The following is a 57624-nucleotide window of genomic DNA, read 5'->3' as shown; positions in this document are numbered from 1 at the left end:
GATGAATTCGTCCTGAACATAGAAACCTTCCTTCGGAATTTTTTTTATACCTTTTCAACAAAAAAAGGCTGTTGACCTTCTTTGTCAACAACCTCGGGAACGAATCCGTTCCCTTTAAAACGAATAAGTCAGCACTTGTTCCTGATCAGGATCATATCCTTTGATGGTCAGGGTAATCTTTTTTAATTTCGTCCCATTTTGGGCAAGCAGGAGCCGGTAATTGACCTGCATTTTTTCCGAAAGGGCGAAAAGTGGTGTCTCCTCTTCTAGGTAGAGCCGCTCTTTTAATTTTTCCAACCATTTGTGCTGGTCGATTTCCACATTGAACGCACCGCCATTTACCGGATGATACGATTTGGCGATCTCTTTGATCAACTGCAAATGATCCCGCGGAGAGATGACACCCGCTTGTTTGGCAGTCATTTCCTCTTCTTTCCCGGCAACATGAATCAGGATATGATTTCCTTTTCTCTCCATCTTCAGCTTTTTTTCGCTTTCCTGGATCATCCAGTTCTCACCCTGCTGTTGACCGGTGAACGCCCGAACCTGTCCCGACTGTTTGACGGTGAGGCGATAGGAGTAGGCGGATTCCTTTAATTTGCGGTTAATTGCGCTGATCACCCGTTGATCCTCCCGCTCCTGTACGGCCTGGTGATCCGAACGACCCGTATGATCCAGGTAATCCCCGGAACAAACACCCAGAAAAATAAAAAGAAGCAAAGATAATACCCAGTACATGTACCTTCACTCCCCTTTTCCCATATTTACGTCGCCTCACCGGATTTTAGCACCCAATGATAAAACCAGACTGCGCAATGCAGCCTGGTTCAAACCTTCATACGTGAAAAAAGTGTAAATCATATTGGGTACAGCTTAGGTGATACTAAAAGCAACAAGGGAGGTGATGGCAAATGTCAACCTCTTACCTTTACCCGGGGTGGGTACATGAGTTTCTCCAAACTCATTTGAGCGAAGAAGAACTTCGGCAACTTTCTCCCTTTATCCATGCCGAAACATGGGCATCCCCATCTGCCCAAAAACGTTATTGGCTTCAGGAAAACACCGATATTCCCCTTCGCTTTCATTTGGATATTGATATGAAAATATAACCTACCTTTAGTATGACTTAGAAACTCCTGCCTATTCCTTATACCGTCCCACTGTCGCTGCCATATGTTGGCAGCTTTTTTTCTGCGGGGCAGCCGTTTATGCCAAAAGATGGCTGTTCTCTGTCTGTCGCAGGGCAGGTATGATGATTTTCAGCGGGTCATCGCTTCAAATGACTTCATCGCTTCATGACAAATTTTTTCTTCATCGAGCGTCAATACTTCACGGTTTCGCATGATCGGCCGGCCATCAACGTACATATCGCATACATCTCCCCGCGAGGCCGAATAAACAAGATGCGAGACGATATCGTGGAGCGGCTGCATATGGGGACCGCTTAAATCAATCGTGATAAAATCGGCTTTTTTTCCCGTCTCGAGGGTACCGATCTGCTGATCGAGAAAAAGGGATTCAGCTCCGTAACTGGTTCCCATCCTCAAAGCGGTCAAGGCCGGAACGGCGATCGGGTCCTGATTGGCTCCCTTGTGGATCATCGCAGCCAGGTGAATCTCTTCCAACATATCAAGGTTGTTGTTGCTGGCTGCCCCGTCAGTCGCCAAGCCCGGTCGAATCCCTCTTTCCAGCATTTTCGGGATCGGCGCGATTCCGCTCCCCAGCTTTAAGTTGCTCCCGGGATTGTGGGCTACCTTCACGTTATATTCTGCCAAAATATCGATTTCCTCATCCGTCAAATGCACGGCGTGCGCCACCAATGCCGGCAAATCAAAAAAGCCGAGGCGGCGAAGATGTTCAACCGGGCGCAATCCGTAATCTCTTACGTTTTGCTCCACTTCGGCTCTGGTTTCCGACATATGGGTATGAATGGGTAAATTCAGTTCAGCAGCCTTTTCGACAAACTTTTCAATGTACGACGGCGAACAGGTATAGGGCGAGTGCGGCGCCAACATCGTCGTAATGCGACCATCCGCCTGTCCGTTCCAATCGATGGCAAATTGAACTGCTTCCTGCAGTTTCGCTTCTTGCTCGGCTTCGCTGCACAACCCGATGGCCCCGCGGCACAGGCGTGCACGGATGCCCGATTCCTCCACAACTTTCCCTACCTGATCCATGTGATCATACATATCGAGAAAACAGGTTGTACCCGATTTGATCATTTCCAGAACAGACAATGCCGTCCCGTCGAAGACCTGTTTTGCCGTAAATTTCGCTTCAAGGGGCCAAATTTTCTCCTGAAGCCATGTTTGCAGCGGAAGATCATCCGCATATCCCCGCAGAAGCGACATTGCCGCATGACCGTGCGTATTGATCAATCCCGGCAATATCGCTTTCCCGCTCATATCGATTACTTCATCATACTGTGCAAGTACAGACTCTTCTGGTACGGGACCGAGATAAGAAATCGTATCTCCTTCGATTCCCAGGGCACCGTCCCGGATCACATCTTCCTGCCCTTCCACCATCGGCAGTAAAGCTGCATGGATAAAAATGCGTTTCAAAGGAGCTTCCTCCATTCTCTTTCCTTTTACCAGTTAAGCATAACATGAACAAATTCAATCTTCATAGCCTGTGTTGCTCCAAAAAGCGCAAAATTTCATCCAGGCGGTAACGCTCACCACCATAGATCGGGGCAAACAAATCCCCCTTTTCCTCCAGCCGGGAGAAAATCGTATGGAGAGTCCACGTTTTCGGACTTAACTTTTCCGTGACCTCATCCCATTGCAACGGGGTGGACACCGTCGCTTCGGGAACCGCCCTCGGTGAATAGGGAGCGATTAAGGTTTTATTATGCCAGTGTTGCAAGTAATCAAAATAGACTTTGTCCCCGCGCTTCTCCACTCTGCGCTCAATCGTCACCAAAGCCGGATGCTGCTCGGTTAAATAACGGGCGATCATCTCCCCGATTCTTCTCGTTTGTTCATATGTATAAACCGGTTCAATCGGTACGTAGATCTGCAATCCCGTCGCTCCCGATGTTTTCGCAATGCCATCCAGATTCAACTTGTTCAGAACCTGACGTGTCAGCAGTGCCACTTCCACCACTTTGGAAAAGTCAGGGATGGACGGATCAATGTCAAACACCAACTCCGTCGGAAAGGATTCTTCCGCGGCAGTATGAAAAGAGACATGGAACTCCAGGGCGGCAAGATTAGCCAACCAAATCAAGGACGGAACCTGGTTCAGCAGGATATAATCAATCTCACCGGAACGATATGTTTCAATCCAGGAAGGCCGAAAAGACGGGGCGTTTTTTTGAAAAAAAGATTCTCCGCCCACCCCGTCGGGAAAACGAATCGTCGTAAGCAGCCGATTGCGGCAATACTTGAGCAAATAAGGAGCCAGCCGGGCGCACGCCATGATGAAATCCCATTTGCGAATTCTCGCCTGCGGAAACAGCATTTTATCCGGATTGGAAATTTTCAGTTCGACTCCTTCCACTTGCACATATCGTTCGTCTGCCACCGTTTCTTCACACCTTTCGGCTGAAGGAATCACTCTGTTTATTATCTGCCTTCTTAAGAGATCTATCCGTAAAATCCCCTGCGCGGACGTCTTCGCTCCGGCGGCATGCGGACGGGTCTTCCCGGCCCGGGAGTCAGAGGAGTTGGCGGGCGGACAGGTCTGATCGGCCGGATGGGCCGCGGTGGCGTCGGCGGTCTTGTCGGCCGCGGTGGCCTCGGATTCGGCGGGTCTGTTTCCGGGTACGGATAAACAAACGGAACCGCGATGTAATAAACCACCGGAATGATACACCAGCACCAATACATGAGCCTATCTCCCTTTTTCGCAGAGTCATTCAAGTGATCTATTTCAGTTTATTTCGGTTTCGGTTCGCCCGGAACCGCGAAGAAGTTTATAATAGAAAATAAATTCAATATCATCAATATTCTTTATAAGCGAGGGTAACATTATGGTCATCGGGGGAATAGAAGCAGGCGGCACCAAATTTATCTGCGCTGTCGGAGACGAACATGGAAATGTGACGGAACGAATTCAATTCCCCACCACAACACCGGGGGAAACGATGAAGCAAGTGATTGACTTTTTCAAAAAATTCACGTTAAAAGCAATCGGCGTCGGTTCGTTTGGACCGATCGATATCAATCCGGCCAGTCCGACCTATGGTTACATCACAACCTCACCCAAAAAGAAGTGGAGGAATTTTCCGATGGTTCGGACGCTGCAAGAAGCATTGTCCGTTCCTGTCGGTTTTCATACGGACGTGAATGCAGCAGCTCTGGGCGAATCAGCCTTTGGCGCCGCTAAAGGGCTTGACAGCTGTTTGTATATCACCGTGGGAACTGGAATCGGAGCAGGAGCCGTCATATCCGGAAAACTTCTTCAAGGATTTTCACATCCGGAAATGGGCCATCTCTTGCTCAGGCGGCATCCGGATGACCCGTACACCGGGAAGTGCCCGTATCATGCAGACTGTTTTGAAGGTTTGGCTTCCGGACCAGCGATTGAGGAGCGCTGGGGCAAAAAAGGGAGCGAACTCGCGGGCAACCCCGAAGTGTGGGAACTTGAGGCCTACTACATCGCACAGGCACTAATGCATTATATCCTGATTCTGGCACCGCAAAAAATCATTTTAGGCGGAGGCGTGATGAATCAGAAACAGCTCTTTCCTTCCATTTATGCAAAGCTGGAGAAAATGCTGAACCAATATTTATCTTTTCCATCTCCACTGAACCGGTATATTGTTCCTCCGGGCTTGGGAGAAGATTCCGGGATTATCGGCTCGCTCTTGCTCGGAAAACAGGCTTGCGGCGCGAATTGACCGGCAACATCCAAAAGCTGGTTCCGTACTGCCGGACACCAGCTTTTGCTGCCTACGTTTCTTTTGCATACACAACAAGCGAAACTTCTTTATTTATTAAGTCTGCTATTTCCTTTTCCAGTTCCGTTATTTTGTTCATCACCTGTCGATGATTCCGGAGATCAGGAATTTCGTATTGCCGGGACTGATCTTCCATCCTTATCCTCCTTTCGTTGTTTGCAATTAAATTATCCCCGGCATTCCCATGAAACATGCGACACAGAGCTTTCAACCGCCTAAGTCTTCCAGACAGACCCGTTTGCTCCATACGCCTCCCACCCCCTTTTCTCGTGACCGGATACCAGTCGGACTGTCATCCATGAATCGGAAAAGTTGAGTCAAGGCTTCACCAATAGATAATGAAAAAAATTGTAATTCAAAATGTTCCCTTGATAAAATAGATTCATTCAAACTGTTTTGAGAGAAGGTGGTTAAGTGGCAATGAAGAGTTACGATGAAGTATACAGCAAGGACGAGTTTTACTGGAGACGCGAACCCAACCAACTCTGCAAACGCGCAGTAGAGTTGGTTACGTCTGAAAATAAAGGAAAAATCATCGAACTTAGCTGTGGAGAAGGGAAGGACATTATCCATTTTGCCCGAAACGGATTTGATGCGGTTGGCGTTGATGTTTCCCAACCCGGTTTGCAAAAGGCACAGAAATGGGCTGACCAAGAAGGACTGACAATCAAAACCGTTCAAGCCAATCTTAATGAATTAAACCTGACGGAAATGTTTGGTATTGTATATTCAAGCGGAACCCTGACTTATCTGTCTCCCTCTCTTCGGGAAGAAAAATTCAAAAACTATAAGGAACATACCAACATCGGCGGATTAAACGTCTTCAATGTATTTGTTGAAAAGCCGTTTATTGAAACCGCTCCGGACTGGGGAACGGACGAATATTTTTATCGTTCCGGGGATTTGCTCAACTACTATTGGGATTGGGAAATCATTTCATTTGAAGAAATCATCTTCGATTGCAATTCCAGTGGTGTTCCGCACAAACACGCGATGAATATCATGATCGCCAGAAAAGTTCATCCATAACCAGAATGGTCAGTCGGCCTTTTCACGCATTCACAGGCAGTGATTTGGTTCCGTCCAACGCTGCCTCTTTAGGCATGAGGAAGAGCTTGGGCCTGCCAGATTTTTGACTGGATGGTCGCGTTTTCACATTCCGACCGCTTATGGAAGCAGGCATTCGTGAGGCGGAACATCAACAAAAGCCTGAATGCTTGGTTGTCTTAAGGTATGGCCAACGCTCCATTCCGCAAAATTCACTTTCACCGTGATTTCAGGTTTCAGCCAGATGGTTTCTTTCCATCTTGACGGTTTGTTTGCAAATGGCATGGTTGAGATAATAAGCGGCTTGATCCCCCGGGTTAGTTCAAGCCAGTCCTTCCGGGTTAAACGTCCCGTACCGGCGTGACCAATATACCATAACCGGCCGTCACGATCGAAAAGACCGAGCAAAAGTGAATTCACAATCGTATCTCTTAGTGTGACACCGCCCACCACAGCGATTAAGTCTCTGTAAAATTTTTTCTTGCGCCAGCGCGGGTCTTTTCCGTTGATCAAATATGTACTGGAAAGGTCCTTGATTACGATTCCTTCCATCTCATGTTCTTTTATCACCTGAAACAGCGCTTCCGCATCTTCGTGTGAAGTGACCAGTTGCACATGCTCCCCGGGAACGATAATCCTAGAGAGTATCTCACTTCTCTCCAGCAAACTGCGCTCAGTCAGCCATTGGCCATCGCAGTAAATCACGTCAAAGATCATGTAGCAGATCGGCACATCTTTCCGCACCTGTTTAACCCGTTCCAGACGCCGAATTCCATCACGGCGCATCACTTCGTGAAACGATGGTTTTCCATCAGAACCCAACGAAATGATTTCACCATCCAAAATTACGGATTTTGCCTTACAGTACGTTTGAATCGGAAGTAACTCCGGATAATGAAAAGTACGCTCGTTTTTTTTGCGGTTGTAGAGTTTCACCTGATTCCCGTCCCAATAGGTTAAAACCCTTACACCATCCCATTTCACTTGGGCAACCCAGTTATCCTCATCCGGAATGATGTCAGTGCTCGTTGGCTCAAATGGAATGATCGGTGTCAGCGGCATCCTGAAAACCCCTCTTCGATGACTCCTGTTTGCTACAGTTTACCCCACTTCCGCACATGAAATGTTAAAGATGTCTACCACAGGAAAACGGCGACCAGAGTGGAAACGACTAATCCCATGATGACGGGGATGGCGTTTTTCCGGGCCAACTCCATGACGGGAACACCTGCAAAACCGGCGACCGCCACAAGCGATGACCAGGCGATCAGAGTCCCTCCTCCCGTCCAAACCGACCCCATCTGCCCAATGGCAGCCAGCGTGGACGGGTCAAATCCGGAAGAACTTGCCAAAGCTCCGGACAAGGCTCCGGTTAAAGGCAATCCGGAAAAACCCGATCCTTCCAGCCCGGTTACCATGCCGACCAGTAAAATACCGAAAGAGGTCACGATGCGATTGGCCGGAATAAAGGCTTGCATCGTTTTGACAATGTCAAACAGAAAGGCGGGGGCACCTTTATGCACAGAGAGGATGGCTCCGGCAAAATCCCCATTGCCAAGGAAGAAGAATCCGGCGATTGGAACAACAGGCCCCATCGCTTTAAAGGAGAACAAAAATCCCTCCACGATATGCTCGCTGATCCGTTCCAAAGCTCGAAACCGGCCATGAACAAAAGTAGCCATAATCAACAGGACGGCAGCCACACCCCCGATAAAGGCGGCTCCGTTCGCTCCTTCCAGCCTGCCGTGACCGTGGATTTTGGTGTAAACCATATACAGCATTACCCCAAGCAAGGCGAACGGAACCAATACGGCGAAGACTCTTCCCCACTTCTCTTCTGCTCCGCTGCACCGGGATATATCTTCTTCCGCCGACATGACCGCCATCTGGTTCAAGGCGTCATCCTCGTACAAATCCGGATTTCTCACTTTCCTGAACAGGTACAAATACGCGGAACCACTGGCAATCACCCCCGTGACCAGCGACAGGATCAGAGCTTTGTCCGCTACCGCCGCCGTATTGATTCCGGCTGACTTGGCACTCAGCATCGGCGCCACTTGCATGACATAATCAGATGAGAGAGCCATTCCCTGTCCGGCCACAGCGACGGCCATCGCCGCCCCCATCGCCGGAAGACCGGCCCGGACCGCAGGCGGGATCAACAGGGCACCGATCAGCGGCACGGCTGGTGTAGGCCAGAAAAAAAGGGAAATGACATAAGTAATTACGACAAGAATAAAAAAAGAAACGTGTCCGTTAACCATGAGTCGTTGAATCGGTGCGATCATCTGCCGGTCAGCCCCCAAATCCTTCAAGGCCCGCAGCAGGGCCACCATAAAGGTAATAATCAGGAAAATGCTGAACAGCTCATTGGCGGCTACCAGGTTGGCATTAAAAATCGCCTGCAATCCGTCTACAAAACTCCCCTTGTACACCCAGGCAACCAAAAGGGTGCCAACCAGGGAGAGCAAAACGACCCCGCGGCGAAAAAGCACAGCGAGAATCACCAGCAGAGTAAACGCACCATAAAGCCAATGGGCAGGAGTCAGCATTGATTCCGGCCTCCTTTACCTATCCGCTGTTTTTCGTCCCATGCAACTTTTATGCATATTCAATTCCTGTTAATAATGTAATCATTTCATCTATAATAAATTACATTTCTATTCTGTCATCTAAAATCCATTGTTAACAAATTGCACACAAAACTGAAAAAAACAGGTTTCAATTTTCCGATATAGTGAAATTAAAGGGAAGATCGTTTTGTCAGTTGAAAGGAGAAGCATTGAATGTTTAAAGATTTCATGGCGAGACTTGGTCATGGAGCCGCAAAAGTGGATCTGATTCTGGAACAAAACCGATTTGCTCCCGGTGATCCCGTTGCGGGAAAAGTGTTGATCAAAGGTGGAAGTGTGGAGCAACGCATCAATAAAATCGATGTCCGTTTCATGCTCAGTATCTATGCAAAAGGACACGTGCACACGCATCCGGTCGCATCCGTGCCTTTTTACCAGTCGTTCGTCATCCGGCCCGGCGAACAAAAGGAACTTCCTTTTCATTTTCAGTTGCCGGGAAACCTGCTGGTTACCGGACAATCGGTTTCTTACTACTTTGATACACAACTCGATCTTGCCGGTGCCGTCGATCAATCCGACCGGGACTATATCGAGATCGTTCCGCCGGTTCCGCTCAGCAATATCCTGGCAGCCCTGAGCCGTCTCGGTTTCCGGGAAACACATCATTCACGCAAGTTTAACGGATATGTGCAAGAATTTGAACTGGTTCCGACGGAATTGTTCCGCGAGCAGGTAAAAGAAGTGGAATTTGCAGCGGCAATTGAGCCAAACGGGGTTCGCTTACTGCTCGAAGTGGAGTATTATTCATTCGGACATCATCATGAGGTAAAACGGGAAGTATTCATCCCGCAGGATCAAATTTCGGATCCGGATGCACTGATGATGCTTTGGCAAAATCTGATCACCGAATCGATGTCAACTCCCCATTACGGACATGGTCACTACCATATCCCTCATTCCTATCACCATGGTCAAAGTCATTACGGGCATGGTCACCATCACCACGGGCATGATCACCATCACCACTCCCATTTGTCCGGAATGACAGGGGCGATCGGCGGTTTTGCAGCGGGGCTGATCGGAGGCGTTCTGCTTGATGAACTGCTGGACGGAGATGATAATCAGAATCACGATGCCGGTCTGTTCGGCAACAATGACAACGGCGGATTTTTTGACGATGGGGATGATGGGGGATTTTTTGGCGGCGGTGACGACGATAACTGGGTTTAATTGATAAAACCAGCAAAATTGCCGGCGATCGTTCCCGGATTGGCCACGGGAGCGATCGCCGGACATTTTTATCGGGGCAAATGAAACTGACTCAGATTACCCAATCTCCGTTGCGGAAAATGGGGATCGTTTTTCCCTCCCAATTCTCGCCGTCAATATCCAGTTCGGATGAACCGATCATAAAATCGACATGAACCATACTTTGATTAATGCCCCGCTCGGCCAGCTCCTCTCTTGTCAATCCGGTTCCCCCCCTCAGGCAGAACGGCAGAGCAAAGCCCAAAGCCAGATGGCACGAAGCATTTTCATCAAACAAGGTCTGGTGGAAAATCGCACCCAATTGCGAAATGGGAGATGTATGGGGAACCAGTGCCACTTCACCGAGATAAGCGGCCCCTTCATCCAACCCGACCAGCGATTTTAACAGCTCTTCACCTGTTTCCGCCCTTACTTCGGTCACTTTTCCCTCCCTGAAGGTCAAGGAGAAGCGATCGATCATTTGCCCGTTATAGCTCAGCGGCCGTGTGCTGCTCACCACCCCGTTGACTCCGGTCTTCAACGGAACGGTAAACACCTCTTCAGTGGGCAAGTTGGGGACAAACAACACGCCCTGTTCATTCTGCTGGCCCGCTCCCACCCATAGATGGTCTTTTGGCAATTCGATCGTCAGCGCGGTACCCGGCGCACGATAAGAAAGTTTTTTCAGGTGAAGGTTATTCAACAACTGCACCCGATCCTCGATCTTTTTCAGATGTTCCTGCCAGCGCTCCACCGGATCAGTCGCATCCAGCCGCGTCGCCTTTTCAATGCATTCCCATAACTTTTGCATCGCTTCTTCTTCAGGCAGATGCGGGAAGACTTTTTTAGCCCACTCTGTCGTGGGATAAGCGACAATCAACCAGCTGATCTTATTTTGCCGAATCAGTTCCCGGGCAAAATGCATCGCTTCATTGTTCGCCCTGCTGACCGCGGTAATTCGTTTGGTTTCAACCCCGTGGAAGTAATCAGGCTTGGGGGAATGGATTGTCAACATCGCGGCTCCATTTTCCAGATCCTTGCGGAGATCTTCCAGTTTGCCCTTCCTGATGTTGGAGAGCGACTCCTCCGGTGCATGCAACAGGCGGATGCGGTTTACTTCATCGTCAAACCAGTCAACGACAACATTTTTTGCTCCATCATTATAAGCGACTTCCGTGATCTTTCGTACGAAAGGAGCGGCTTCCAGCGCAGCTGAAATGTACAAGGTCTGCCCTTTTTGAATGTTTACCCCAATCCGGACTGCCAGTTCCGCGTATTTTTCCAATTTGTCATATTCCAACATCCGGCCTCACTCTTTCATTTTTATTCATAATAATTAAATCTAATCAAATAATTCATCCATATGCAAATAAAAAATTTCAACCGTCCACCCGAACCAATTTTAAGGCTGCAACACAATCTCGTATTTGTACCGGTCCGTACGATAAATGCACTTCGTAAACTCCATGATTTCCCCTTTTTCCAGATAGGTGGTTCTGCTGAACAGGATGGCCAGCGAATGATTGGGAACACCCAGGAGTTTGCTTTCATAATCATTCAGGCTGATCGGCTCAATCGTTTGCCGGGCATAGGCGGGATGGTATTGGTATTGATTTTTTAAAACCGTATACAATGATTCGCCTTCTAGCTTTTCCTGGGTAAGACCGGGAACTTTGTCATGGTTGAGCCAGACTGTTTCCAGCGCGTACGGCAACTCATCCACATAGCGAAGCCGCTTGATTTCCACCACTTTTGACTGATCGGGCAGCATTTTTAAATTTTTTTTCAATTGCAGAGTCGCTTCGACAATGGAAAATGACAAAATTTCCGAACGCACGGAAAAACCTTGTTCTTCCATCTCTTCGGTAAAACTTCGCAGGCGGGTGAGCAGATGCTTGGGCTTTGGCTCGGCCACGAATGTTCCCTTTCCCTGCTCCCGGAACAACACGCCTTCATTCACCAGAGCCATCACCGCTTTGCGCGCAGTCATCCGGCTGATTCCATGAACTTCGCACAATTCACGCTCGGGCGGGACTGCATCTCCAGGTTTTAATTCCTCATTTTCGATCATTTCCTGCAAGATCTCTTTCAGTTGGTAGTATAGGGGAACTGGACTTTTTTTGGATACCTTTTTCATCGTTCAACTTGATTTCCTTTCCCTTGGAATTTTTCCGCAAAGAGCCTGATTCCGGGGCGGGATTGTCCGCAGCGCCGAAGGCTGTACCCGGAAAGCAGGTACAACCTTTCTTATCTTTGGTATGCCAGTACACCCCGGCAAAAAGTCATAAAGATCTCAAGCTGGTCATCAAGCACGACGATATCAGCGTCTTTTCCCGGAGCGAGTGCGCCCTTGCGATTGGCAAATCCCAATTCCTGCACCGCATTTAACGATGTCATTTCAACCAGTTGCTCCATTGAGCAACCTGCAAACCGCTCCATATTGGCCAAAGCGTCTTTCATCTTCAAAATGCTTCCCGCCAACGTTCCGTCTACGAGCCTTGCATCCCGTTCGCTCACGATCACTTCCTGACCGCCGAGGTCATAAACTCCCCGTTTGAGGCATTTGGCTCTCATCGCATCCGTGATCAGGATAATCCTCCCGCTGCCGATCTGGTTATAGGCAACACGCACGCTGTGAGGATTGATGTGAATCCCGTCAGCAATGATTTCCACATTGAGTTCATCGCGCAAAAAGGCCGCTCCGGCCACCCCCGGCTCACGGTGATGAAAGCCGCGCATCCCGTTGAACAGATGCGTCACATGGCTCGCTCCGTTCCCAATCGCTTCGACCACTTCATCATAGGTGGCGTCCGAATGGCCAATCGAAGCGATGACTCCTGTTTCCTTCAGATAGCGGACCAACTCCGGCCCGCCCGGCTGCTCGGGTGCAAGTGTCACCAATTTAATATGCCCCCGCGCCAGCTCCTGCCAGCGGCGAAAGAGATCCACATCCGGAGGAACGATGTATTCCGGAGGTTGCGCTCCCGCGCGTTTCACATTGATAAATGGCCCTTCCAGATGGATCCCAATGCATTCAGCCTGCCCCGCAACTTGATGATTTTCAATGAAGTCGGCGGCATTGACCAACGCTTTCTCAATTTTTTCGTGCGATTGCGTGATCGTAGTGGCCAAAAAACTCGTCGTCCCCTCCTTCGGCAGATTTTCGGCCATCGTTTTTAAGGCTTCCGGCGTTGCATCCATCGTATCCGCTCCGGCTACTCCGTGAATATGGACGTCCACCATGCCCGGAATCACCTTTTTTCCGCTGAGATCAATCACCTCACCGGCCTCAATGCCTGAAAGTTGTTCCATCGACCCGAGCGCAGCGATTTTCCCATTCTCAATAAATACATAGCCCGGATCAACCGTACCATTTGCTGTGCAGATCTGTGCGTTGGTCAATAAAACTGACGGCTTATTCATATTTGTTGCGCCCCTTTTTGCAAAATTTCTCCATTGTATTTAGTTTAGCATTCCTATTTATAATGGTCTATACCAATCCTCGATTAAGAACTGAGCACGGATTCCTTTGCGATGTTGAATCACTGCCCGAAAAAAAAGAGGCGTAAAACGCCTCTCCCATCCGTGAAAAAATATTATTCATGCGTATCAGTTTGCCGATTAATTTCCTCTCTGAGAAGCGGCCCGGGATCCTGCCAAGAAGAAGGCTTGATCACTTTTCCGTCAGACTCCCGGTACCGGGGTTTTCCGTCTTCCCAGAGTTTATCCATATTGGCCGTGTGGACAATATCAAACAGGGCTTGCGGGCGAACTCCCATTTCAACCAAAGTTCCCAAGGCCAGATAAATCGTGTCGATCATCGCATCCGCTTGCTCTTCAATCGTCCTTGCCTGTTTGAATTCCCCGATTTCTTCCTCCATCCATTTCGCCCGCTTTTGCACCCGCTCCATCGCCAGTTTTTCGGGTTTTTCCTTATGGGGAACCCCAAAGCAGCGATGAAACTCTTTTACTTTTTCCCAAGCCTGATCCATCAACTTTCCCCCGTTCGCATTAGCAAAATGATTAAAAAGTCCGGGCCCATTTTTGGGGTAGTACTAGCTTAATTTGAATATTTTTCAACTGTAGGAGGTGAAAAATATGCCAGTCTTACTTTTTTCGATCGCGCTCGTTCTCATTCTTGTTCATGCAGTCGTCACAGCTATTCAAATCCTGCAAGCACCGAAACAAAACTGGTTTGAATTTGTCTACCAACTTGCAATTGCCGTTGCCGCCCTCTGGTTTCTGTTACAACAGTTATAGCGATTAAAACACCTCCCCGATTCAGGGAGGTGTTTTGATTAAAGATCGCCAAAATCGAGTGTGCTCGCTTTGGTGTAATTGGTCACTTTCTGTTCAAAGAAATCCGTTTTCGTCGCATTCAGGTTGGAGAAACTCTCAACCCATTTCATCGGATGCGTCGTAATCTCCGGATACAAAATATCAAAGCCGAGACGGGTCATGCGTTCATTGGCCAAATATTTGATATAGCGGTCGATAATATCATTGGTCAGTCCTTGAATGTTGTTGTTGGTGATATATTGACCCCAGCGAATCTCATGTTCAACCGCCGTACGGGCCATTTCCCGCAATTCCTCGATAAATTCCGGTGTGAAGAGATCGGGATTTTCCCGGCGCAATTCCTTGATCATGTTTTGGAACAAGACCACATGGGTTAATTCATCACGCTGAATATATTTGATCAGTGTCGCGGTTGCCGTCATTTTTCCCTGCCGCGCCAAAGCGTAGAAAAAGGAGAATCCGCTGTAAAAGTAAAGCGACTCCAGCAAGAAGTTGGCCATGCAGGTTCGGACATAGTTTTCATCATTTCTGTCATCGACAAACCGCTGGTACAAATCGGCGATAAACCGATTCCGGCGGAGCAGATGCTCATCGTTGCGGTAGGGTAAGAACCCGGCGCCTTGCCGCCTTGCAGCGGGAGGTTTCCAAGAACTCCCCTCCGAACCGGACGTACATGTCTCCATGTATCCGGCTCTCCACTTATCCGAATCCAGCCTCCGTAAAATCATCTTTCCAAGTCAAGAGATGAATGTTTACTTATTGATGTACTTTGCAGCCTTCGGGAGGTAATCCACCCTGTTGTCTTCCGACGGATCAGCTTGCCTGGCAAAACCTTCATGGTACAACGTTCGCGTTCTTGTTCCGTTTCCCGTTTCGCAGGTAACCGTAAAGACCTTGTTCACTTCGTATTTTTTGATGATCTTCCTGGTCGTCGTCCGGTATTTGCCGGCTAAGGTTTTGTACAGGCTGTACTTCATGATGTGGTAATACTTGTTGAGTACACTCACATTTGACGCCAATCGGTAGTAATGGTAGAGTCCCCTGATCTCTGCATTGTACGTGTCGAGAATCGCACAATCATCAAGCCTGATGAGAGATGATCTGTGTTTTGATTTCCATTTTCCGTTTTTTGCAATTTCAAGCGAACCGCTCTCAAGGAGTTTCTTCTTCCATACTTCATGCGGTACATAAAGTTTGCATTTTAACGGGCTGCCCGATGAACCGCCCCCTGAACCGGCCGGCCCCTTGTGTTTCCTTGATACGCGAATATCATATCCGAGGAACCTTGCCGGCTTTTCCGAGTGGGTGATCTTCATCTCCTCCCCGGAGAGTTGGAGATTCAGCTTTTCTTTTAGAAACTCCGCCAGCTCCTCTTTCACTCCCCTGGCATCATCTTTGCTTCCGATGATCCCGATCAGAAAATCACCCGCATACCTTACATAGTAAAGCCTTTTGTATCTTGAGTCCGGAATGTTCCTGTCGTCTTGGGTAAAATTTTCTTTCAACTTGTCGATGTATTGATCCAGTTCATTCAGATATATATTCGATAAAACAGGACTAATAATGCCGCCTTGCGGAGTACCGCTGTATGTACGATGGTACTTCCAATCATTCAGGTACCCTGCCCTCAGAAATTTCCGGATCAGCCGGAGGAACTTTTCATCATCGATTCTGTTTCCGAGGATGTTGACCAGAACATGGTGATCCATCTGTCCAAAAAAACGCTTGATATCTCCTTCGACAAACCATTTTACCCAAGTAAAGGTCTTCCGGACTTCCGTTAACGCCGTGTGGCAGCTCCTTCGTGGACGAAAGCCGTGCGAGTGATCAGAGAATGACCGGTCGTAGATCGCTTCCAGCATCATCCTCAGGATTTCCTGAACGAGTTTATCGGTCAATGACGGAACTCCAAGAGGCCGTTTCGTTCCGTTGGCCCCAGGAGAGGAAACACTGTTCACCGGATTGGGTTGATAGCTTTCGTCCTTCATGCTCTCGATTAAACAATCAATCCGCTCCAAGCTCCGATCATCGGGCGGATGCCCCTTGATTCTCTTGTACGCCAGAAGAAAAAACTCCTTGTTATACAGGTTACGGTACAATCTGCGGTATTTGTACCCGTCATGCTGCGCTTTGGAGGCCAGACTGTTTAATACGTTCTCAGGATTTCTCACAGAGCCTCGCGCTCCTTCCCTCGCTGTATTAAACAAGATAAGCTGTTCCCCTTCGCCATGCAGCAGGCTTTCCCTGCCTCGGACTACTACGGGAACTCCGTCACCCTGGCGGATATTCAGGCTCGATCAGCCATAGCCTGCAGGAGGCATTCCGCTTTAGGTGATCCCCGTTTAACGAATCTGGAGACTTGACATGATACAGTGTCGGATGTGACGTTCGTCCTTTTCTTCTGATTGAAGATGCGGAGTCTTGGGACGCTCCGGAGATTGGCGAATGGCACTCCCATCTCCCATAAGACTCGGCAACGTACCAACTGCCTTTCGTCACCGGCTACGATTCGCCCGCTCGGACTATCATTCAAGCAGTTTAGCCTTCATCCTCGTCCGTATCCTTTCACCTCGCCACTCAGTCGTGATCCGGCAGTTGACCAACTTGTGGCTTTCCGAACATGCTGCACTCCCCCTCCGGTTTCCCTTCGGGATCAGTTCGTCGGTGATAGGCTTTGCCAGCGTCCTTCGCCTACTGCCTTGTCAGGGCAGATTCCCCAGATCCTCTTACGGGCGCACCCATTCATCGTAAATGTTTTCGCGCGTTTCCGGAGAGCAGACACTGTCAAGGATATAGCTGTAGGATTGCGCATGAATTTCCTCTTGAAACGCCTGGATATTCAGCAGTGAGCAAACCTCCGGGGCCGTTGTGTATTCATTGATATTCGGCAGGTTTTCTCCCTGAATCGAATCCAGAAAGTTAAGGAAAGAAATCGTCTTGTCAAATGCGCGGCGCTCTTCCGGCGACAGCTCCATAAACTGTTTCGCATCGCCGGCCAGCGGAATCTCTTCCGGAATCCAAAAGTTGTTCAACATGGCCCGGTAAAGTTTATGCGCCCAATCGTATTTGATCCGGTTCCACTCGCGCAGATTGGTTGTATTCCCGTTGATCAGGCGCTGGGTTCCGCGCTGTCCGTGTTCGTTAAAAATCTTTTTCCGCTTTAATTCTGCCACTTTTCATCACCTTTCCGACTGATTAGGAAGAACAGCTGACGCACTCTTCCACTTCGAGCGACTGATTGCGAATATAATAGATGGTTTTTAATCCGTTTTCCCAAGCCGCCAGATAGAGATCCAGGAATTCCCTGGCCGTTGTATTCGGCGTAATGTAGAGGTTGAACGATTGCGACTGATCAATGTGCCGCTGGCGCTTCCCGGCAGCACGGATGCTCCAATGCTGGTCGATCAGGTGCGCCTCCTTGTAATACCAGGTTGTCTCCGGCGAAAGATTCGGCGCCGTCTGCGGAATGACAGCTCCCCGCTTCTCCTCGACAAAGAATTTGGCGTACACCGGATCAATCCCCGCGGTCGAACCGGCGATGAGGGAGGTGGAACCGGTCGGAGCCACGGCAAACACCCAGGCATTTCGCAAGCCGTATTTTTTCACGTCTTCTTTCAATCTCTGCCAGCGTTCGCTCGTATAGCCGCGTTGCTCGAAATATTCGCCGGATTCCCATTCACTTCCCGCGAACAGCGGATAAGCACCTTTTTCCTTGGCGATTTCCATCGAGGCACGAATCGCCTGATAAGCCAGTTCCTCAAATAAACGGTCAGCTTCTTCCACATGCTCTTCCGATTCCCAGGCGATTTTCCGTTCGGCCAGGTACTGGTGATACCCGCTTGTTCCCAGGCCGACGGCACGATACTTCTTGTTGGTGACCTCCGCCTGCTTCACCGGATACATGTTCAGGTCGATCACATTGTCCAGCATGCGCATTTGCACGGAAACAACGCGCTCAATATCATCCATCGTTTTGACCCGTCCCAGATTGATCGAAGACAGGTTGCAAACGACGAAATCCCCCGGCTTTTGCCTGGTCACGATGACGCCGTCTTCCAGCTCTTCACTGATCAATTCCGTGGGCGACATGTTCTGGCAGATCTCGGTACACAGATTGGAAGAATAGATCATGCCTTTGTGTTTGTTGGGGTTTGCCCGGTTTACCGTATCCCGGAAGAACATGAACGGGGTTCCGGTTTCAAATGCGCTGACCATCATCCGCTTCATGATCTCGATGGCCGGGATCTCCGTTTTGTTCAGTTCCGGATGGTTGACGCATTCCAGATAGCGGCGTTCAAACTCTTCGCCCCAGTAATCTTCGATGGAATAACCCATCACTTCCCGCACCTCATGCGGATCGAACAGATACCACATTCCCCGCTCTTTCACGCGTTTCATAAAAATGTCCGGAATGCAGACCCCGGGGAAAATATCATGTGCCTTGAGCCGGTCATCCCCGTTATTTGTTTTCAGGTTGAGAAAATCCAAAATGTCGGCATGCCATACATCCAGATAAATGGCAAAGGCACCGCGGCGAACTCCCAACTGATCAACCGCGACCGCTGTGTTATTATAGTTGCGGATCCATGGAATCACACCTCCGGAAGCTCCTTTATGGCCACGAATCTTCGAGCCTTTGGAGCGCACTTTTCCAAGGTAGATGCCCACGCCGCCTCCGTGCTTCGACACTTGCGCCGTGGCCGAGTTGGTATTGTAGATCGACCAAAGCGAATCATCCACGGTGTCGATAAAGCAGGAGGACAACTGGTGAAGCGGCTTTCCGGCATTGCTCAATGTCGGGGTTGCCACCGTCATTTCCAGCTTGGACAACACATCATAAAATTTCTTCGCCCAGCCAAGCCTGTCTTCTTCTTTTTGCGCCAGGTGCATGGCGATGATCATGAAGCGCTCTTGCGGCAACTCCATGACCTTGCCATCGTAATCCCGGACGATGTAGCGATCAGACAACACTTTGAGACCGATGTAGTTAAAAAGATAATCCCGTTCCGGAATCAGATAAGCTCCCAACTCATCGATCTCACTTTTGCTGTAATGTTGCAATAGATATTTTCCATACAACCCTTTTTCCGTAAGCGTATGTATGAGCACATACAAATCCCCGTATTTCCGGTCAGCGTCGTAATTGCGGTTCTCTGCCGCTTTTTTGTACAGGTAATGAGCGAGCAGATGCGACGCAACAAATTGCCAATCCGGCTCTTCGACGCTGGTCTTTTCAACAGCAGCCTGGATAAAGGTTTGCAACATTTCATCCTCTGACATGTTTTCTCTCATCTGGGCCGCTGCATCCCCAAGCCATTCATTTTTGTCCAGGTGGGGAAAACGACCGCAGATGTCATCGATTAATGCCCCATAGGGTGCCATTTTCTCTGGCAGTACACTTAACATCTTATCACGTCCGTTCTCAATATATAGTTGCTTTTGTAGTATAGCTAATACAACATATTGTGCCAAATACAAAAAAAAGGGCTATGGGCAGATTCAGCTATTCAAGAGGAGGTTACCATCCGATTTTGTTTTTTTTCTCTTTCAATCGCCTTATTCTTGTATTTGACGGGGGAACAAATAGATTAATAGAAACGCTTGGATAGAAAGCCTTATTCTCCGTGTTCCTCTTCAGTTCTTATGAAATAAAACCAAATAGATTAAAAAGAAGAAACCCAGACGATATTCTCGCATAACCCAAATCCGCTGCCAAGCATTCCGTTTAAATTTTTGCTAGCAAGTGTTGACTCACTTTTCGCTTTATTTTCTGTAAAAGTGTGATAACCGACCGTGAAGCAGCATTCTTCCTCGTCTCCAGATTTTTTCATCCCCGGGCTCCGCCGGCAAGACACGAATCTTTTCTTGCAGGCCTTTATTCTAATTGGAATTTATTGTATAATTATAATAAATAATCTTCTTTTTGATCGTATTTGTCGTCACTGGTTTTTCAATTCGTTTTGGGGTGGGATAATGAAACCGTTTATATTACTCATCTCTGCAATCCTTCTTGAAATCATCGCGACAACCGCCCTCAAGGAGTCAAACGGGTTCAGGCGTTTGCTCCCGACACTGATTGTCATAATCGGATATGTTGCCGCAAGTTATCTTTTTACTCTCAGTCTGCGCCACATTCCTTTGGGTGTGGCCTATGCCGTCTGGTCCGGGCTCGGAACCGTCGGAATGATTCTGATCGGTTACTATATCTGGGATGAAAAAATTCAACCTCACCAACTGGCCGGCATTATTTTGATATTGATCGGAAGCGTGATCATCAATATTTCCAGCGAAACAGTCACCTGATCTCCAGAATTCGATTTGTGAAATTTCGTTTTATGGCAATAAAAACATAAAAAGAGCAACCGGCATGCTCCCGCGTAATCTCTCGGGAAGGCGGAAGGGGAACCATTGAACCTCCCTCTTCCGCCTTCATGTTTTGTATTCCATCCTTTCTCCCTTACCACCGCTCAAGAAAAAACATCTGCTCGGAGTTTCAGACTGAATATTAAGAACCCGAAAACCCGTTGATCCCCTGCCAGTGGAAATGTCAGGCGAATGGTCATCCCTTTCACCGGAACGCTGCCCCCCGGTCTCTCCCCCGTGCGCTTCGATCAAGGGACATCGACATTCCCGCGAATGCTTCTTTGGCCAAAACAGGTGAACAAGCTCCAAAATCCCCCGCTCATCATCCGCCTGTAAAATTACGCTTCATGCATCTTACAACCATCGTTTTGGTATGTTATAATAAAAAAAGAAACAAAGTTTCACTATATGAAACCAGAGAGGAGCATATCGGATGCCGATCAATTTTCACGATCGCGCGAACCGTTTTACGTATGCCAACCGGAACATCGATCCGGCCTGGATCCGCTTCATGGAGCAAGAGATCTCCTGGCATGGAAAACGGGTAGTGGATATCGGTTGCGGCGGAGGAATCTACACCAGCGAATTATTAAATCTCGGCGCCAAAAGTGTTGTCGGCATTGACTCTTCAGAGGCAATGCTGTCAGTGGCGAAATCGGAACATAAGGAAATTGAATTTCGCAAAGGAGATGCCTATGCAACCGGATTGCAAGATTGCTCGTTTGATCTTGTCTTTTCACGCGCTTTAATCCATCATCTCCGCGATTTGCCGGCATATTTCCGGGAAGTTTATCGGATTCTCAAACCCGGTGGAATCATCATTACGCAAAACCGCACAGTCGCAGATTGCCATCTTCCGGGAAGTCCCGATCATCTCCGCGGCTATTTTTTCGAAAAATTCCCCCGCTTGCAGCAAATTGAAAAAGACAGGAGACATAACCATGACAAAGTGGTTCAGGCTTTGCTGCAAACCGGTTTTACCGGGATTGTTTCCAAGTCATTATGGGAAACCCGAAAAACCTATGCAACATTTGAGCAGTTTGCCGATGAAATGCGAAACCGTTCAGGCCGGTCGATTTTGCATGAATTGACTGACGGGGAGATAGAGGAACTCATCCGGTATATCGCGGCAAAAGTCGGTACCGAAACCCCTGTCACGGACAGGGATCGCTGGTCAGTCTGGATCGCCGTTCGCCCCGAATAAAAAACAACCCCGGTTGCTCTCCGGGGTTGCCTCATTCTGTATTACAATGTTTTGCTCCAATCCTGTGTCGTGCTTCCTTCGAGGAAACGTTCGCAATCAAGGGCAGCCATACATCCGCTTCCCGCTGCTGTAATTGCTTGACGGTAAACACGATCCTGTACATCCCCGCAAGCGAATACCCCTTCGACACTTGTTCGGGTGGAACCCGGCTGTACCTTGATATAGCCCAATTCATCCATTTCCAATTGTCCGCTTAAAAAGTCGGTGTTCGGCTTATGGCCGATGGCAACAAAAATACCGTCCGTTTCCAGAATCTCTTCCTCGTTGGTTTCATTATTCTTCACTTTAAGGCCGGTTACGCCGTTTTCCCCTCGGATCACTTCAACCGGTGTGCGATTCAGGCACCATTTGATTTTTTCGTTTTCACGTGCACGTTCCTGCATGATTTTCGATGCGCGCAACTCATTGCGACGATGGACAATCGTCACCTCGGTGGCAAACCTCGTCAGGAATGTTGCTTCTTCCATCGCCGAATCCCCGCCGCCTACCACGACGATTTTCTTTCCGCGGAAGAAGAACCCGTCGCATGTGGCACAAGTGCTCACACCCATGCCGATATTCTCTTTTTCTCCCGGGATCCCCAGCAATTTCGCCGAAGCACCTGTGGAAATGATGAGGGCTTCCGTTTCCAGAACCTCGGATTCCCCGATATAAAGCTTAAACGGGCGACCGGACAAATCAACTTTTTGTACCCATCCGCGCTTGAATTTGGCCCCGAAACGCTCCGCCTGTTTGCGCATGTTGTCCATCAGTTCCGGTCCCATGATGCCATCAGGGAATCCCGGAAAGTTTTCAACTTCTGTTGTGGTCGTCAACTGTCCGCCAGGCTCCGGACCTTCCACCACCAAAGGTTCCATATTAGCCCGTGCCAGATAAATCGCCGCGGTCAGACCAGCAGGTCCCGTTCCCAATACAATCACTTTCTCCATGTTGACACCTCCATTAAGTTAAGACGATACCGGTCTATGTAAATAAAAAATAACCAGTTCTGTCTTTATATTTTATATACCCAGAATAGAAAACAGACAAGTGGATAAAACTTGAGGGTAATGACGAATTTTATCATTCCCCTTCAAATATGAAATCAAACTTTTTTCCATCCCCTCTCTTCCGCCTTTCTTTTCATCTCCGGGTTTGACTGAAAATACATCGGTGTTTTCTGATCTTATTCGCACCCGCCATTCTGTTCATCCATCAACTCCGCCTGTGGCTTCCCGATCTGAAAATTTCTCGTTTGTATTGCAAACTAGTTTTTCTTATTGATAAAATCAGGCATTTTCATTATCTTTTTCCCTCTCTTGTGCTATGATGTCATTTGAACTTAACGGAAAGTGAGTGTAACAAAAGATGGGAACACAAAAAAGCCAGCGTTTGGATAAAATATTGGCTCATATGGGCATCGGAACACGCAAAGAGATCAAAAAACTGGTCAGGGCCGGACGGATCCGCCTCAACGGAATCACTGCAAACGACCCGGGCATCCATGTCTATCCTGACCAGGATGAACTGACTGTGGACGGGATCCCGATTCTCTATCGGGAACATATCTATTTAATGATGAATAAGCCGCAGGGAGTCATTTCCGCCACCGAAGACCGCTTCAATGAGGTGATCAGCGATCTGCTCGAGCCCGAACATCGCGTTTTCGATCCTTTCCCGGTCGGCAGGCTGGATAAGGACACAGAAGGGTTAATCCTTTTGACCAATGACGGAAAACTTTCGCACCAGCTTCTGTCTCCGAAGAAACACGTTCCCAAAGTCTACTATGCTTTGGTTGAGGGAGCAGTTACCGAGGCGGATCGCGAAGCATTTGCAAGCGGAATTACGCTTGACGATGGATATGAAACCTTGCCCGGCCAACTCCGCATTCTCAATTCCGGTCCGGTCTCCGAAGTGGAAGTAACCATTTATGAAGGGAAATATCATCAGGTTAAGCGCATGTTTGAAGCTGTAGGCAAACGGGTCAAGTTCCTCAAACGGATTGCAATGGGCCCCTTAAGCCTCGATCCGGATCTGGAACCGGGCGAATACAGGGAATTATCGGATGAAGAAATCGAAATGCTGAAAAAAGCAACTTCATCCCGTTAAATCAGGTGCATTGCGCAATCCATTATTCGATTAATGGCATGTATGCAGTTAAATAAACCGGGAGAGCGGCTTCGTCCCGGCCGCTTGTCCCCTGTTCAAAAGGGGATTTTCGACATCATTTTCATTAATAAGAACATTCTTGAACTTGAAAACGCTATCACCTCTTCAGTAATATAGAGTTGGTTCTTTATTATTGATTTAATGAAAATGCGTCTAGGCGAATAATTGCAAGGGGGCCAAATATGAAGTCAACAAATCAAAAAGAACACCTGTCGAGGGGATTAAGCGATCGGCATATTCAATTGATCGCCATCGGAGGAGCGATCGGAGTAGGTTTGTTTTTGGGTTCGGCTCAAGCAATTCAAGCCGCGGGACCTGCCTTGATCCTCTCCTATGTATTGGGAGGAATCATCATTTTTCTCATAATGCGCGCATTGGGAGAGCTTGCTTTGGATCAGCCTGTCACAGGTTCATTCAGCACTTATGCAACGCAATATATCGGGCCTTGGGCCGGTTTTATCACCGGCTGGACCTATTGGTTCATGTGGGTGGTTACCGGTATGGCGGAAATCACGGCCGTGGGTGTTTATGTGCGCTACTGGTTCCCGTCTGTTCCCCAATGGCTGCCGGCTCTGATCGCGCTGATCGCCGTTTACCTCGTCAATCTCATAGCGGTCAAGCTGTTCGGTGAAATCGAGTTCTGGTTTGCCCTTATCAAAATCGTGACGATCATCGCACTGATCGTCATCGGCCTCGTGATCATCACAACCGGCTGGGGCAACCAGGGGCAAGCGGTCGGATTTTCAAATCTCTGGACCCACGGCGGATTTATGCCGCATGGATTCAGTGGAGTCATGTTTGCCCTCCAGATGGTGATGTTTGCCTTTCTGGGTGTGGAGCTGGTCGGAGTGACGGCCGGTGAAGCCAGCGATCCGGAGAAAACCTTGCCTTCGGCCATCAATAAGATCTTATGGAGAATTCTGATTTTCTATATCGGAGCATTGGTCATCATCATGTCCCTGTATCCGTGGGATCAGCTTGACGGAAAGACAAGCCCGTTCGTCCTCACCTTCGCGAAAATCGGAATTCCCGCAGCTGCCGGGATCATCAACTTTGTCGTGCTGACGGCGGCTTTGTCGTCATGCAACAGCGGCATGTTCAGCACCGGGCGCATGCTCTATACGCTGGCCCATCAAAACCAGGCTCCCGGCACCTTTAAGGAAGTGAGCAAGCGAAAAGTTCCCGCCCGCGGGATTACCGCCTCATTTATCGTTCTGTTGATCGGCGTTTTGCTTAACTATTTCATTCCCAAGCAGGCCTTCACCTACATCACGAGTGTGGCAACGATCGGGGCCCTGTGGGTTTGGGGAGTAATCGTTTATGCGCATCTCAAATACCGGAAAAGCAAACAAACAAAGAACGATTCCTTCAAAATGCCGGGTTATCCCGTCACCAACTGGATTGCCATCCTGTTCCTCGTGATGGTGGCCGTCCTGCTGGCATTTAGTCCGGATACGCGGATTGCTTTGTATGTCGCACCGGTCTGGTTCGGCATTCTGGCCATCAGTTACCAGTTTGTCCGAAAACGGAATAACCGGCTTCAAAATCAATAAATGCATAAGATGATGCGGCTGAAACAAACGGGGTTCTTTCTTTGCTGGCGGCAACGGAAGATCCCGTTTTTTCTTTACCTTGCGTTTTCCGACTATCTTCACATGGATTCATCGAAAGTTAAAATATTCTTCCGCCCAACATTTCGTAATATTATTCTTAATATTATTTATATTATTCATACTTTCCATTATAATTAAAGAGAGTACGTCAGCGTACCAAATGATGGAGGGGTGATTATGCAAGCCATGTTACCGCTCTTCTCTCTTTTGCAAGAGGATTTTCCATTGTCCAATCAGCAATACCGTCTTTTGTCCGCCTCTTTGGCAGCGTTTTCAAAGAGCGGTTACCCGTCCACCTCCGTCAGCATGATCGTGGCAAACGCCCGCACTTCGAAGTCGACCTTTTACAAACATTACAAAAACAAAGAATCCATTTTAATCCATCTGTTCGACTTGCTGTCAACTGCACTCATCCGAAAAGTGGAAGATGTTCTCCGCTCAGTTCCTCCCACTTCCAAACGCACCTTTCAAGCCATCAAAACCTATATCGATACCTGTTTTACTCACCGGGATGCGGCAAAATTGTTAATGGTGGATACTGTGGGATTGGTTCCTTCACTTGAAAAAAAGAGGCAAGCGGTAATTGATCAATTCGCTTCCATCTTCCAAAGGGAGTTATCTTCCCTCACTTGCCATCGGCTGACAAAAGAACAATGGATTCTCTCCCATGCCATGGTGGGAGCGATCAACCAAATCGTGATCCGCTCCCTTTTGGAAGAAGAACTTCCATCCCCGGTCGAACTCGCCGGCGTCCTGGAAAAAATGATGAGCAAACTTCTGCGCGAAAAATCCGAGTTTGACAGTTGAACGTAAAAAAGGCGGTGATCTTGTGAGTCTAAAGCGCAAAGCGGTGACGGCACTCGTCCCGATCTTGTTGGTTGCTGTACCGGGAATTTACATCTTCACCCATCCGGAAAGTTTCACCCCCGGGCAGTTGAAAAAGTTTGACCTGAACGGAATGTTGAAGGAGATCAATGAAAAGACAAAAACACTGGGGCTGCTCAACAAGGATATTTACAACGGACTGCTTCAGCTGGACGCACAATCGGGCAAAACCCAAACAGTCAGTCAGGAGTTGATTGAAGTGAACCAAGGCGTCCGAAAGCAGGGAACCACGCTGGAGGAGATCCGCCGGGTTACCGGCCAACAAGTGACTTTAAGCCAAAACCTGAACCGTTTGAGCAAACAGTTGTCCACACAGATGGAGCTGATCTCCAATTCAGGACAAAAGCAAGTGGATCAAGCGGCAGACTTGAAATCGGTCACCACCTCCACCCGATCCAAATTGGCGGAAGTCCTCAAACAGAACGACCTGTTGGAACAAAAATTAAAACAGGCTGCCGATAAAGCCGAGAAGGTCAACCGTTCTATGCCGTAAAGGAGGGCGAACTTTGAAGTTTCTCAAAATTTTGGCTATTTTGGTGTTAAGCGGTCTTTTAATCAATTCCATCACGATGACCCAGCAAATGAAAAAAATCGAAGCAAGTCTGGAAGACAATCTGGAATCAATTCAAAAACTGAATCAGGTTCAGGCCAGCATCATCCGAAAAAATGAAGAACTGGGACAAATGAGCAACACCCTGAACAAGCTGGATCAAAATCTGGATCAAGTGATCGGCAAGACCGGAGAAACCCTTGCCCTTTTAACCGAAGTCGTCCGGTACAACAGCGGCAGTTTAGCCCTTAATGAACAGATGGAAAAGTCATCAAAAAACGCCGGGACTCAAATTTCCGCCGTCGATTCGTCAATGTCGGCGTTAGCCCCATATCTGTCCGATCTCGATCAACTTTTGAAACAATTGGCGGCCACCGCCAAAAAAGATGAGCAGCATTTGAACGATATCTATCATTCAACAAGAGAACTGAACCAAAAAACGCCGGGGGTGAAATTGCCGTGACCAAAATCGCCTCCAGTTTCTCTGCCATCATTTGCATGCTTCTCATTGTTCTGGTCGGGAATACCTGGCTGCAACTGGCCATTCAGGACAGAATCGCCGCAAAATCGAACCAACTGAAGGAAAAACTGGAACAATCAGCGGCCAAATCAAAGACCATGAATCAACAGCTTGCTCAAATCCGGACGATCAACAAGAAAACAGCGGCGTTAAATCTTAAAATCTCTCAAGTGGAATCCAATACCAACGGGCTGAAGGCGCAACTTGCCCGGTTAGATTACGTGGTTGCCTCGATTGCCAGCCATGTGGCCTCCATCGACCGCAACACGGCAGCGACGACAAAATCGCTGGAAAGCATCCTCAATTCGGTCAATCTTAGTACAAAGGCGCTTCAATCCATGCAAAACAGCAATCGTCAAGTCATCTCTTCCCTTTCAATGATGGAGGATATTCAACGTGAGATTAACGATCAGCTACACGAGATCAATGAAAAAACCAAACTGATTCCGCGGCTGGGAGGGAAACACCAGTGCAAGGCTTTTGGAAAAACCTCTTGCTGAAATGGCGGCTCTTGCTGGTTGCATTCGGATTGCTCATCTTTATCCTGTTCATTCCCACCTTGGCCTCCTGGAGCGACCGAATCGTTCTGCCGGCTTTATCCAATATGAATATTTTTTCCATCACCAGCCAATTGGTTACTTTGACTGACGATATGATCAGCGAAACAGACAAGTTGAAGGGACAGGTGGAGAAAGCAGGCCAATCACTGTCCGCTCTGGATGATCAAAAGCGCTTGCTGGACGCGCAAATCGCAACCAGCGGATCCATTCAAACAGAATTGGGCAAACAATTGGACGGGAACATCTCCGCCCGTGAGAAAATGGAACAAATTTTGTCCCGTCAGGCCGATACCTATCAAATAACGAGCAATGTCGCTTCCACGGCTTCCGCCATCTCAGGCCAAATGAATTCCACCATCTCCCATCTTCAGGATGTAGCGAACACCACCGGTCAGATCGGTGAAAACAGCAATCAGGTAAATGGCCTGTTGGACCAGCTTCTGGCCGAACTCAGCCAATCGGAGAAAAACTTTCGCTTCCTGGGCCATATCACCAGCTTGCTTGACAGCTTGCAACGGCTCATCGGAATTCATCTTCCATTTCCAAGGGGCACGCAACAGGAACCTCCCACCGGCGGGGAGCCATCACCCGTGAAGAAAATCGTCAATGGTGTCACCGGGCTGCCGAAACAAATCATTTCCGGCACGGAGCGATCGAAACAGGGGCAAACTGAAGAAAAAGACAAGAAAGGTCTCTTGGACTTTTTGTTGCCATAAGGGGGGAAATCACAAGTGAAAATCACCTGGCTCATCGTCAATTTGACCTTGTTCGCCCTCTTCGGATACGGCACTTGGCAGCAGATTGACAATCAGAAGGAAACAAACCGGTTGATGGAAGAGGTGTCCCAAAACATCACCGTCTCTCACCGGCTGACACAGCAAACAAATGAACAGCTAAAACCGTTGGAAGAAAGCGCCTCCACCATCGGTGAGATGAATCATAAACTGGAAACCACCCATCATTTGCTGATCCGGATGAATCAAAGCGTTGCCAGTATCAACAACAGCGAGCAGAAAATCATCTCCGGGCTGGACCAGTTAAACAAAGATACCTCCGAAGTTCTTGAACGGCTCCGGTCAATTTCCTCGGCCAATCAGGAATTGGACCCGCTCACCCAGTCGATGGCCAGCCAGACTGACCAGGAAAACAGAACCATCAACGCCATTGGCAAATTAACAACCACCTCGATCGCTGAATTGCACGAGCTGAATGAAAAGCTGCTGCTACTGAGTCTGCTGCCCTGACATCATGTCGGCACGATCTGGGGGTGAAACTCAGCAAAATGGTGAGGGTCGTGCGGGAGCACCGGGCAACCATCCGAAACGCAAAGAGCGAAGGATGCCCATCGCCCCGTCCTACGGCACTTTCACAGAAAAAGTCATTAGCAGAGGGGTATTTTCATGTTTTTTAGCGTACTCTATCTCCTGGTTCTCCTCTCTATTCTCATTTTTACCGTGCTGGCCATTCGCGCCGTCCTGCTTGATCGGCCCATCCTGCCCTGGCTGTTGGGGCTGGCCGCAGCCACCGGAATTTATCTCCTTGCCGTCGGAGCAAGCATCTTATTTTAAGAATGGAACAACAAAGCAAAACCAACCACCCCGCATCAGGAAGGTGGTTGGTTTTGCACAGATGAAAGAAACAGGATCCATTATCCCCGGTCATATTTCGTCAATCCCATAATCCGGATCTGTTCGTAAATGGCTTCCTCAGTAAATCCTTTTTCCCGCAATTCCTTGATTTTATTTTCCTTACGGCGCAAAATATCTTCCTTTTCCTTTTTATCAAATTCTTCAATCAGGCGTTTTTGCTCTGCTTCGGTCGGCGCAACAAACTCATAAAGCTCGTCCGGCTTTACCCCCAAGAGCAAGGCCATATGAAAAATCGTCTCCGGCCTTGGGATCGCCCCTCCACGAGCCCATAAAGAGACTTGTTGCTTGCGCACTCCCAGCGCCCTCGCCAATGAAGTCTGACTCGGTTTCTTCCCCGCGATCTTCCATCCTTCTTCACGCCTTCTCATCAAAATGCTGTCGATGCGAGGGATTAATTTCATGTATCATCCTCCTACGGATTCGTTAAAGCCAAAATGATGGAATACTCCCTCTATTTTGTATTGTATTCGTTTAATTCTAAAAAAATCAATCTTTTATATGTAGAATACCAGCGCAAAGAAAGCAATTCATTTTAAATAAAATTGACAAAAAATATTGAATTAGCATTCTATTATGTTGTAAAATATAATTGTTCCAGAGTACCAATTGGTACTCATACTGATCTGAATGGAATGATGAACTTGTTATTTTTGCAGGAAATGCCGCTTGAAGCACGGGACAAAATCTTGTTTGCCGCTCTTGAACTGTTCACTTCACAAGGGTACAAAAACACGACGATTCTTGAAGTGGTCGAACTGGCCCGCGTTTCAAAAACGACGTTTTACCAGCATTTTAACAGTAAAGAAGAACTGCTCGTCCACCTCTTTAAACAACTGGCCGAAGAAATCATCGCAGAAATTGCAGACGCGGTAGAGCGGGAAGAAAAAATCACTTATAAAGCGTACGCCGGAATCCGCCGTTATCTCGAAATCTGCATCAGCCAATCCCGGGCCGCCAAATTGCTGCTGGTGGAATCCGTGGGAATCAGCCGGACGGTGGAAAAGGTGCGGCGCGAAGCTCACCAGATCTTTGCCGGGCAGATTTTTCAAACGGTGCAAGGCGTGGTCACGGAATCTCTCTCCAAAGAGGAAATCCGCATCATATCCCAAGCGATGGTCGGAGCGATTAACGAAGTGGTTGTGCAAAACCTGTTTTCCTCCGAAAAGAGCGTGGAAATCGATGCGCTCGCCCGCTTGCTCAATCGGATCGTAGTCGGCTCTTTTGTCAATCTGTCCCTGTTGAAGGCTTAACGCAGAGTACCGATACGTATCAGTATTAAGGAGGGATCGATATGCCGGAAAACCCCCCCTCGACATCAGGATTATGCTTCAGGCTTTCCGACGAACAGGAAGCATTGCGCAAATGGGCCCACGGGTTTGCTGAAAAAGAGATTCGTCCCGTAGCCGCAGAATACGACGAAAAAGAGGAATTTCCGATGGAAGTCCTTAAAAAAGCAGCAAAAGTGGGCCTGACCAGTTATGCCGCCCCGGAGGAATACGGCGGAGGCGGTCTTACCAGCGTCATGGCCGCCTGCCTGATCGGCGAAGAGCTGTTCTGGGGTTGCGCCGGTATCGCCACTTCCCTTTCCGCCGTCGGCCTGGCCGGGTTGCCGATCTACTATATGGGAAATGAAGAGCAAAAACGGAAATGGATCTCCTACCTGTGTGATCCGGATCACCCCCGCCTCGGAGCAATGGCACTGACAGAACCAAACGCCGGATCGGATGTGAAAGCGATTCAGACAAAAGCGGTCCGCGACGGAGATCATTGGGTGATCAACGGGCGCAAATGTTTTATCACCAACGGCGGGATTGCCGATCTCTATGTCGTGTTCGCGAAAACCGACCCCGCGGCAGGATTTCAAGGCGTATCTGCATTTATCGTTCCGGGAGACACACCGGGCCTTTCGGGAGGCAAAAAAGAACGCAAAATGGGCATCCGGGCCTCCCATACGGGCGATGTCATTCTGGAAGATGTGCGCGTCCCGCTTGACCACTTGCTCGGCGAGGAAAACATGGCATATTTTGGCGCTCTTAAGATGCTGGAGTACTCCCGCCCGGCTGTTGCCGCAGCTGCGGTCGGCGTTGCCCGCGCCGCCTACGAGTATGCGCTTGATTACGCGAAACAACGTGTGCAATTCGGTCGTCCCATCATCAAAAACCAGGCCATTTCATTCATGCTGGCTGATATGAAAACCAAAATCGACGCAGCGCGCCTGTTAACTTGGAGAGCAGCGGAATTGGCCGATCTGGGAGAGTCATGTGTGGTGGAAGGAAGCATGGCCAAAGCATTTGCGGCAGAGGTTGCAATGGAAGTGACCACCAATGCTGTCCAGATCCTCGGCGGATACGGCTACATGCGGGATCATCCCGTCGAAAAATGGATGCGGGACGCCAAAATTTTATCGATCTACGAAGGGACGACGCAAATCCAAAAAAGAACGATTGCAGCCGGTTTGTAAACGGAAAGCGCTGCATTTTCCAAAAATGAAAGGAGAATCCATATGACAAAAGCGATTTCTGTGGATGAAATTTTCCAATTGGTCGAAAAGGCTTTAAAAGACAATCCCAAGCCCGTGCAGGATCTGAACGTGGTTTACCAGTTTGATCTGTCAGGGGATGATGGCGGAACCTACCAGCTTCATCTGAACAACGGTACAGCCAAAGTCGAAAAAGGAGCTTCAGCCAAGGCTGATTGCATTTTGCAGATGAGCGTCGACAATTTCAAAGAACTGCTGTTGGGAAATCTCAGCGGAACAGCCGCTTTCATGACCGGCAAATTGAAAGTGAAGGGAAATATCGGACTGGCGCTGAAATTGGAAAACATTTTGCGCCAGTATGATCCGAGCCAATACCTGTCATAATCCGTCCGGGCCCAACAGTAATTCTTCCGGGGTGATCGCGATGAAACCAAATAATTTGGTGGAAATGCTGTGTCAATCCGTTGAGCGTTACCCGGATAAAGCTGCTTTCTTATGGAAAAAAACCGATTGTTATGAACCAATCACCTACCGCCAGTTTTGGGAGGAAATCCGACTGGTTGCCTCCGGTCTGGCACATCTGGGGATCGGCCGCGATGATAAAGTGGCCATCCTCTCTGAAAACAATCCGAAGTGGGCGGTTTTCGATTTCGCCATTTGCAGTCTGGGAGCGGTTACCGTTCCCATCTACCCCACCCTTCCCGCCGGACAGGTGGGTTGGATTTTGCGCCAAAGCGACTGTAAAGCGATCGCCGTGCAAAATGGAAAACAGCTTGCCAAAGTAACGGAAGCCGGCGCAGACATCCTCGCGATAATCATGCAACCCGATGAAACAGATGAAAAATCGGGGATGAGCCTGACCCTGAAAAAACTGACCAATCTCGGCCGGGAACACCCTCTCCCTGATTGGGAACAGACATGGCGGCAGCTGAAGCGCAGCGATCTCGCCACCATTATCCACACATCGGGAACGACCGGTGAACCGAAAGGCGTCATGCTGACCCACGGAAACTTTTTGTCCAATATCGAAGGCGTTCAATTCTGGTGTTTGGAAGCCCGCGCCGATGACCGCCTGCTTTCCTATCTTCCGCTCTCCCATGTGTTTGAGCGGATGGCCGGACACTTCATGCCATTATCCGTCGGAGCCACGATCGCTTATGCCGAGAGCATCGAGAAAATTCCGGAAAATTTATTGGAAATCAAACCGACAGTCATGACCAGTGTCCCTCTGCTGTTTGAAAAAGTGTATGCCCGCATTCAAAGCCAAATCCTTGCAGGTACCTCCTTAAGGAGAAAGATTGCAAACTGGGCCGTCAACGTTGGCTTAAAACGCTATGACTACTATTCACAGATGCCGCTGGATCAACTGCTCCTTCATCAATGGCCACTCAAACTCCGCTGGCAATGGAACATCGCCGAACGGCTGGTATTTCGGAAAATCAAAGCTGCGTTTGGCGGCCGGCTTCGCGGTCTGATTTCCGGCGGAGCCCCTCTTAATCCCGAAATCGCACGCTTCTTCTGGGCTGTGAATATCCCAGTTCTGGAAGGGTACGGATTGACAGAAACTTCTCCGGTCATTTCCGCCAACCCGATGGCGCGGGTCAAAATTGGCACCGTGGGCAAACCGCTCCCCAATCTCGAAGTCAAAATCGCTGCGGACGGTGAAATTCTGGTCCGCGGACCCAATGTGATGCAAGGGTATTATCAGAATGAAGGAGCCACCGCAGCCCAATTAAGCGGGGAGTGGCTGCACACAGGCGATCTGGGTGAACTTGATGAAGAGGGCTATCTGCGTGTCATCGATCGAAAAAAACGCCTTCTCATTTTAACCACCGGAAAAAATGTGGCTCCGCAACCTGTTGAAAACGCCATCAACCAAAGCCGGTATATCGAACAATCTGTTCTGGTCGGCCACCGGCGCAAATATGTAACCGCTCTTATCGTCCCGGATTTCCAAGTATTATCGGAATGGGCCGGGCAAAATCGCTTACCGGCGGGTCCTGCATCCCGTCTGATCCGGCAACCCCCCGTCAAAAACCTGATCCGGAGCGAGATCAAGCAAGCCATTTCCCCCTTCCCTCCTCATGAACAGCCGAAAAAAGCAATCATTCTTTCCCGGGAATGGACCATTGAAGCGGAAGAACTCACCCCCACCTTGAAAGTGCGGGCCAAACGGGTTGAAGAAAAGTATGAAGCGCTGCTCGATCAGCTTTACGGGGATACCGGGGTAAGCGAATGGAACCTGGACAAGGATGAAGCAGCTGTTGCCATCGAAATTCAAAAAAAGGGGGAGGAAAAAAGATGAATTTACCCCTGGCCGGAAAAGTGGCCCTTGTCACAGGGGCTTCCCGCGGCTTGGGCCGGATGGATGCCTTGATGCTGGCCAAAGCCGGTGCCGATGTGATCGTGACCGACATTCTGTTGGAGGAAGACGGCAATCTGGAAGAGACAACGGAGAAAATGGGACCATTGGCGCAGATCATGGCACAATCGAAGCAGATCTACACCCGGTCGACAGCTAAGGAAATTTGTGCGATGGGACGCCGGTCCGCCGCGTTTCGCATGGATGTGACCAACCGGGAAGAAGTCAAATCCGTCATGGCCAAAGTCATCGAACAGTTCGGGCGAATCGATATTTTGGTAAACAATGCGGCAACGGTCGATCATACAGCGCGTCTCGAACATCAAAACGATGCATTTTGGGAGCGGGATTTGCAGATCAATTTGACCGGCACCTATAACTGCTGCAAGGCTGTGTGGCCTTACATGCAGGAACAAAAAGGGGGCCGGATCATCAACATGGCTTCGATCACCGGCATCATGGGGGGCTTTGGGCAATCGAGCTATGCCACGACCAAGGCGGGCATTTTGGGGCTTACGCGGACCCTTGCCCTGGAGGGAGCACGCTATGAGATCACCGTTAACGCGATTGTTCCGGGCATCATCAATACTGAATCGTTTCAAATGACCAAGCCCGACCTCCGTGAGCGCATGATTGGGCGAACAGCACTGAAAAGACCCGGTAAGCCGGAAGATATCGCTCACGCTGTCGTATTCCTGGCCTCCGATTATGCGAGCTACATCACGGGGATCGGCCTTCCCGTCACGGGCGGCCTCGATTTATTCACTTTCTGAAAGGGAGGGAAGCCGATGAACGAACAGGATGCGGTTATCATTGATGCCGCCCGGACGCCGATCGGACGCAAGAAAGGTTCCCTCTCCGGAATAAGGCCGGACGAGCTGGCCGCCTTCCTGCTTCAAAAACTGGTTGAACGAAATCAACTCGATCCTGCGGAAATTGAGGATATCAAAATGGGCTGTGTGACACAAACAGGTGAACAAGGGTATAACATCGGTCGGCTGGCCGGCCTGATTGCCGGATTTCCCGTGGAAGTATGCGGAGTGAGCGTCAACCGCATGTGTGCCTCCAGCCTGGAAACATTGGCTCAGGGGGCCCATGCGATTATGGCCGGTATGTCCGATTGCGTCATTGCCGCCGGTGTCGAAAGCATGAACCGGGTTCCGATGGGCAGCGACGGAGGCAGCTTCAGCGACCAACTGTTAAACCGTTTCAACATTGTCCCGCAAGGCATCTCAGCTGAACTGATCGCGGAAAAATGGCAGCTCTCCCGGGAAGAACTCGATCAGTTTTCCCTCAGCAGCCATCAAAAAGCGCTGAAAGCCCAGTCCGAAAACCGTTTTCAAAATGAAATTATTCCGGTAAAGGCACAAACCCCCTCCGGAGAAACCATACAGCTTCAGACTGATGAAACGCCAAGACCGGACACGAATCTTGAAGCCTTGTTATCCCTGCCTCCCTCCTTTCTCCCCGACGGGAAAATCACTGCGGGCAATTCGAGCCAAATCAGTGACGGCGTTGCCGCCGTTTTGCTCGCCTCGCGGAGAAAAGCGGAAGAGCTGGGATTGAAACCCCGGGCAAAAGTCCGAGCCACCGCCATTGCCGGTGTAGACCCGGAAATCATGTTAACCGGCATTATTCCGGCCACACAAAAAGTGCTGAAACGGGCGGGGTTAACCCTGGATGATATTGACCTGTTTGAAGTGAATGAAGCATTTGCTTCCGTGGTTCTGGCCTGGCAGCGCGAATTGGGGGTTCCATCCCATAAAATTAATCCCAACGGCGGTGCAATCGCCCTGGGCCATCCGCTTGGAGCCAGCGGAGCCCGAATCGTCGCAACGTTGCTGAACGAGCTGGAACGGCAGGAAAAACGCTTCGGCCTGATTGCCATGTGCATCGGCTTTGGCATGGCGTCCGCGATCATCATCGAGCGGGAGGGCGAATGATGGGGAACAAAAATTGGCTGGTTCAGATTAAGGATCGCGTCTGCACCCTGAAAATAAACCGTCCCCCGATGAACACCTTAAACCGGGAAACATTAAGGGAATTGGAAGAAATCTTGAACCGGATGGAAACGGATGAATCGGTCGGATGTCTCATCATAACCGGCGCCGGAAACAAGATGTTTTCCGCCGGCGCGGATATTTCCGAGTTCGGTGACATCGGGCATCCGGAAACCGCAGCAGAAACGCTGCGCCGCGCCCATGAGCTGTTTCATCGGATCGAACGGTTCCCCAAACCGGTCATCGCTTGCATCAACGGCAATGCCTTGGGCGGCGGAAATGAATTGCAAATGGCCTGTCATTTGGCCATCGCCGCCGACACGGCCGAACTGGGATTGCCCGAAGTCCGCCTGGGCCTGATCCCGGGCTATGGGGGAACCCAGCGCCTTCCCCGCTTGATCGGACGACGGCGTGCTTTGGAACTCTTGCTGAGCGGACGGAGGATTTCCGCACAAATGGCGGCAGAGTACGGGTTGATCAACCGGGTGGTGCCGGCAGAACGGGTTTACGAGGAAGCTTTCTCTCAGGCCAAACAGTTGGCAGCCGGCCCCCCGATTGCGCTCAAAGCAATCTTGGATTCCACGATTCGCGGAGAGGAAGTATTACTGAAGCAAGGGCTTGAGATCGAAAAGGAAAATATGCTGAAAGTGGCGCAAACGGAAGATGCCATTGAAGGAGTGGCCGCCTTCTTCAGCAAACGCGCTCCTTCCTTCAAAGGACGTTGAGGCGAACGAGATGTTCGCCTTTTTCTTATGGATTTTCATTTGACTTAAAATAAATCTTAGTCTTAAATTAAAGGGTAATTGTCATTTGTTGCGGAGGAAGGTATCTTTTATGCTTATCAAAATCATGGTTGGCATTGTCTTGGCCTTTCTCATCTGGAAACTGTTAAAAGTAACCTTGAAAACCGCTTTCTGGTTGCTCATACTTGGATTGATCGTACTGGTCCTTTCCCCTGGTCACCTTTTTCTCGTCGAGGGACTTGGCCTGCTGGTCCTCGGTTTTTTGGGTGGCCTTCTCGTGCTGGCCATCATCGGCTTTTTCTTTTTTGAAAACAGTTAACACTTATACAGAAACGGAGGAACATCTGATGCAAATTCGTGTCGGACTGATCGGCTTTGGTTTATCCGGCTCCACCTTTCACGCCCCGTTAATCGGACACGTGGAAAATCTCGAATTGGCAGCCGTCGTTTCTTCCGATCCCGCCAAGGTGCACGCGCGTTATCCCGATGTAAAAGTCGTTCCGGATACAGAAGCACTTTTGAAGATGAAAGAGATTGACATCGTGGTTATCTCCAGCCCCAATCTCACTCACTTTGATTACGCGAAGAAGGCGATTGAAGCGGGCAAACACGTCGTGGTCGAAAAACCGTTTACCGTCACATCAAGTGAAGCGGACCAACTTATTCAGTTAGCCGAAGAAAAGGGCGTGATCCTGACCGTCTACCATAATCGCCGCTGGGATAACGATTTCCTGACCATCAAAAAAATCCTCGATCAACAATTACTCGGTCGTTTGTCCACTTTTGAATCCCATTACGACCGCTATCGCCCGACCGTCCGCCGTCGCTGGAAAGAGCAAAACCTGCCCGGATCCGGTGTGCTATATGACCTGGGCTCACATCTCATTGACCAGGCCCTTCTCTTGTTTGGAAAACCGCAAACGATTTGGGCCGATTTACGTGCTGAGCGGGAAGGAACGGAGTCTGTCGATTATTTTCATCTGGTGCTGGGATATCCCGAACTGCGCGTCATTTTGCACTCCGGTTCTCTCGTTCGCGAAGCGGGACCCCGGTTTATCCTGCACGGGGACAAAGGAAGTTTCATAAAATACGGGCTCGACCCGCAGGAAGAGCAGCTTAAAGCCGGTTTGCTGCCGGATGAACCCGGTTTTGGTGAAGATGAAGCGAAATTTTACGGGCAGATTCACACAACAATCGGCTCTCTTCAGACAAAAGGACGAATCCAAACCATACCCGGGCGTTATGTTTCCTTTTATGAACAATTGGCCGAAGCCGTCCGCAACGGCACAAAACCGCCCGTGGCGGCAGAGGAAGCACGCGATGTGATTCGCATGATCGAATATGCGATGCAAAGTGCCCAGGAGCAGCGGACCATTACACTGAACGGCCACCGCTGACCATATCCCCCATCCGCAATGAGTACCTCTCACAGCGGGACGTATCAGGGAAATCTCATCGTTTCCCCTCCGATTTCCGGCAAATGCCAAGTTCCCCTCTTCGTCGGGGAGCTTGGCATTTCTCACCTTTTTGGACTAACCTCTTTTTTTCCGCATAAAATGAACCATACCGGATATTGGAGGAATGGAAATGGATAAACGGATTTCTTTCAGGCCAATCATCTTCGGCACGGTTGTGGCAATCAATTTGATGCTGCTTGCTCTTGTCATCGGCAAAAAATCCGTTATCATTCAGGAAGCGGTTCCGTCACTTGCCCCGGCGTCAAAACAGGCGATCACGATCAGTTACGAAATGGAAAAAATCGGGTCGCGCAAAGTTCCCGCTGCCTCAGATACCGGCAAAGGATACTGGATTGTCGAACACTACCGCCAATTTGAATGTCACTATGACAGAAAAAACGGACACTTGCTTTATAAAAGCCCGACGAATAACGACACCTATCTTCGTTACTGGCAACCGGCCAAGTAATTCAGGAGGTCGCCTTCTTTTTCGCCCGGGTTCCCTTTCTCTTTCCTTTTCCTTTCCCCGAAGCGGCAGCCAGACTGGCTTGCAGCGCTTCCATCAAATCGACCACTTTCTCCGGTCTTCCGGCCGGCGCTTCCACTGTATCCTCCTCCCCGATTTTCTTTTCGATCATTTCCTCCAGCGCGGTCCGGTAATCGTCTTTGTATTTTTCGGGATCAAATGGCGTAGACAGTTGCTCGATCAATTGTACAGCCATCTTCAATTCCTTTTCCGGCAGCTCGCTTTCAGCCGGAATGTAAGGGATTTGCTTATAATCACGCACTTCATCCGGATAAAAAATGGTTTCCATCACCAGGCTCTCCCCGTAAACGCGAATGACAGCCATCGATTGTTTCGAGCGAATTGTCACTTTGGCCACCCCGATTTTGCCTGACTCCTTTAAAGCCTGCCTGAGAAGGGCATATGCCCGGTTATTTTCATCCTGCGCTCCGAGATAGTACGATTTGGCAAAATAAATCGGGTCAATCTCTTTTAACTCCACAAAATCGATAATCTCAATGGCCCGGTTGGCATCGGGCGCCAGCGCCTTCAAGTCATCATCTTCCAGGATGACATATTTCCCTTTGGAATACTCCACCCCTTTGACAACTTCATCCCACGAAACTTCCCGCTTGCAGTGCGGACAGGTGCGCACCATCTTGACCGGCGTCTGGCACTCTTTATGCAAATAGCGAAAGCGAATATCCTTGTCCTCCGTCGCCGCATACATCTTCACCGGAATATTCACCAGGCCAAAACTGATCGATCCTTTCCATATCGTGTGCATCGTTTATCACCTCAGCTTTTGGAAATCAGCTGCCCCCAACAAGATCGAGTCAAATCAGGCCTTCCCTCCATCAAGTGGCATACTCCTTCATAAAAGAGGGGATCTTTCCAGTTCGGAGCAAGCTTCTGTGCCGTTTTAAAATGGCTGATCGCTTCGCCGGAATGTCCCATCTCCAGTGTCGCCCGCCCTTTCTGATAATAGCCCATCGCTTGCAGAGCCGTTTGTTCATGCGTAATCAGCTGGTCTGCGATGCTGGCGGCTTGCCGGAAGTCACCGGTATGTGTCGACAGATGGGAACGAACCGCCAACCACTTGGGCTGTTCCGCCACCTTTGCCGGCAAACGGCTCACCGCCGATCTCGCCTGCTTCAACTCTCCCTGGCTGATGGAGATCCATACATAGGCAAAAAGCAGATCCGGATGGTCCGGGAACAAACTCAACCCTTTTTTTAACCATAACAGGGATTCGCTTTCCCGTTTAAGCGTCCACAAATTCCAAGCAATCCCGTAATAGGCTTCCGGTTTTTTCGGGTCGGATGACAATAACCTTTTATACCACTCCATCGCCTGGGCCGGCTGCCCCATCTCCTCATAATCATGGGCGATCGATTCCATGATTCGGGGAAGTTTCGCTTTTTCATAGGAAGCCAGCCGCCAGAAGGAAACACTCCCCCACTCCTGATGGTGGCGGTAACAGCTGGATAAATAATACATCGATTCCCAATCATCCTCATTGAGCGACAGAGCATGATAAAAATAAGGGATCGCTTCATGGTATTCCTCAAGCCGGTAATGACAGGCTCCAAGATTAAACCAGGCATCCGCGTGATCCGGAAGCATGGAAACCACCTTGGAAAATTCGCGAATCGCCTGACGATCATTTCCTTCTTTCACCAAAATGCAGCCCAGCATGTGCCTGGCAAACCCGATAAATGTCTCATGCGCAGCGGTTTTGGCCACCAATTCAAACTGACGGCGCGCTTCATCCAAATTCTCCTCCTGAAAATGGGTAAGCCCCAGATAAAGCCGGCCTAAAAGGAAATCAGGTTCGAGTTCGATCACTTCCTGAAACAACCGCTTGGCTTTCGCGTACATCGTCAGGCCGTAGTAACCCTGCCCCTGGCGAAATTGGCGAACAGCGGATTCATCGAGCCAAATCTCTTCATCAATCTCTGTTTCGTCACTCCCCAGATCAGGGTGGTCATGCAGCAGTTGTCTGATCTCCTCCTCAACAAGCGCCCATGTTTCCAGCAGTTGATCACAAGATTGTTTGATTTGTAAAAACCTCTGCCGCCATTTCGTTTTTTCGGCCAATGAACAGTTTGGATACTTTAACTTGATCTCTTCCAAAGCATTGTGCACTAAATCTTGCCATTGTTGGTGAAACATCGTTCTTCCCTCCAGCCGGATATTCCCTATGTCATAGCGTATCTCTGCGGCACGGTTTCCATGCAAAAAATAAAAAAGCGGCCGATGGTTCCGGTGTCCATCGGTCGCTTCTATTAAACTTCACGGGAACGACTCTCAGAGGATCGCCCCGTGAACTTCTTCGCCAAGCATTTCCACAATCCGGTTTTGCTCATCCAGCAAAGCGATTTTCGGCTTGTGGGTGCGTGCCGTCTGCTCATCCATCATGGCATAGGACATGATAATCACCACATCACCCGGCTGCACCAGCCGCGCGGCCGCACCGTTCAAACAAATCACTCCGCTGCCGCGCTCCCCGGGAATGACGTATGTTTCCAGCCGTTCACCGTTGTTGTTATTGACGACCTGCACTTTCTCGTTCGGCAAAATATCCACTCGTTCCAAAATCTCCTCATCAATCGTAATGCTTCCGACATAATTGAGATTGGCTTCTGTTACCGTCGCCCGGTGGATTTTTGCCTTCATCAACGTACGCAACATCATCTTAATCCTCCCTGCCACCAATCAACAAGTTATCGATCAATCGCGTCGCCCCAAACTTCACCGCCACGGCCACGATCACGCGCTGCCCTTCCCAGCGGAAAAAAGGTTCCAGATCCGGGTAGGTTAAGGCTTCGACATAATCGATCTCCGCCAGCGGCATGGTGGAAATGCGCCGGCGTACGTATTCCTTAATCTCTTCCGCGTGTTCCAGTTCCCCGTGTTTCAATTTCTCCTCCGCTTCACGCAGGGACCGGCTCAGAATCAGCGCCTGTTCTCTTTCCGTCTCAGACAAATAAACATTGCGCGAACTGAGCGCCAAGCCATCCGCTTCGCGCACAATCGGGCATGGAACGATGGTGACCGGAAAGTGCAAATCTTGCACCATTCGTTCAATCACGGCCACTTGTTGGGCATCTTTTAACCCGAAATAGGCGCGATCCGGCCCGACGATATTGAACAATTTGGCCACGACGGTTGCCACCCCGTCAAAATGGCCCGGTCGGGAAGCACCGCACAGCGGTTCACTCACTTTCCTTACCTGAACGGTAGTCAGGGTTCCCTCCCCATACATTTCATCTACCGAGGGATAAAAGAGAACATCAACCCCCGCCTGGCGGGCCAATGCGGCATCGCGTTCCAGATCGCGCGGATACCGGTCAAAATCTTCACCGGGTCCGAATTGTAAAGGATTGACAAAGATCGACATTACGACCGTTTGGCACTCCTGCTTTGCCCGTCGCACAAGACTGAGATGCCCTTCATGCAAATAGCCCATGGTCGGAACGAAACCGATTTCCCTATTGATTCTGAGCGGCTTCAAGTACTGTCGTAATTCTGCAGCTGTTTCTACGATTTTCATTTGCCATAAACTCCTTTTTGATTGCCATACAATTGTCCAGCCAACTCCGCCCCCAGATGCGTCGCATGCTTCTCTTCGGGGAAACGGCGGGTTTTTACCTCATGAACATAATCGCTGACCCCTTTGAGCATCAATTGCCCGGTTTGCTGATACACTTTTACGAAGGATGGATGCCAATCGCCGGACATAGCAAGGACATCATGCCAGACAAGAACCTGACCGTCGCAGTAGCGGCCGGCTCCAATTCCGATGGTCGGAATGGATAATTGTTCCGTGATGCATTGCCCGAGCTCTTCCGGCACACATTCGAGCACCAGCGCAAATGCCCCCGCCTCTTCCAGCCGCTTGGCTTCCTCGACAAGCTGCTCGGCGGCTTGCAGCGTTTTTCCTTGAATCACATATCCTCCCAACTGGTTGACCGTCTGCGGGGTTAAGCCCAAATGCCCCATCACCGGAATGCCTGCTGCCGTCAACGCCCGCACATTCTCCAAAATCTCAGAGCCGCCTTCCATTTTGACACCATAAGCCCCGCCTTCTTGCATTAATTTGGCCGCAGCTTTGATTACCTCATCTTTGGACAGATGGGCCAAGGCAAACGGGAGATCGGCAATCACCATCGTCCGTTTTGTCGCTCGCGTCACGGCTTTTGTATGGTGTAACATATCGGCGAGGGTGACCGGAATGGTCGAATCATATCCCAACACGACCATCCCCAGGGAATCTCCGACCAAAATCACGTCAGCCCCGGCTTGTTCGGCAAGTTTGGCCGAAGGATAATCATAGGCCGTAATCATGGCAATCGGCTCTTTCTCGCGCTTCATCTTCACGAGCGCTCTGGTCGTCACTTTTTTTGGCTTATCGCTCATGCAGGTATCCTCCCTTTTCTCAGGGCCCTTGGGAGAAGAAAAAGAAAACGCCCGTTTTGGCATTCACGGGACCAAAACAGACGTGAGGTTGCTAAATCGGGTTCCCTCTGTCTCCGTCCCAACGGCTCGAAGCAGATCCATACAGATAAAAAAATGTACGCAAGGAGATGAAGTGCAGCTCCTCTCCGGATGCCGCCTCTCCCCACTTATAAATTAACGAAAAACAAGGCAAATTGCAATTTCCTCCGCTAAAGAGCGAGGATTTTTTCTTTGAAAATGCATCGGCAGGTACGGGATTGTGCGTGATAAGTCAACAAGTTATCCGTAAAATTTTTGCATCGGTGGAGTATTTAAACAGCGATTCCTGAAAACTCAGCATTGTTACAGAAATTAATACAGATATATTATAAAATTTATAATTATTTCGAAAGGAAAATTTTATTTTATGTCAAAATAATTAAAGAAAACTTACATCAGGAGGCGGGTTATGAGCTGGAAAAAATCGATTCGCCGATCTGTGCAATGGGCGAGTGTGCTGACGATTTTGCTTGGAACCGCTGTAAGTCCGACTTTTGCCCATGCCGAATCAGTTGTGCCAAACCGGGTGCCGGGAGCTTATCAAACGCCGAATCAGCCGCTGTCGCAATCCCTGCTGCAAGCAAAGGACCCGGCAACCACCAAAAAGCCTGAGAAAAAAGGCGTATTGGGCCCAATTCATCCACGCTACGAGATGAATGTCAATTATGATTCAAAGGCACATCAAATCAACGGAACCATGAAAGTCCAATTTACCAACAATCTCAAACAAGATCTGACCGAGCTGTATTTCAACCTCTGGGGAAATGCCGCAGTTTTTAAAGAAAACGGCGGTGGCATCGATGTTCAAAATGTGAAAGTGAACGGCAAAAAAGCCAGGTACGAGGTAAGAGATACCTCCTTACATCTGCAGGGGTTTTCTTTGAAAGCAAACAAAAAAGCTTCCGTTGAAATGGATTTTACAGTCTCTGTTCCGGAAGGACAGGATCGTTTCGGCTGGTCCGGGACCACCGTCTCCCTTGGCAACTGGTTTCCGATCCTCGCTGTTTATGACGATGAAGGGTGGAATGTCGATCCCTATTTCCCATATGGTGAAAGTTTCTATTCTTTGACCGGTGATTTTGATGTGACTGTAACCACCGACAAGTCACAGGTGATCGCTGCCACAGGGACGGAAAAAGGCCGGCCGAAAATCGTCGGAAACCAGGCTGTCCACCATTATGTGGCCAAAAATGTCCGCGATTTTGCGATGGAAATGGACCCAACCTATCATGTCAAGTCAGGGATGGCCGGAAATACCAAAGTAAACGTGTACTTCACGGACAAACAGGCCAAATTTGCCGATGCGATGTTGGAATCAGGCATTGACAGCCTCAAACTCTACAGCGAAAAATTCGGGAAATACCCGTGGCCGGAACTGGATGTAGTCAGTATGGAAGGCTGGTTCGGAGGGATGGAATATCCACAGCTTGTGATGATTTCCATTACGGACAACAGCACCGTGGACAGGGTGAAATCGGTGGTCGCTCATGAAAACGGCCATCAATGGTTCTACGGGATCATCGGCGATAACGAATATGATGAACCTTGGCTGGACGAGTCGTTTGCCACATTCTCGGCCGCTTTGTACGACGGAACCTTGGACAGCCTGACCGCAGAACCTTTGGAAGATCCTTCCTATCACCTGTCATCCAAAGTTTCCGATTTCACGGCCCGAGGGGATGAAGGAGTGGATGCTTATTATTACATGATTTACTCCTACGGGGCCCGCACGTTAAATGACCTGCGAAAAGAACTGGGCGATGAACAATTCTACCGCTCCATGCAGGCTTATTTCAAAGAGAAAAAGTTCGGGGTGACAACGACTGCGGATTTCATCCGGATCATGGAGCAGACAAGCGGACGTGATCTCTCCGGATTCTTCGCGGATCATCGGGTATATCTATCCGATCAGGAAAATTGACCCGATCGCCGTACAGCAAAATGAGAGAGGGGCACTCATCCCCTCTCTCATTCTTTCTTCCGGCCAATACGATTCCTCCCCGGAGCTGTGCCGGAAATCTCTCCATGACTGACACATTGCTGACCGTATAACGCCCGGTTTTCTGTCCCCGTCGGTACATTTTGCAAATTCAATTCTGCAATGGAGACGCATCTTTCGACGCATCTTTAAAAAATTGCGGTAAATATTTTTTATGTGCCTCCAGCATCTCATCCAAAATCTGTTTGGCGACAGAATCAGACGGAACCAACGGGTTTATCGTCATCGCCAGCAAGGCCGTTTTGTAATCTCCTGTGACAGCAGCTTCTGCCGCCACCCGTTCAAACGATTTGATTTGTTGGACGAGACCCCTGACAGCGACGGGAAGATCTCCCATCGCAATGGGCACAGGACCTTCTTTGGTGATAACGCAGTTGATTTCCACGGCGGATTCGGCGGGAATACTTGCGATCGCTCCGTTATTCTTCACATTGACGGGCTGAATGTCGCGTTTGTCATTGTAAATCGAATCAATCAAGTTGCAGGCTGCATCACTGTAATAAGCACCTCCGCGCTGTTCCAGCTGAGGCGGTTTAATGTCCAATTCGGGGTCCTGGTACAGCTCAAAAAGTTCGGCTTCGATCTTCTTGACGACTTCCGCCCGGGTTCCCACCGTTCTTGCGGCCTCCAATTCCTGCTCAAGCATTTTGCTCGTTTGATAATAGTAACGGTGATATGGACAGGGAAGGATTCCCAAAGCTTGAATAAATTCTTTCTCCCAGCCCAAATCCTTAATATTTTTCATCGTCATGCCGGACTGCTCTCCGCCGGTCAGCAGATCGATTACCTGTTCGGTCACCTTTTTGCCGTCCATATATACATCCAATCCGAAAACCATATGATTTAAACCTGCAAAATCAATGTGAACACGTTCTCCCTCCACACCGAGCATTTCGGCGACGCTCATTTTCATTCCGACAGGTACGTTGCAAAGACCGACCACTTTTTTAATGTTGCTGTAACGAAGAACAGCCTCCGTCACCATACCGGCCGGATTAGTAAAGTTGATCAGCCAGGCATCGGGACACAACTCTTCCATATCTTTGCAAATGTCCAGGATGACAGGGATGGTTCTCAATCCTTTAAATAAACCACCCGGACCGTTGGTTTCCTGACCGATCACCCCGTATTTCAAGGGAATTCTTTCATCCAAAGCTCTCGCATCCAGCAATCCAACACGGAACTGGGTAGTGACAAAATCGGCATCTTTCATCGCTTCACGCCGATCCAAACTGAGATGAATCTGCATGGGAATCCCGGCTTTATCCACCATACGCTTGGCCAGGCCTCCGACGATATTCAATTTTTCCTTTCCTTCCGGAATATCCACCAACCACAGGTCTTTAACCGGGAGTTTATCATATCTCTTGATAAATCCTTCCACCAGTTCAGGTGTATAGCTTGATCCTCCGCCAATGGTAACGATTTTCAGCCCGTTGCTCATGATCATCTACCTCCATCACCCATCATATTTTCAAATATTCATACAGATCGACCAATTCGGTTGCCAAGTCTTTCACCGTAATGGCATTCATCAAATGATCCTGCGCATGAACCATTAACAACGAAATTTCCCTCTTTACTCCTTTCACCTCCTCTTGAATCAGGGATGTTTGTATGTGATGAGCCTGATTCAGCTCTTCACCGGCCTGTTGCAATTTTTCCCTCGCCTCGGAAAATCTGCCCTGTTTCGCTGCTGCTATGGCTTCCATCGCACAGCTTCTCCCGTTTCCCCCATGAATGATGATCTGAAAGATCACTTTCTCTGCATTTTCCATTCTCCGATTCCCCTTTGAGTTTGAACAAAAAGCACGTCAGACATTGTCCCGGACCTAAACCACCTTTTCCTCCTGAGAGTTGGCCGTTTCATCCCCCTCTTCTTCCAATCGTTTTTGCTTATCCCACATTCTGAAAAATGGGTAATACACACAAAAGGTAATCACGATATTGACCAACTGCATGACGGCACCGGATATTTTTCCACCCGTGGCCAGATATCCGGAAATGATGGGGGGCATTGTCCAGGGAACCGCGATCCCGGCAGGTCTGGCCACCAATCCGGTCTTCATTCCAATATATGTGGATATGACGGTAAGAATGGGTGCAACAATAAACGGAATCAACATCGCCGGGTTCAATACAATCGGCATCCCGAAGATGATTGGTTCATTGATGTTAAAGATGGCCGGGCCGATCGCCAAGCGCCCCAACTGTTTCATTTGCTTGCTTCTCGAACGCAGCAGCATGGCCAGTGCCAGGGCAAATGTTGCCCCGCTCCCGCCAACATTGATAAAGTTATCAAAAAATTGCTGGGTAAAAATGTTGGGTAATGCCTCATGATGCTGAAAAGCCACCCGGTTGGCATCCATGGCCCCGTACCAGATCGGAGCCATCACGCCTCCTACGATACTAGCTCCATGCAGCCCGCAAACCCAGAGCAACAGTTTTATCAGTTCGGCAACAAGGCTTCCTCCCAGACTGCCCCCCAAAATCCCGAGAGGCTTTCCTAACAAATCTCCCACGATATTATGCAAACTTTCGAAATGGGTCTGTTCGACGAGCAAGCGGGCCAGCCAGATCACCGTAATCACTGCAAAGCCCGGAATAAGGGCAACAAATGACTTGCTCACAGAAGGCGGGACTCCATCGGGCAGTTTAATGAAAATCTCCTTTTGAATAATCCAACGATAAATTTCGGTGGACAGGATGGCAACCAGCATCGCCACGAACAATCCTTTGCTTCCCAACAGTGATGTCGGAATCCCGCCATCGACGAGAATCGCTTCTTTTGCCCCTTGAGGAGTAAATGGCACTTTAAATGGGGTTGCCAATAAGAAGGCGGCAACGGAAATGACGCCGGCCGATAACGCATCAACCGCATATTTTTCAGCGAGCCGATAGGCGATTCCAAAAGCGGCAATGAGCGCCATAATATCAAAAGTAACCCCGACCGGATAAGACAACTTCTCAGCCCACTGTCCACCGAAGTGTTCAGCCATAAAAGCATCATATCCCGGAATCGGTAGGTTGGATAAAATCAAAAAAACGGAGCCGATAATAATCAAAGGCATGGTTAAGACGATTCCATCCCGCAAAGCCTGCAAGTGGCGTTGAGCAGCGATCCGCCCGGCAAGCGGCATCACGCTGTTTTCCAAAAAATCATTTAATTTTCCCATAAATTCACCTCCTGTTTGCAAGCAACTGTTGTGCGAATTTCAGCACTTCCGCACCATTACATGTGCCATAATGGACGGTGTTGATAACATCAACCGGAATCCCTTTTTCTTCCCCCAATTTTTTCAATTGCTTAAGCAGGTATCGAACTTGAGGCCCCAGGAGCAACACATCTGCCTCATCAATGTGATTGCGTACTGCATCAGCCGGAACAGCCCAAATTTTGCATTCAATCCCTTGTTCCTCTGCGCTTTTGAGCATTTTTGTTACCAACAGACTTGTTGACATCCCCGCTGAACAACATAACAAAATATTCATTCATAACCCCTCCTTATTGATCGGACAGATCAGGACGGTTGGAAACCAAAACGCAAAATCTCCTCTGTTATGCCAAATCCAACCCAGCAAAAGATCAAAAACGATGTTTACAGTTTGATTGTATTTTAAAAATACTTACATTTACACGCATCCTTTTTCCGTTAAGCAACGGAAAATGTTTGTCCAACATTTTAAAAAATGCATTATAGGGAAAATGTTTTTTATTCGACCCAAATAAAAACCTCCCGCTTGTTCAGCCCTGTAAGGAGCGACAGCAAGAGGTGCCAGGATTTGCGTCAGGATTGCTTGAACAGTACATCAACAAACTCCCGGTAGGTTTTGCATTTAAGTAGCTGTTGAACCATTTGGCCATCGTTTACAACCTTGCCCAGCAGATCATACATTTTTTGTAAATCTTCCCTGCTGTTTTTTTTCACACTTAATAAACAAACAAATTGGACACGCTTATCCCCCCACTCGATCGGCTTTTGCAAGGTACATACCGCCCAAAACGTAGTTTCTGTTTGCGGTACGATGGGATGTGGGATCGCTACGAGATTGCCGAAAGATGTCGGGGATAAGGCTTCCCTCTCGAAAACGGAAGCCAAAAACGTTTCATCGACAAGGCCTGCCTGTTGCAATTGATCCCCCAAAAAATGCAACACTTCTTCTCTTGATTTAAACGTCTGCTGAAGAAATACCAATTCTTCTCTGGCATATTCCAATATTCGCCCCGCATTTTCAAAGATGGCCCGTTCAATTTTTTCCAGATCCATCCCTTCGAGAATCGTATTCACCTCAATTACCGGGATCGGCAAAGGATGAGGGATCGGAACGGTGCTGATGAGAAAATCAAGAGATTGCATAGGGATTTGATCCAGTTTGTAATATTCGGTCGTTCCCAGGATCTCAAGTCTGGAACCAAACCTGGAGCGCAATTTGTAGTATAAGAGCCGGGCACTGCCAACGCCTGAGGCACATACAATCATGCAGCGCTTTTTGCGCTGATCATTCATCCTGCTTCTTTCCATTGCTGCAGCGATATGAAGAGCAAGGTATCCCATTTCATTTTCATCAATTTCGATGCCCATTTTCTCTTTTAGAACCATCCCTGCAAGAATCGCTGCCTCAAAGGCGATCGTATAATTTGATTTAATGGTCTCAAGCATTGGGTTTCGTATGTTCATTCGAAACCGATAGCGGTTTATCGCGGGTTTTAAATGAAGACTGATTCCAACGACAAGTTCCTTATCATGCTGAATTCCCAGCCTGAGTTTATTCTCAATGGTTTCCAGAATCTCCATTGTTAAAGCATAGATGTCCGGATCAATAAACGTCTGGACTTCGGTTTCGCAGAGAGCAGGGTCTACGGTAATTTTGGTTCCCAGTAAATGAATGGCAACATACGCAATCTCCGCAAATGGAAATTTTATTTTCAATCTCTCCCCGATTTTTTTCAATATATTGGTTGCCACCTCAAATTCTTTTTGCTTAATGATGTCCTTTAATTCTTCTTTGTACCAAGATACATAGTTCCCGCTTTGTATCCGCTTACATGCGATCGCAATATGAATGATAAGATTGTTCAAGCCAATGTCCGAAAGGGTAATTTCTTCTTCCTTTATCTGTTCCAGCGTAATGGTTTGAATCACTTTCATCTCTTCTTCAGGGAGAAGCGGAACACCGTCCTGAATCAGACTCCGTTCCGTTTCTTTTCGGTTAAAGAGATATTCGGACATGCAAAAACGCCATTTCATCTCATCCCCTTTTAATTTCAATCCATAATTAGGCCGCTTTTCCAATTCGAGCCCATACGCTTTCAATCGTTTTTTTACGGTACGCAGATCATTTTGGATAGTTGATTTGCTGATGTATAATTCCTCTGCCAAATCTTCGAGTTTGACATACCCTTCAGAGAGAAGAAGCCGTTTGATTAAATAGTCGGCCCTCTCTTCCGGCAGAGTCGGAATCCCTTTGCTTTTCGGCGAATCAGTCTGAAAAATCTCTTTGAGAAGTGTCCGAAAAAGCTCATGATCATGAATGATCAATTCATATCCGGTCCCTCTTACAGCCCGGATCGCAGCACCGTTTTCGGTCAGTAAAGCATCCAATTCCTTCATGTCATTTCGAATGGTCCTGGAGGTAACTTGAATCACATTGGCCAAATATTCGCTGGTTAAAGCTGTCTTGGCCGCCATCAGCTCCCGCAAAATCCCGATCATCCGGGCATTCAGCACCATGAATCCCCCCGTCTGACCCATTTTGAGAAACACACCATTTTTCTGTTAAAGAATCGATGAATTTTTTGATATCCCTCAACAGAGCAAGCAAATCATCTTTCATTTTTTAACCTTGTTGAAGTGAATAATTGGTTGCCCCCCTGTTTCGGACAGTCACAATCTTTATATGCTATAATTATAATAAAAAATCAAATCATTCATAATATTAATCTTTATATTCGTATTTGGAAGTAAAGAAGCGGTACGCCTTATGTCCGGAAAAGATGCAAGCAGAATGAAAAAAAGAGCCCTGGAGATCATCCCTAAGGGCTCTTTTTTCATGTGAACATGCGTTGTTGGCAGGGCGGTGGCGTCCCCTGTCCGCTTGCCGATACTTTCTTTCTGGAGTGGCATCGCTCCCAGCTTCTTTTTACGAACGATTCCCTCCTGCGTCCCATTCGACCTCTGCTGAGTAAACGGGCGTGATTCCCGTAGCGGTGCGGATCAGTAAAGCTCCTTGTTCATTTAACCGCATCGCGACGCCGGTTACGGATCCCTGTGTCGTTCTGGCGGTGATGGTTTGGCCCAGCATTCCGGCTGTTTCTTCCCATTTCTCCCGAATAAAGGAAAATCCTTCGCGCAAATAGCGGTCATAAATTTGCTCCAATTCCTCCAAAATGGCAGCGACCAACGGAGGACGGTGTATTTTTGTTCCCTTTTCTTTCGCCAGGGATGTGGCAACATCCTTAATGTCGTCCGGCCACTGATTCACATCAGCGTTCACATTGATGCCGATTCCCAAAATCACATAGTGAATCCTGTCCTGCTCTCCCCTGAGTTCGGTCAAGATCCCGCACACCTTTTTCCCGTCAATCAGCAAATCGTTGGGCCACTTAATGCGGATCGGCAGGCCGGTGACGCGGTACATCCCTTCCCGTACTCCGACGGAAGCGAGCAGGGTGAGATGGGAAGCATCCGTCAAGGGAATGGGCGGGCGCAAAATCAAGCTCATCCAAATTCCTGTCTGCGGGGGGGAGTGCCAGGTCCGTCCCAATCTCCCCCTTCCTTGTTTTTGCTCTTCGGCGATCACGAGCGCTCCTTCCGGCGCCCCTTCGCGCGCCCATTGATGAGCGATGACTTGCGTGGAAGGAGTGGTCGGCTCATAGCGCATTTCCCGGCCGAATCGATCCGTATGCAAATAAGGCAGGATCTCTTCCGGCGCAATCCGATCCGGTCGGTAAATGAGCCGGTAACCGCTGCGCGGGCGGGCTTCAATCTCATACCCTTCATGCCTGAGCTCCTCAATATGCTTCCAGATGGCCGCACGGCTGCAACCCACCCGGCGGCTGATCTCCTCACCCGAGATAAATTGATCGTAATTGTTGATCAACAGTGAAATCAATTCATTGCGAATCGACTTTTCCAATTTTGTACCCTTCCTCCAGCAAAGCATTTTTATCATTTGGCAACAAGCCAAGTGCCACCTGTTCATAAAGATTGTTTAACACCTGTCCGACCCATGGCCCCGCCTTTTTCCCCGAATAACGAATGAGCTCCTCCCCGCCCAAGTCCAACTCCCTTCGCTCCTTCACCGGCATTTCGTTCCACCAGTCCTGAAACCTGGTCTCTGTCAGATCTTTGTCCATGATTTTCCCGACGAGTCTCCTCAATTGGCCGGATCGTCGGACGGAATCCAGCCCATGGCGCAGAAGCTGCCGTTTCCAATAGACCGGATCGGTTGCCGTCCATTCTCCCGCCAACATCAACCTGAAACAAACCGATATCTGTTTCTGATCACGGGCGGACAACTTCAACGCTTTCAGCCGTCTTCCCAAGCAGGCTTCATCTGTTTGGCACAACCAAAGAAGATAAGCCCAGCGAACGATCCGATCGGATGTTTGGTCAAAAGATGCCGCTTGATCCGGCGGGAAAGATTGCAGATCCCACCGGCAAAACGGGGGCAAAGCGCGAAGCAGGTCAGTCGAAAACAATTCTCTTACCCCGGCGGAAGGAGAGACGGCTTTCCACATCTTCTCCAGTTCCTGCACCACGCGTTCCACTGAGAGATGAAAGCACTCCGACCGTAACGCGATCAGCGCCCGCCGGGTTTCCTCTTCCAACGCAAACCCGAATTGCGCGACAAACCGCACGGCCCGAAGCATGCGCAGCGCATCTTCCCGAAAGCGATCACGCGGATTGCCCACGGTGCGGATCCTTCCGGCCAGGAGATCTTCTTTTCCGGAAAAATAATCAATCACCTGTCCCCGACGGTTTTTCGCCATCGCGTTTATGGTAAAATCGCGACGGGCCAAATCTTGTTTCAACGAGGAAACGAAACGCACCTGGCTGGGGCGCCGCCGATCCAGGTATGCTTCTTCAATCCGGAACGTGGTGACTTCCAGCGGGATTCCCTGTTCAACCACGGTGACCGTTCCATGTTTCAAACCGGTGGGAATGGTTCGCGGAAACAGGTTTTGCACCTGATCGGGAACGGCATCGGTCGCAATATCATAATCCTGCGGGGAAATACCCAGCATTTCATCCCTTACGCATCCGCCCACCAGGTATGCCTGAAATCCGGATTTCTCCAATTGTTCCATCACGCTTAACGCTGCCGCTTTTCTTGTGTCCATCCTCGATCCTCCCGCTTATTTCTCCAGGAGGCGGTAATAAATCTGTTCATATTGCTCAACGATCTTCAAACCGCAAAATTTCTCCCGCACCCGGGCCAGGCCCGCTTCCGAAAACGATTGATACAACCGTTCATCGCGAAGCAGCCTGATGGCAAAACGCGACATGCTGTCGGTGTCCCCCGGATCAGCCAGAAAACCGGTCACTTCATGTTCCACCACTTCGGGAATCCCGCCCGCGTTGGATGCGACCGTCGGGACACCGCAGGCCATCGCTTCCAGTGCAACCAGGCCAAAGCTTTCTTTCTCCGACGGAAGCAACAGCAAATCCGCCAATGAAATCAATGCGGCCACTTCATCCTGTTTCCCCAGAAAGATGACACGATCCGTCAGCCCGAGATCCTCCACTTTTTGAATCACTTTCGGCAATTCGGGTCCTTCTCCGACCAACAGCAGCCGTGCGGGAATCACTTGCTGCACCTTGTAAAACACCTCTATGACATCGAGAGGGCGCTTAACGGGGCGAAAGTTGGAAATATGGAGCAAGATTTTTTCGTGCGGTGCCCCGTACTTTTCGCAAATATGAGCGACATCGCGCGGATAGTAAATCCGGGTATCGACAAAATTGTATATGCAATCGATGGGCCGGTCGGAACAAAACAGCTCATAAGTCTGTTTGACCAAACTTTGCGATACCGCCGTCACCGCATCACTTTTATTGATGCCGAAACAAATCACATCCCTGAGAGAGGGATCTTCTCCCAGGACGGTAATATCCGTACCATGCAATGTCGTCACAACTTTGAGATGCTCTCCCACCATCTGCTTGGCCAATACGGCCGCAATGGCATGGGGAACCGCATAATGGACGTGCAACAAATCAAGCTCGTATGTTTTCGCCACTTGTGCCATCCGGCTGGCAAGTGCCAAATCATAAGGAGGATATTTAAACACCGCATAGCGGTTTGCTTCTACGCCGTGATATCGGATATTCTGCATGAACTTTCCCAACCGGAACGGCATGTCATACGTGATAAAGTGGATATCATGTCCCCTTTCGGCCAGCAATTTTCCCAGCTCCGTAGCGACCACTCCGGAACCGCCGTGGGAAGGATAACAAGTAATTCCAATACGCATGGGGCCCCCCCCTCCTTCATCATTTTTCCTGAGGAATCAACAATGTTTGTTTGAGCGGGCCGGCACTCACCAATGCTTCCCCATACAATGCGCCGATCTGATGTCCCCACAACTGATCGCGGCCGCGGATCATGGCCAGATAAGTAGGGCTGTTCAGCGGTGTCTTCACCTCACCCTCATTGGGGTCAAACTGGCTTTTATAAGCCAAAAGCGCTTGCTGTTTGCGTTCGTAAACATCGGTTACATCAACAATCAGATCAGCCTTATGTACATTGTTGATAAAATAATAAAAAACCTGGTCAACCCGGTGAGCCGATTCTCCACCCGGTGTCTGTTTCATCCGAATGGCCGCATCAAAAACCGCCTCTTTCACCATCCGGCTGCAAGCGACATGATCGGGATGCCGGTCTTCCCAGTACGGAGCCAGGACCACCCGGGGCTTTAATTGCCGGATCACCTGGGTCATTTTTAAAATCTGCTCCTCACTTCCACGGAGGCCCCGATCGGGAAAACCCAACTGGATCGACCGGGTAATCCCCAGAATCTCCGCTGCAGCTTTCGCTTCTTCCCGCCGTCTTTCCACTGTGCCGTTGGAAGAAAGCTCCGCCTCGGTCAGATGGCAAACTGCCACCGAAAACCCGTTTTCCGCGTGCTTGGCCAGGATTCCACCAATCCCGATCTCCGCATCATCCGGATGAGCTCCAAATGCCAAGATATCTATGCTCTCGTTCATTTCGACTCCTCTTTTCTTCATCAACTCTGATTCTTTCTCACGTAGTTGCGCCAGTTTAATTCCCCTTGTTCAATCGCCCGAATCATGATTTCCGCCGTCGCCAGATTGGTCGCGACAGGAATGTCATGAACATCGGCCAATCGCAAAAGCGCCAGGATATCCGGTTCATGCGGCTGCGCTGTCAATGGGTCGCGAAAAAAAACAATAAAATCCATCTCATTTTGCGCCACCAACGCCCCGATCTGCTGATCACCGCCCAGGGGACCGGACAAAAAACGATGCACTTTCAGTTCCGTCGCTTCCATAATCTTCGTTCCGGTGGTGCCTGTCGCATACAGCCGGTGCGGCTTCAAAAACGTTTCATAAGCGATGCAAAACCGGATCATATCTTCTTTTTTCTTATCATGGGCAATCAGGGCGATGTTCAACTGATCTTCCCCCCTGCAAAGAAGATGCGTGCGTAAAGAGAGCGGGTGTGCCGCCTGTATGCCAGAACAACAAATTTTTATCCGAGGCGTCTCCGTTTTTTACCTGGTCAATCAATCCTGCCAATGCTTTACCCGTATAGACCGGGTCGAGACACACCCCCTCCGTTTGTGCCAGAAGGCGTATCGCTTCATTTCCCTCCTCTGAAGGGACTCCATATTTTCGTCCGATATAGTCATCCAAAATCCGAACCGACTGAAGGGAAAACTCACCTGCTTCCCCGATTTCCCGCATCAGATTGTCACCCAGGTGCCTGACTTCCTGTTCAGCTTTCTCCTTTGACAGCCAAACGCTGATTCCCACCAGAAGGGTTCCGGCCGGATCACGTTCCTGTCCGCAGGCAAGACCGGCAAGCGTTCCCCCGGTTCCTGCCGGCAAATAGATTTCATCAAACGGCGGCAGGTTTTGTTGCTTGCGTTGACGCTCAAGCTCGTCCCATGCCAGGACATAGCCGTAATCCCCCACTGCCGTCGATCCGCCGACAGGGATCACATAAGGCTTTCTCCCTTGTTCTCTCGCTTCTTCCGCCTTTTCTTCCATCGCCTGAAGCAGTCCTTCCGAGCCGTACGCCCCGGTTAAAAAGCAGGTGGCTCCGAGCAGATGATCAAGCAGCAAATTCCCTTGAATGCTTCCCCATCGGCTTCCGGCAAAACAAAGCCAGGTGTCCAGCCCTGCCCGATTGGCCGCGGCAATAGTCAGCCGGGCATGGTTGGATTGCAGGCTGCCCCCGGTAATGATCAGATCGCATCCCTGCTCCAACGCTTCGCCAAGCAAAAACTCCAGCTTCCGCAACTTGTTGCCGCCAAAGGCGAAGCCGGTGAGATCATCCCGTTTTATCCAAACGCTTTTCGCCCCGATCGCCCGGGCAAAGCGGGGGAGAGGCATCAGCGGCGTTTCTCCCCACAGAATCGGAAATCGCGGAAAATCAACCACGGCTATTCTCCTTTATCAGTCCAGAATATTTTCCAGTCCATAAACCAGCTTGTCCAGTTCGATCACTTTTTCTATCGCCAGCTTAACCCCCGGCATGAAGGATTCGCGGTTTAATGAATCATGGCGCAGGGTGAGCAATTGCCCGTTTCCTCCGAACAGCACTTCTTGGTGGGCGACCAAGCCGGGCAGGCGGACGCTGTGAATGCGGAATCCCTGATAATATGCACCGCGGGCTCCGTCAAGGATCTCTTTTTCCTCCGGATGTCCCTGCTTCATCTCTTCCCGCGTCTGCACAATCATCTCCGCCGTTTTCACGGCCGTTCC

Annotated in this window: 60 protein-coding genes (1 of these 60 cut by a window edge); 27 read left to right on the top strand and 33 right to left on the bottom strand. The window is 49.3% G+C overall.

All coding sequences use genetic code 11. The features are described from left to right. Nucleotides 1-114 precede the first annotated feature (114 nt). A complete protein-coding gene (locus I8U17_RS09955; RefSeq protein ID WP_033101563.1) occupies nt 115-738 on the bottom strand; it encodes a hypothetical protein in 624 nt (207 codons plus the stop codon). Nucleotides 739-911: 173 nt separating this feature from the next. On the opposite strand from I8U17_RS09955, the gene I8U17_RS09950 reads away from it, so the two are divergent. Next, nucleotides 912-1109 carry a hypothetical protein gene (locus I8U17_RS09950; protein ID WP_033101562.1) on the top strand — a complete coding sequence of 66 codons (198 nt, stop codon included), beginning with the start codon at nt 912-914 and terminating at the stop codon, nt 1107-1109. A gap of 150 nt (nt 1110-1259) precedes the next feature. On the opposite strand, the gene I8U17_RS09945 is transcribed toward I8U17_RS09950, so the two are convergent. Both I8U17_RS09945 and ligD read right to left on the bottom strand, forming a co-directional pair. Then, nucleotides 1260-2528 (bottom strand): amidohydrolase, encoded by a 1269-nt coding sequence (locus I8U17_RS09945; RefSeq protein WP_198055128.1) that lies wholly within the window; start codon nt 2526-2528, stop codon nt 1260-1262. Nucleotides 2529-2625: 97 nt separating this feature from the next. After that, entirely contained in the window at nt 2626-3825 is a 1200-nt protein-coding gene (gene ligD / locus I8U17_RS09940) for a non-homologous end-joining DNA ligase (RefSeq protein WP_370589237.1), read from the bottom strand. A gap of 151 nt (nt 3826-3976) precedes the next feature. On the opposite strand from ligD, the gene I8U17_RS09935 reads away from it, so the two are divergent. After that, a complete protein-coding gene (locus tag I8U17_RS09935) occupies nt 3977-4846 on the top strand; it encodes an ROK family protein (RefSeq protein ID WP_198059345.1) in 870 nt (289 codons plus the stop codon). 52 nt (nt 4847-4898) lie between these two features. Here the strand turns inward: I8U17_RS09935 and I8U17_RS09930 are convergent, their stop codons facing one another. Further along, nucleotides 4899-5042 (bottom strand): hypothetical protein, encoded by a 144-nt coding sequence (locus I8U17_RS09930; protein ID WP_198059344.1) that lies wholly within the window; start codon nt 5040-5042, stop codon nt 4899-4901. A 284-nt stretch (nt 5043-5326) separates the two neighbouring features. Here I8U17_RS09930 and I8U17_RS09925 point away from each other — a divergent pair, with 284 nt between their 5' ends. Next, entirely contained in the window at nt 5327-5935 is a 609-nt protein-coding gene (locus I8U17_RS09925; protein ID WP_198059343.1) for a methyltransferase domain-containing protein, read from the top strand. Nucleotides 5936-6073: 138 nt separating this feature from the next. On the opposite strand, the gene I8U17_RS09920 is transcribed toward I8U17_RS09925, so the two are convergent. Together I8U17_RS09920 and I8U17_RS09915 are read right to left on the bottom strand one after the other, a co-directional pair. Next, nucleotides 6074-7015 (bottom strand): ATP-dependent DNA ligase, encoded by a 942-nt coding sequence (locus tag I8U17_RS09920; RefSeq protein ID WP_198059342.1) that lies wholly within the window; start codon nt 7013-7015, stop codon nt 6074-6076. Nucleotides 7016-7089: 74 nt separating this feature from the next. Beyond that, complete coding sequence (locus I8U17_RS09915) at nt 7090-8505, bottom strand: hypothetical protein (protein WP_198059341.1); 1416 nt, start codon at nt 8503-8505, stop codon at nt 7090-7092. A 234-nt stretch (nt 8506-8739) separates the two neighbouring features. On the opposite strand from I8U17_RS09915, the gene I8U17_RS09910 reads away from it, so the two are divergent. Continuing rightward, nucleotides 8740-9756: a sporulation protein gene (locus I8U17_RS09910; protein ID WP_198059340.1), complete on the top strand. Its 1017-nt coding sequence runs from the start codon at nt 8740-8742 to the stop codon at nt 9754-9756. 91 nt (nt 9757-9847) lie between these two features. Here the strand turns inward: I8U17_RS09910 and I8U17_RS09905 are convergent, their stop codons facing one another. The 4 genes from I8U17_RS09905 to I8U17_RS09890 form a co-directional block, all read right to left on the bottom strand. Further along, nucleotides 9848-11077 carry an aminopeptidase gene (locus I8U17_RS09905; RefSeq protein ID WP_198054899.1) on the bottom strand — a complete coding sequence of 410 codons (1230 nt, stop codon included), beginning with the start codon at nt 11075-11077 and terminating at the stop codon, nt 9848-9850. A 99-nt stretch (nt 11078-11176) separates the two neighbouring features. After that, nucleotides 11177-11911: a GntR family transcriptional regulator gene (locus I8U17_RS09900; RefSeq protein WP_198059339.1), complete on the bottom strand. Its 735-nt coding sequence runs from the start codon at nt 11909-11911 to the stop codon at nt 11177-11179. Between the two features lie 110 nt (nt 11912-12021). Next, entirely contained in the window at nt 12022-13197 is a 1176-nt protein-coding gene (gene nagA / locus I8U17_RS09895) for an N-acetylglucosamine-6-phosphate deacetylase (RefSeq protein ID WP_198054901.1), read from the bottom strand. A gap of 173 nt (nt 13198-13370) precedes the next feature. Continuing rightward, nucleotides 13371-13766, bottom strand: a complete 396-nt coding sequence (locus I8U17_RS09890) for a pyrophosphohydrolase domain-containing protein (RefSeq protein WP_033101552.1) — start codon at nt 13764-13766, stop codon at nt 13371-13373. Nucleotides 13767-13872: 106 nt separating this feature from the next. Between I8U17_RS09890 and I8U17_RS09885 the strand changes: the two genes are divergently transcribed. Next, a complete protein-coding gene (locus I8U17_RS09885) occupies nt 13873-14034 on the top strand; it encodes a hypothetical protein (RefSeq protein ID WP_160173875.1) in 162 nt (53 codons plus the stop codon). A gap of 38 nt (nt 14035-14072) precedes the next feature. Here I8U17_RS09885 and I8U17_RS09880 read toward each other — a convergent pair whose 3' ends face one another. From I8U17_RS09880 to I8U17_RS09865, 4 genes are all read right to left on the bottom strand, one after another. Beyond that, complete coding sequence (locus tag I8U17_RS09880) at nt 14073-14756, bottom strand: ribonucleotide-diphosphate reductase subunit beta (protein ID WP_232331008.1); 684 nt, start codon at nt 14754-14756, stop codon at nt 14073-14075. Between the two features lie 69 nt (nt 14757-14825). Then, a complete protein-coding gene (locus tag I8U17_RS09875; protein WP_198054902.1) occupies nt 14826-16244 on the bottom strand; it encodes a reverse transcriptase/maturase family protein in 1419 nt (472 codons plus the stop codon). A 555-nt stretch (nt 16245-16799) separates the two neighbouring features. Then, nucleotides 16800-17246, bottom strand: a complete 447-nt coding sequence (locus tag I8U17_RS09870) for a ribonucleotide-diphosphate reductase subunit beta (RefSeq protein ID WP_309485176.1) — start codon at nt 17244-17246, stop codon at nt 16800-16802. 22 nt (nt 17247-17268) lie between these two features. Further along, nucleotides 17269-19479 carry a ribonucleoside-diphosphate reductase subunit alpha gene (locus I8U17_RS09865; protein WP_052154300.1) on the bottom strand — a complete coding sequence of 737 codons (2211 nt, stop codon included), beginning with the start codon at nt 19477-19479 and terminating at the stop codon, nt 17269-17271. A 567-nt stretch (nt 19480-20046) separates the two neighbouring features. Between I8U17_RS09865 and I8U17_RS09860 the strand changes: the two genes are divergently transcribed. Both I8U17_RS09860 and I8U17_RS09855 read left to right on the top strand, forming a co-directional pair. After that, the gene (locus I8U17_RS09860; protein WP_033101551.1) at nt 20047-20376 is read left to right on the top strand and encodes a DMT family transporter; all 330 of its coding nucleotides are present in this window, start codon (nt 20047-20049) and stop codon (nt 20374-20376) included. 493 nt (nt 20377-20869) lie between these two features. After that, nucleotides 20870-21640, top strand: coding sequence for a class I SAM-dependent methyltransferase (locus tag I8U17_RS09855; protein ID WP_198059338.1), 771 nt, complete (start codon nt 20870-20872; stop codon nt 21638-21640). Between the two features lie 41 nt (nt 21641-21681). Here I8U17_RS09855 and trxB read toward each other — a convergent pair whose 3' ends face one another. After that, the gene (gene trxB, locus I8U17_RS09850) at nt 21682-22629 is read right to left on the bottom strand and encodes a thioredoxin-disulfide reductase (protein ID WP_198054904.1); all 948 of its coding nucleotides are present in this window, start codon (nt 22627-22629) and stop codon (nt 21682-21684) included. A gap of 418 nt (nt 22630-23047) precedes the next feature. Here trxB and I8U17_RS09845 point away from each other — a divergent pair, with 418 nt between their 5' ends. The 9 genes from I8U17_RS09845 (at nt 23048) to I8U17_RS09805 (ending at nt 29544) form a co-directional block, all read left to right on the top strand. Further along, on the top strand, nt 23048-23788 hold the full coding sequence (locus I8U17_RS09845) for a pseudouridine synthase (RefSeq protein ID WP_198059337.1): 741 nt from the start codon (nt 23048-23050) through the stop codon (nt 23786-23788). A 242-nt stretch (nt 23789-24030) separates the two neighbouring features. Further along, nucleotides 24031-25401, top strand: coding sequence for an amino acid permease (locus tag I8U17_RS09840; protein WP_198054906.1), 1371 nt, complete (start codon nt 24031-24033; stop codon nt 25399-25401). 237 nt (nt 25402-25638) lie between these two features. Then, nucleotides 25639-26268 (top strand): TetR/AcrR family transcriptional regulator, encoded by a 630-nt coding sequence (locus I8U17_RS09835; RefSeq protein WP_033101546.1) that lies wholly within the window; start codon nt 25639-25641, stop codon nt 26266-26268. A 22-nt stretch (nt 26269-26290) separates the two neighbouring features. Further along, entirely contained in the window at nt 26291-26839 is a 549-nt protein-coding gene (locus I8U17_RS09830; protein ID WP_198059336.1) for a hypothetical protein, read from the top strand. A 13-nt stretch (nt 26840-26852) separates the two neighbouring features. Further along, nucleotides 26853-27359 (top strand): hypothetical protein, encoded by a 507-nt coding sequence (locus I8U17_RS09825; protein WP_033101544.1) that lies wholly within the window; start codon nt 26853-26855, stop codon nt 27357-27359. Continuing rightward, a complete protein-coding gene (locus I8U17_RS09820) occupies nt 27356-27916 on the top strand; it encodes a hypothetical protein (protein WP_198054908.1) in 561 nt (186 codons plus the stop codon). The genes I8U17_RS09825 and I8U17_RS09820 overlap by 4 nt, the downstream gene beginning before the upstream one ends. After that, complete coding sequence (locus I8U17_RS09815; RefSeq protein WP_198054909.1) at nt 27886-28692, top strand: hypothetical protein; 807 nt, start codon at nt 27886-27888, stop codon at nt 28690-28692. Before I8U17_RS09820 ends, I8U17_RS09815 begins: the two co-directional genes overlap by 31 nt. A gap of 15 nt (nt 28693-28707) precedes the next feature. Next, a complete protein-coding gene (locus I8U17_RS09810; protein ID WP_198054910.1) occupies nt 28708-29220 on the top strand; it encodes a hypothetical protein in 513 nt (170 codons plus the stop codon). Nucleotides 29221-29376: 156 nt separating this feature from the next. After that, nucleotides 29377-29544: a hypothetical protein gene (locus tag I8U17_RS09805; protein ID WP_160173873.1), complete on the top strand. Its 168-nt coding sequence runs from the start codon at nt 29377-29379 to the stop codon at nt 29542-29544. Nucleotides 29545-29624: 80 nt separating this feature from the next. Here I8U17_RS09805 and I8U17_RS09800 read toward each other — a convergent pair whose 3' ends face one another. After that, nucleotides 29625-30026, bottom strand: a complete 402-nt coding sequence (locus tag I8U17_RS09800) for a helix-turn-helix transcriptional regulator (RefSeq protein WP_198054911.1) — start codon at nt 30024-30026, stop codon at nt 29625-29627. Between the two features lie 234 nt (nt 30027-30260). Here I8U17_RS09800 and I8U17_RS09795 point away from each other — a divergent pair, with 234 nt between their 5' ends. From I8U17_RS09795 to I8U17_RS09750, 10 genes are all read left to right on the top strand, one after another. Next, nucleotides 30261-30875, top strand: coding sequence for a TetR/AcrR family transcriptional regulator (locus I8U17_RS09795; RefSeq protein ID WP_160173872.1), 615 nt, complete (start codon nt 30261-30263; stop codon nt 30873-30875). A 41-nt stretch (nt 30876-30916) separates the two neighbouring features. Continuing rightward, entirely contained in the window at nt 30917-32086 is a 1170-nt protein-coding gene (locus I8U17_RS09790) for an acyl-CoA dehydrogenase family protein (RefSeq protein ID WP_198054912.1), read from the top strand. A 42-nt stretch (nt 32087-32128) separates the two neighbouring features. After that, on the top strand, nt 32129-32488 hold the full coding sequence (locus tag I8U17_RS09785; RefSeq protein ID WP_033101537.1) for an SCP2 sterol-binding domain-containing protein: 360 nt from the start codon (nt 32129-32131) through the stop codon (nt 32486-32488). Between the two features lie 40 nt (nt 32489-32528). Next, nucleotides 32529-34409, top strand: a complete 1881-nt coding sequence (locus I8U17_RS09780) for an AMP-dependent synthetase/ligase (RefSeq protein ID WP_198054913.1) — start codon at nt 32529-32531, stop codon at nt 34407-34409. Then, on the top strand, nt 34406-35239 hold the full coding sequence (locus tag I8U17_RS09775; RefSeq protein WP_198054914.1) for an SDR family NAD(P)-dependent oxidoreductase: 834 nt from the start codon (nt 34406-34408) through the stop codon (nt 35237-35239). The genes I8U17_RS09780 and I8U17_RS09775 overlap by 4 nt, the downstream gene beginning before the upstream one ends. A gap of 15 nt (nt 35240-35254) precedes the next feature. Next, nucleotides 35255-36409 (top strand): thiolase family protein, encoded by a 1155-nt coding sequence (locus tag I8U17_RS09770; protein WP_033101535.1) that lies wholly within the window; start codon nt 35255-35257, stop codon nt 36407-36409. Continuing rightward, nucleotides 36409-37191 carry an enoyl-CoA hydratase/isomerase family protein gene (locus tag I8U17_RS09765; protein WP_255517776.1) on the top strand — a complete coding sequence of 261 codons (783 nt, stop codon included), beginning with the start codon at nt 36409-36411 and terminating at the stop codon, nt 37189-37191. The genes I8U17_RS09770 and I8U17_RS09765 overlap by 1 nt, the downstream gene beginning before the upstream one ends. A 109-nt stretch (nt 37192-37300) precedes the next feature. After that, complete coding sequence (locus I8U17_RS09760) at nt 37301-37528, top strand: hypothetical protein (RefSeq protein ID WP_033101390.1); 228 nt, start codon at nt 37301-37303, stop codon at nt 37526-37528. 28 nt (nt 37529-37556) lie between these two features. After that, on the top strand, nt 37557-38606 hold the full coding sequence (locus I8U17_RS09755) for an oxidoreductase (protein WP_198059335.1): 1050 nt from the start codon (nt 37557-37559) through the stop codon (nt 38604-38606). A gap of 190 nt (nt 38607-38796) precedes the next feature. After that, nucleotides 38797-39135 carry a hypothetical protein gene (locus tag I8U17_RS09750; protein WP_033101392.1) on the top strand — a complete coding sequence of 113 codons (339 nt, stop codon included), beginning with the start codon at nt 38797-38799 and terminating at the stop codon, nt 39133-39135. 1 nt (nt 39136) lies between these two features. On the opposite strand, the gene ku is transcribed toward I8U17_RS09750, so the two are convergent. From ku to panB, 5 genes are all read right to left on the bottom strand, one after another. After that, nucleotides 39137-39958, bottom strand: coding sequence for a non-homologous end joining protein Ku (ku, locus tag I8U17_RS09745; RefSeq protein WP_033101393.1), 822 nt, complete (start codon nt 39956-39958; stop codon nt 39137-39139). Nucleotides 39959-39969: 11 nt separating this feature from the next. Next, the gene (locus I8U17_RS09740) at nt 39970-41346 is read right to left on the bottom strand and encodes a tetratricopeptide repeat protein (protein WP_033101394.1); all 1377 of its coding nucleotides are present in this window, start codon (nt 41344-41346) and stop codon (nt 39970-39972) included. Nucleotides 41347-41481: 135 nt separating this feature from the next. Next, a complete protein-coding gene (panD, locus tag I8U17_RS09735; RefSeq protein ID WP_033101480.1) occupies nt 41482-41865 on the bottom strand; it encodes an aspartate 1-decarboxylase in 384 nt (127 codons plus the stop codon). Between the two features lie 4 nt (nt 41866-41869). Next, a complete protein-coding gene (gene panC, locus I8U17_RS09730; protein WP_033101395.1) occupies nt 41870-42727 on the bottom strand; it encodes a pantoate--beta-alanine ligase in 858 nt (285 codons plus the stop codon). Continuing rightward, complete coding sequence (gene panB, locus I8U17_RS09725) at nt 42724-43593, bottom strand: 3-methyl-2-oxobutanoate hydroxymethyltransferase (RefSeq protein WP_198054917.1); 870 nt, start codon at nt 43591-43593, stop codon at nt 42724-42726. Before panB ends, panC begins: the two co-directional genes overlap by 4 nt. A gap of 487 nt (nt 43594-44080) precedes the next feature. Between panB and I8U17_RS09720 the strand changes: the two genes are divergently transcribed. Next, nucleotides 44081-45592, top strand: a complete 1512-nt coding sequence (locus I8U17_RS09720) for a M1 family metallopeptidase (RefSeq protein ID WP_198054918.1) — start codon at nt 44081-44083, stop codon at nt 45590-45592. 169 nt (nt 45593-45761) lie between these two features. Here the strand turns inward: I8U17_RS09720 and I8U17_RS09715 are convergent, their stop codons facing one another. The 12 genes from I8U17_RS09715 to dapB all read right to left on the bottom strand — a co-directional run. Next, a complete protein-coding gene (locus I8U17_RS09715) occupies nt 45762-47114 on the bottom strand; it encodes a 6-phospho-beta-glucosidase (protein WP_198054919.1) in 1353 nt (450 codons plus the stop codon). A gap of 22 nt (nt 47115-47136) precedes the next feature. Further along, complete coding sequence (locus tag I8U17_RS09710) at nt 47137-47448, bottom strand: PTS sugar transporter subunit IIA (RefSeq protein WP_033101399.1); 312 nt, start codon at nt 47446-47448, stop codon at nt 47137-47139. Between the two features lie 54 nt (nt 47449-47502). Beyond that, a complete protein-coding gene (celB, locus tag I8U17_RS09705; RefSeq protein ID WP_198054920.1) occupies nt 47503-48846 on the bottom strand; it encodes a PTS cellobiose transporter subunit IIC in 1344 nt (447 codons plus the stop codon). A 4-nt stretch (nt 48847-48850) separates the two neighbouring features. Next, nucleotides 48851-49162, bottom strand: coding sequence for a PTS sugar transporter subunit IIB (locus I8U17_RS09700; protein WP_198054921.1), 312 nt, complete (start codon nt 49160-49162; stop codon nt 48851-48853). Between the two features lie 296 nt (nt 49163-49458). Further along, complete coding sequence (locus I8U17_RS09695; protein ID WP_198055129.1) at nt 49459-51399, bottom strand: BglG family transcription antiterminator; 1941 nt, start codon at nt 51397-51399, stop codon at nt 49459-49461. A gap of 412 nt (nt 51400-51811) precedes the next feature. Next, nucleotides 51812-52807, bottom strand: a complete 996-nt coding sequence (locus I8U17_RS09690) for a biotin--[acetyl-CoA-carboxylase] ligase (RefSeq protein ID WP_232331007.1) — start codon at nt 52805-52807, stop codon at nt 51812-51814. Beyond that, entirely contained in the window at nt 52785-54014 is a 1230-nt protein-coding gene (locus I8U17_RS09685) for a CCA tRNA nucleotidyltransferase (protein WP_198054923.1), read from the bottom strand. The genes I8U17_RS09690 and I8U17_RS09685 overlap by 23 nt, the downstream gene beginning before the upstream one ends. A 15-nt stretch (nt 54015-54029) precedes the next feature. Next, on the bottom strand, nt 54030-55148 hold the full coding sequence (bshA, locus tag I8U17_RS09680) for an N-acetyl-alpha-D-glucosaminyl L-malate synthase BshA (protein WP_198054924.1): 1119 nt from the start codon (nt 55146-55148) through the stop codon (nt 54030-54032). Between the two features lie 19 nt (nt 55149-55167). Next, nucleotides 55168-55881, bottom strand: a complete 714-nt coding sequence (gene bshB1 / locus I8U17_RS09675; protein WP_198059334.1) for a bacillithiol biosynthesis deacetylase BshB1 — start codon at nt 55879-55881, stop codon at nt 55168-55170. A 20-nt stretch (nt 55882-55901) separates the two neighbouring features. After that, entirely contained in the window at nt 55902-56309 is a 408-nt protein-coding gene (locus tag I8U17_RS09670; RefSeq protein WP_033101405.1) for a methylglyoxal synthase, read from the bottom strand. Then, entirely contained in the window at nt 56284-57300 is a 1017-nt protein-coding gene (locus I8U17_RS09665; protein ID WP_198054926.1) for a 1-aminocyclopropane-1-carboxylate deaminase/D-cysteine desulfhydrase, read from the bottom strand. Before I8U17_RS09665 ends, I8U17_RS09670 begins: the two co-directional genes overlap by 26 nt. 15 nt (nt 57301-57315) lie before the next feature. Beyond that, a protein-coding gene (gene dapB, locus I8U17_RS09660) for a 4-hydroxy-tetrahydrodipicolinate reductase (RefSeq protein WP_033101406.1) crosses the window boundary here: on the bottom strand, nt 57316-57624 show its final stretch. 489 nt of this gene lie beyond the right edge of the window; the window shows 309 of its 798 coding nt (coding positions 490-798); the start codon falls outside the window, past its right edge — the gene reads right to left on this strand; the stop codon is at nt 57316-57318.

It is taken from the genome of Thermoactinomyces sp. CICC 10521, assembly GCF_016055135.1.
Lineage (GTDB): Bacteria > Bacillota > Bacilli > Thermoactinomycetales > Thermoactinomycetaceae > Thermoactinomyces_A > Thermoactinomyces_A daqus.
The sequence above is the reverse complement of the archived record's forward strand: the minus strand, read 5'-3'. Positions and strand labels throughout refer to the sequence as shown.

What these genes read in the sequence shown, in the direction of transcription:
- I8U17_RS09710 (WP_033101399.1), bottom strand. Translation starts at nt 47,448, where the DNA reads ATGGAAAATGCAGAGAAAGTGATCTTTCAGATCATCATTCATGGGGGA.
- I8U17_RS09855 (WP_198059338.1), top strand. Translation starts at nt 20,870, where the DNA reads ATGCCGATCAATTTTCACGATCGCGCGAACCGTTTTACGTATGCCAAC.
- I8U17_RS09945 (WP_198055128.1), bottom strand. Translation starts at nt 2,528, where the DNA reads ATGGTGGAAGGGCAGGAAGATGTGATCCGGGACGGTGCCCTGGGAATC.
- I8U17_RS09930 (WP_198059344.1), bottom strand. Translation starts at nt 5,042, where the DNA reads ATGGAAGATCAGTCCCGGCAATACGAAATTCCTGATCTCCGGAATCAT.
- I8U17_RS09890 (WP_033101552.1), bottom strand. Translation starts at nt 13,766, where the DNA reads ATGGATCAGGCTTGGGAAAAAGTAAAAGAGTTTCATCGCTGCTTTGGG.
- I8U17_RS09950 (WP_033101562.1), top strand. Translation starts at nt 912, where the DNA reads ATGTCAACCTCTTACCTTTACCCGGGGTGGGTACATGAGTTTCTCCAA.
- I8U17_RS09865 (WP_052154300.1), bottom strand. Translation starts at nt 19,479, where the DNA reads ATGTTAAGTGTACTGCCAGAGAAAATGGCACCCTATGGGGCATTAATC.
- I8U17_RS09800 (WP_198054911.1), bottom strand. Translation starts at nt 30,026, where the DNA reads ATGAAATTAATCCCTCGCATCGACAGCATTTTGATGAGAAGGCGTGAA.
- I8U17_RS09835 (WP_033101546.1), top strand. Translation starts at nt 25,639, where the DNA reads ATGCAAGCCATGTTACCGCTCTTCTCTCTTTTGCAAGAGGATTTTCCA.
- I8U17_RS09840 (WP_198054906.1), top strand. Translation starts at nt 24,031, where the DNA reads ATGAAGTCAACAAATCAAAAAGAACACCTGTCGAGGGGATTAAGCGAT.
- I8U17_RS09915 (WP_198059341.1), bottom strand. Translation starts at nt 8,505, where the DNA reads ATGCTGACTCCTGCCCATTGGCTTTATGGTGCGTTTACTCTGCTGGTG.
- bshB1 (WP_198059334.1), bottom strand. Translation starts at nt 55,881, where the DNA reads ATGAACGAGAGCATAGATATCTTGGCATTTGGAGCTCATCCGGATGAT.
- bshA (WP_198054924.1), bottom strand. Translation starts at nt 55,148, where the DNA reads ATGCGTATTGGAATTACTTGTTATCCTTCCCACGGCGGTTCCGGAGTG.
- I8U17_RS09860 (WP_033101551.1), top strand. Translation starts at nt 20,047, where the DNA reads ATGAAACCGTTTATATTACTCATCTCTGCAATCCTTCTTGAAATCATC.
- I8U17_RS09785 (WP_033101537.1), top strand. Translation starts at nt 32,129, where the DNA reads ATGACAAAAGCGATTTCTGTGGATGAAATTTTCCAATTGGTCGAAAAG.
- celB (WP_198054920.1), bottom strand. Translation starts at nt 48,846, where the DNA reads ATGGGAAAATTAAATGATTTTTTGGAAAACAGCGTGATGCCGCTTGCC.
- panC (WP_033101395.1), bottom strand. Translation starts at nt 42,727, where the DNA reads ATGAAAATCGTAGAAACAGCTGCAGAATTACGACAGTACTTGAAGCCG.
- I8U17_RS09775 (WP_198054914.1), top strand. Translation starts at nt 34,406, where the DNA reads ATGAATTTACCCCTGGCCGGAAAAGTGGCCCTTGTCACAGGGGCTTCC.
- I8U17_RS09770 (WP_033101535.1), top strand. Translation starts at nt 35,255, where the DNA reads ATGAACGAACAGGATGCGGTTATCATTGATGCCGCCCGGACGCCGATC.
- I8U17_RS09760 (WP_033101390.1), top strand. Translation starts at nt 37,301, where the DNA reads ATGCTTATCAAAATCATGGTTGGCATTGTCTTGGCCTTTCTCATCTGG.
- I8U17_RS09740 (WP_033101394.1), bottom strand. Translation starts at nt 41,346, where the DNA reads ATGTTTCACCAACAATGGCAAGATTTAGTGCACAATGCTTTGGAAGAG.
- panD (WP_033101480.1), bottom strand. Translation starts at nt 41,865, where the DNA reads ATGTTGCGTACGTTGATGAAGGCAAAAATCCACCGGGCGACGGTAACA.
- I8U17_RS09715 (WP_198054919.1), bottom strand. Translation starts at nt 47,114, where the DNA reads ATGAGCAACGGGCTGAAAATCGTTACCATTGGCGGAGGATCAAGCTAT.
- I8U17_RS09720 (WP_198054918.1), top strand. Translation starts at nt 44,081, where the DNA reads ATGAGCTGGAAAAAATCGATTCGCCGATCTGTGCAATGGGCGAGTGTG.
- I8U17_RS09805 (WP_160173873.1), top strand. Translation starts at nt 29,377, where the DNA reads ATGTTTTTTAGCGTACTCTATCTCCTGGTTCTCCTCTCTATTCTCATT.
- I8U17_RS09790 (WP_198054912.1), top strand. Translation starts at nt 30,917, where the DNA reads ATGCCGGAAAACCCCCCCTCGACATCAGGATTATGCTTCAGGCTTTCC.
- I8U17_RS09765 (WP_255517776.1), top strand. Translation starts at nt 36,409, where the DNA reads ATGGGGAACAAAAATTGGCTGGTTCAGATTAAGGATCGCGTCTGCACC.
- I8U17_RS09955 (WP_033101563.1), bottom strand. Translation starts at nt 738, where the DNA reads ATGTACTGGGTATTATCTTTGCTTCTTTTTATTTTTCTGGGTGTTTGT.
- I8U17_RS09885 (WP_160173875.1), top strand. Translation starts at nt 13,873, where the DNA reads ATGCCAGTCTTACTTTTTTCGATCGCGCTCGTTCTCATTCTTGTTCAT.
- I8U17_RS09795 (WP_160173872.1), top strand. Translation starts at nt 30,261, where the DNA reads ATGAACTTGTTATTTTTGCAGGAAATGCCGCTTGAAGCACGGGACAAA.
- I8U17_RS09910 (WP_198059340.1), top strand. Translation starts at nt 8,740, where the DNA reads ATGTTTAAAGATTTCATGGCGAGACTTGGTCATGGAGCCGCAAAAGTG.
- I8U17_RS09845 (WP_198059337.1), top strand. Translation starts at nt 23,048, where the DNA reads ATGGGAACACAAAAAAGCCAGCGTTTGGATAAAATATTGGCTCATATG.
- I8U17_RS09685 (WP_198054923.1), bottom strand. Translation starts at nt 54,014, where the DNA reads ATGGACACAAGAAAAGCGGCAGCGTTAAGCGTGATGGAACAATTGGAG.
- I8U17_RS09755 (WP_198059335.1), top strand. Translation starts at nt 37,557, where the DNA reads ATGCAAATTCGTGTCGGACTGATCGGCTTTGGTTTATCCGGCTCCACC.
- I8U17_RS09700 (WP_198054921.1), bottom strand. Translation starts at nt 49,162, where the DNA reads ATGAATATTTTGTTATGTTGTTCAGCGGGGATGTCAACAAGTCTGTTG.
- I8U17_RS09750 (WP_033101392.1), top strand. Translation starts at nt 38,797, where the DNA reads ATGGATAAACGGATTTCTTTCAGGCCAATCATCTTCGGCACGGTTGTG.
- I8U17_RS09880 (WP_232331008.1), bottom strand. Translation starts at nt 14,756, where the DNA reads ATGGAGACATGTACGTCCGGTTCGGAGGGGAGTTCTTGGAAACCTCCC.
- nagA (WP_198054901.1), bottom strand. Translation starts at nt 13,197, where the DNA reads ATGAATAAGCCGTCAGTTTTATTGACCAACGCACAGATCTGCACAGCA.
- panB (WP_198054917.1), bottom strand. Translation starts at nt 43,593, where the DNA reads ATGAGCGATAAGCCAAAAAAAGTGACGACCAGAGCGCTCGTGAAGATG.
- I8U17_RS09920 (WP_198059342.1), bottom strand. Translation starts at nt 7,015, where the DNA reads ATGCCGCTGACACCGATCATTCCATTTGAGCCAACGAGCACTGACATC.
- trxB (WP_198054904.1), bottom strand. Translation starts at nt 22,629, where the DNA reads ATGGAGAAAGTGATTGTATTGGGAACGGGACCTGCTGGTCTGACCGCG.
- I8U17_RS09935 (WP_198059345.1), top strand. Translation starts at nt 3,977, where the DNA reads ATGGTCATCGGGGGAATAGAAGCAGGCGGCACCAAATTTATCTGCGCT.
- I8U17_RS09925 (WP_198059343.1), top strand. Translation starts at nt 5,327, where the DNA reads ATGAAGAGTTACGATGAAGTATACAGCAAGGACGAGTTTTACTGGAGA.
- I8U17_RS09900 (WP_198059339.1), bottom strand. Translation starts at nt 11,911, where the DNA reads ATGAAAAAGGTATCCAAAAAAAGTCCAGTTCCCCTATACTACCAACTG.
- I8U17_RS09905 (WP_198054899.1), bottom strand. Translation starts at nt 11,077, where the DNA reads ATGTTGGAATATGACAAATTGGAAAAATACGCGGAACTGGCAGTCCGG.
- I8U17_RS09780 (WP_198054913.1), top strand. Translation starts at nt 32,529, where the DNA reads ATGAAACCAAATAATTTGGTGGAAATGCTGTGTCAATCCGTTGAGCGT.
- ku (WP_033101393.1), bottom strand. Translation starts at nt 39,958, where the DNA reads ATGCACACGATATGGAAAGGATCGATCAGTTTTGGCCTGGTGAATATT.